Genomic DNA, 57,671 nt, shown 5'->3' with positions numbered 1-57,671 from the left:
GCCGGTGTCCGGATCTCGCGCATCAAGAACCTGGAAGATGATATTGCCCTCAGCCTAGCGGCCCTTGGTATCCGTATCATAGCTCCGATCCCCGGTAAGGGCACCATCGGTATTGAAGTGCCCAATGTGAAGAAGACCGTAGTGAGCATGAAGTCATTGCTGGCTTCAGAAAAATTCCAGTTCAACAGCCATAGCCTTCCCGTGGCCATCGGTAAGAAGATCGATAATGATAATTTCATTGTTGACCTGGCTACCATGCCGCACCTGCTGATGGCCGGTGCTACCGGTCAGGGTAAATCGGTTGGTCTCAACGCCATCCTGGTATCCCTTCTTTATAAGAAACATCCGTCACAGCTGAAGCTGGTTCTGGTGGATCCCAAAAAAGTGGAGTTGAGCCTGTACCGCACCATCGAAAGACATTTCCTGGCAAAACTTCCCGGAGAGGAAGAGGCCATCATTACCGATACCAAAAAAGTGATCAACACGCTCAATGCACTTTGTATTGAGATGGACAACCGTTATGATCTGCTCAAGGAAGCAGGTACCCGTAATATCAAAGAGTACAACGAGAAGTTCGTGAAACGCAGGCTGAACCCGCAGAAGGGCCACCAGTACCTGCCTTTCATTGTACTGGTAGTGGATGAGTTTGCGGATCTGATCATGACGGCTGGTAAGGAGGTGGAGATGCCGATCGCACGTCTGGCGCAGCTGGCGCGTGCCGTGGGTATCCACCTGATCATCGCTACACAACGTCCTTCCGTAAATATCATCACCGGTACCATCAAGGCCAACTTCCCGGCCCGTATCGCATTCAAGGTTTCCAGTAAGATCGACTCCCGCACCATCCTCGATACAGGTGGCGCTGAACAGCTGATTGGAAAGGGAGACATGCTCATTTCCTACAACGGTGAGCTCACCCGCCTTCAATGCGCTTTTGTGGATACCCCGGAAGTGGACAGCGTTTGCGAAAGCATCGGTAACCAGAATGGCTATCCCCAGGCATTCCTCTTACCTGAATATGTAGACGAAAAAGACATGGAGGGGAAGGATTTTGACCTGGGCGACAGGGATTCCCTCTTTGAAGACGCCGCCAGGCTGATCGTGGCCAGCCAGATTGGCTCCACCTCCCTGCTTCAACGCAGGATGAAACTGGGGTACAACCGCGCCGGCCGCCTGATGGATCAGCTGGAGGGCGCAGGAATTGTAGGACCTAGCCAGGGGAGCAAGGCACGGGACGTACTGATCAAGACCGAAATGGACCTCGAGCAGCATCTCGCCAACTTTCTGTAGAGCGTAGCCCGTTCATTAGCAAAATGTTAATGTGACATGACGGTGCAAACCCCGGTGTATAATTATCGTCAAACTTGTGCCGCGCAAATAATATCTTTGCGGCCTTTACGAAAAGTATCTCAGATGAAGAAAATATTTATATTTATTGCAATCGTTACTGCCTCATTTTCAGGATTTGCACAAGGGAATGACCCTGCTGCCAAAAAGATCCTTGACGCAGTAAGCGCTAAATTCAAGACTTTTAAAGGTGTTCAGGCCAACTTCACCCTGAAGAATGAAGATGCCAATGGCAAAGCACTCGGCGTAAAAAAAGGAACTGTTTCCATGAAGGGCAGTAAATACAGGGCAACGATGGCCGGTCAGGAGATCATCTGCGACGGTGCTACTGTGTGGACCTACGACAAAGCCGCTAACGAAGTGACCATCAATAAGGTAAACAACGACGCCAGCTCTATCACTCCCCAGAAACTGTTCACTAACTTCTACGATAAGGACTTCCTTTACAAACTCAACGGAGAAAAGAAAGAAGGGAAAAAAGTATTGCAGGAAATTGAACTGACCCCGGTTGACAAGACCAAACAGTTCCACAAAGTGTACCTGCAGGTAGATAAAGCTACCCAAACTTTATACAGCACCAGGGTAATAGACAAGCAGCAGAATAAATTCATCTACACGGTGAATACCATGAATGGAAAGGCTGTATTGCCCGACGCAACTTTTACATTCGACAAAAGCAAATATCCCGGCGTAGAGGAAGTTGATCTTCGCTAAATGCTGAGCCGGTTACTAGCTGCCCCAGCGGTAGGTCTTTATATCAAGGCCGGCCAGGTCAAGCACCCGGTCAGTAACGGTAGCCGCCACTTCTTCGATAGTGGCTGGTTTACTGTAGAAAGATGGTGTAGCAGGGCAGATAATGCCTCCGGCCAGTGTAACGGTCTCCATATTACGGATATGAATCAGATTATAAGGCGTATCTCTCACTAAACAGATGAGTTTACGCCTTTCTTTTAATACTACATCGGCAGCGCGCGTGATGAGATCTGATGAAATGCCATTGGCAATACGTCCCAGTGTACCCATGGAGCAGGGAGCAATGATCATGGTATCGAACTTACCGGATCCTGACGCGAAAGGAGCCAGGAAGTCATTCACAGACCAGGTAGTAATATGATGGGCCGGGTTATGAAGTAATTTTTCATAATCCCTGTTATCCAGTTCTGTTTCCCAAACCTGTTTAGCATTTTCCGACATCACCACAGCCAGTTCCTGCCATTGATCAGGAATGGTCAGCAGTTTTTCTATCAGCTGTTTGGGGTAGATGGAGCCACTGGCGCCAGTTACCGCCAGCACAATTTTATGCATGGTATTTGAGTTATGTTAGTAACTTAAACAAAAGTAAGTATGCAAACCCTGAAACTCGTGATTTTGTTCAGTTGGCTTACCGTTTTTTCCTGCGCACAGCGCCCGAAAGAAGGGGATGCAGCTAAGCTCAACTGGATGACACTGGATGAAGTGACGGCGAAATTGCAGACGGAGAAAAGGCCTGTGCTGATTGATCTGTACACCGACTGGTGTGGCTGGTGCCGTGTGATGGATAAACGTACTTACGCCAATCAACAGGTGGTTGATTATGCAGGCACAAAATTCTATCCTGTAAAAATAAACGCAGAGAGCAAAAAGAGTTTTACCTGGAAAGGAAAAGAATACAGGTTCAACGAAAGTGCGCGCACCAATGATTTTGCCATCTGGCTCACCGGTGGACAACTCTCATATCCCACCACAGTTTTCATTCCGGTTGATGGCGATCCCCAGGCAATTCCCGGTTTTCTGGCACCCAACGAAATTGAATTGCTGATGAAATATTTCGGCGAAGGACATTTCGGAAAAACTCCCTTCGAAAAATGGCAGCGTGAATTCAAATCAACCTGGAAATAGTTATGCTGCTGCCAGTCGCTCGCGTCCCCGCGAGTGACTTCTATTGGTTCGCCTCTCGCGAACACCGTGTCGCCGGAGACGATGGAATAAACATCACTCGGAGGACGCGAGCGACTGGGCACTGGGAAATAAAATGCATGAAATATTCCTAAAATTTTCTTAAAGACATACTTCCTGCGAACAATTGCGATCTTCTGAAACCCGCATACTCAAACGATTTTGCAGCCCATCTTATTCCCATTCTGACACCGTTTGCCCGCAAACGTTACTCCTCATGCCTGCTTTGGTCTTTCTTCCAAAAAAAAGTAAGCTATGCAACCATTGTTCCACCACTATCATCTTATATTTGAATTTTCATAGGATAAGGTTTAATGGTTAATGGTATTTGATTAGTGGTGCCTCCCTTGTGGGAGGCATTTTTTTGCCCCATGCTATTTATCTTCTCTACGGTGCTGCACAGAAGCCATCGATGCGACTAAAGACAAAACAATAAGCCGAATAAAGCATGCACAAAAAAAGCCGCCCTGTAACAGGCGGCTCTCATATCTCTTACAAAATAAATTATCTTGTTTCAGCCATATCAGGAATAGCTGTAGCCTTATACTCTCCGGCATCAAGCTTCTTCTTCGTTGCCTCAAATGCTTCCAGCGTTGCATTGATATCTGCATCGGTATGAACAGCAGTTGGGATCAAACGGTAAATGATATGCCCTTTTGGAATTACAGGGTATACTACAATAGAGCAGAAGATACCATGATTTTCACGGAGGTCCATTACCATGGCAGTTGCTTCTTCAACACCCCCCTTCATATACACAGGCGTTACCACAGAATCGGTCTTGCCGATATCAAATCCTCTTTCTTTCAGACCTTTCTGCAGTTTCAGTGCATTGCTCCAGAGTTTGTCTTTCAGCGCAGGCTGTGTACGCAGCATGTCAAGACGTTTCAGGTTGCCCAGTACCAGCGGCATGGGTAAGCTCTTGGCGAAGATCTGGCTGCGGATATTATAACGGATATAATCGATGATGGCTTTGGGGCCTGCTACAAAGGCGCCGATGCTTGCCATTGATTTGGCAAATGTTGAGAAGTACAGATCGATCTGATCCTGTACACCCTGCTCTTCGCCAGCGCCTGCGCCGGTTTTGCCCAGCGTTCCGAATCCATGCGCGTCATCCAGCAGGATCCTGAAGCCGTATTTATCTTTCAGGGAAACAATGTCTTTCAGCTTGCCCTGGTCACCGGCCATCCCGAATACACCTTCAGTGATCACGAGAATACCACCGGCTTTTTGTTTTTCGATGATGGCGTTGGCGCGCTGCAGCTGTTTCTCCAGGTCTTCTATATCGTTGTGTTTGTAAACGTAGCTATGGCCAACATGGAGGCGGAGACCATCAATAATGCAGGCATGACTTTCTGCGTCATATACAATCACGTCGTGGCGGCTGCAGAGTACATCGATGAGGCTCACCATGCCCTGGTAACCGAAGTTGAAAAGAATGGAATCTTCCTTTCCTTCAAAGGCAGCCAGTTCTCTCTCCAGTTGCTCATGATAGTTGCTGTTTCCACTCATCATACGTGCTCCCATAGGAAGGGCCAGACCGAATTGCGCAGCAGCGTCACCATCCACTTTCCTGATCTCAGGGTGATTGGCCAGTCCGAGATAGTTATTCAGACTCCAAACGATCATTTCCTTACCGCGGAACTTCATCTTGTTTCCGATCTCGCCTTCCAGTTTAGGAAAAGCAAAATATCCATGCGCTCTTTCGCGGTGCTGGCCGATAGGTCCACCAGAGTTTTTCAGCAATCTGTCAAAAATGTCTGCCATATTATTGAATTATTAAAAAATAGAATGTTTTTCAAGCCGGTTCTGTGCCGCAAAAATAACAAATTTTGAATTGCCAGTTCACGATAAACGTTTAACAGTTTAAGCATTACATTTGCCGTAAATCACTCCGCATGCGAAAACTATTCCCTCTTTTGGCCCTGTTACTGATTGTGAGTCAATTATTTGCACAATCAAAGAAAGGCAAGGCCAACGTACCCGACCGCCCAAAACTCGTTGTAGGCATCGTAGTAGATCAGATGAGATGGGACTATCTCTACCGCTATTACGACCGCTACGCAGAAGATGGCGGTTTCAAACGCCTGCTGCATAAGGGCTTTACCTGCGAAAACACATTTATTCCTTACACACCTACCTATACCGCATGCGGACATACCTGTGTGTATACAGGAAGTGTGCCATCTATTCACGGTATTACCGGTAACAACTGGTATGATAACGAATTGAAGCGTACTGTTTATTGTACTGAAGACAAAACAGTTAAGTCTGTAGGTACCAGTTCTGACGCTGGTGTTCAGAGTCCGAAGAACATGCTCGTTACTACAGTAGCCGACGAGCTTCGCCTGGCTACCAATTTCAGGAGCAAAGTGGTAGGCGTAGCTATCAAGGACCGTGGCGCTATCCTGCCTGCCGGGCATTCCGCCAATGCAGCTTACTGGTATGACCCCAAGACCGGCGATTTTGTTTCTTCCACCTTTTATATGAACGATCTCCCACAGTGGGTGAAAGATTTCAATGCACAGAAACTGACCGATAAATACTATGCACAGGGCTGGAACCTGATGTACCCTGCCAATTCATATGTGCAGAGCACATCTGATGAAAAGCCTTACGAAGGCAAGCCTTTCGGCGCTGATCAGAAAGGTTTTCCTTATGATCTGAACCGTTTTGCAGGTAAGAACTATGGCACTATCAGCACAACTCCATTTGGAAATACGCTCACTGCCGATATGGCCAAAGCCGCTGTTACCAATGAGCAGCTCGGTGCAGATGATATCACGGATTTCCTGGCAGTAAGCTTCTCGTCTCCTGATTATATCGGCCATGCTTTCGGTCCGAATTCAATGGAAGCGGAGGATGGTTTCCTGCGACTCGATAAAGAGCTTGGCTCTCTTTTCGATTTCCTGGATGCCAAAGTAGGGAAGGGGCAATACCTGCTCTTCCTGAGTGCTGACCATGGTGTATCGCATGTACCTGGTTTCAATATCGAGAACAGACTGCCCGGTGGACTGGTGGATGACGCTGTATGGCTCAAAGGCCTGGAACCTATGCTGCAGGCGGCTTTCGGTGCATCCAAACTGATCACTGGTTCCTGGAACCACCAGGTGACCCTGAATCATGGTCTGATCGATTCGCTGAAACTGGATGAGAAAGCAATCAAGAACCTTATCGTAAATTACCTCTCCAGACAGCCCGGAATTTCCCGCGCTTTTGCCATGGATGATCTCAATACTGTTCCTCTCAATGAAAAAGTAAGGAAGATGATCAACAACGGATACTATCCACGCCGTTGCGGAGATATCCAGGTGATCCTGCAGCCAGGTTATTTCGATGGCGGTCCCACTGGCACCACACACGGCCTCTGGAACCCGTATGATTCACATATTCCCCTCGTATTCTATGGATGGGGTGTGAAACCCGGCAAGACCAACCGCGAAACCTATATGACAGATATCGCTGTTACTGTTGCTGCCATGCTGCGCATCCAGATGCCCAGCGGAGCAGTGGGTAATGTGATCTCAGAAGTAGCTGAATAAACTTATCAGGTATAATAGATAACGGCAGGCTTTATGGCCTGCCGTTTTTTTATGTTCAACGGAAACTAACATATGTATGTTACCCCCTACATTTGCACCTACAAAATTTTCATTTATGAACAAACCTGTTACCACGTTAACACAATGGGCCTTCCTTATTTTGATGGTCCTTTGTACAGTTGGCGTGACCGCTCAAGTGAAACTCACCGACAGGATCCCCCTCGATCCGAAAGTGAAGACCGGCGTTTTGCCGAATGGCCTGAAATATTATATCAGGCAGAACAAGAAACCTGAACAAAAAGTGGAACTGCGACTGGTACTGAACGCAGGCTCCATCCAGGAAGATGACGACCAGCAAGGGCTGGCGCATATGGGAGAGCATATGGCTTTCAACGGAACGAAGCATTTCAAGAAGAATGAAATCGTTTCTTTCCTGCAGAACATCGGTGTAGGATTCGGGTCTGACCTCAATGCTTATACGAGCTTTGATGAGACCGTGTACATCCTGCCCATCCCTACAGACAAACCTGGTAACCTCGAAAGCGGTTTCCAGATCCTCGAAGACTGGGCCCACAACGTGTCGTACCTGGATGAAGACATCAACAACGAACGTAACATCATCATCGAAGAAGGCCGCCAGGGCAAGAACGCTGATGAAAGGATGTTCAAGAAGATCTATCCGGAACTCTTTGCCGGTTCCAAGTATGCCAACAGGCTGCCGATCGGTAAAGAAGACCTGATCCGGAACTTCCCTACAGACGCGATCCGCCGCTTCTACAAAGAGTGGTACCGTCCGAACCTGATGGCCGTTGTGGTTGTGGGTGATGTTGATCCTGTAAAAGCAGAAGCCCTTGTAAAGAAACATTTCACCAGGCTGGTGAATCCTGCCAAATACCGCAAACGCGATTATGCAGCAGTACCTGCCTATACCGCCAACAAGGCTGCTGTAATCACAGACAAGGAAGCAACCACTTACACTGTTTCTGTGAATTACTCTGCATTCAAGACTTCACCCATGGTAACAGTGGCTGATTATCGCAAAGAGCAGATCAAGAACCTGTTCTCCAGCATGATCAGTCAGCGACTGGGTGAATTGACACAAAAAGAGAATCCTCCCTTCCTGATGGCGCAGGCCGGCTTCGGCTCCTATGCCAGGGGATATGATGCATTTGGTGCTTACGCCGCCGCTGGTACCGGCGATGTGAAAAGATCACTGACTGCATTGACAGAAGAACTGGAACGCATCAAACGTTTTGGCTTTACGGCCGCTGAACTGGAAAGAACAAAAAAGAATATCCTCACTTCTGTTGAAGCGGCTTATAATAACCGCGATAAGGCCGAATCAGGAGGCTTTGTAGATGAGTATGTGAAGCTGTTCCTGCAAAATGCTCCGAGTCCCGGCATTGTTAAGGAATTTGAATACATCAAATCACTGCTGCCTGGTATCACTATTGAAGAAGTGAACAAATTCTCAGAAGAACTGGAGAAATTACAGGATAAATATTTCGTGTATGTTACAGGGCCGGAAAGTGCTTCTGCCAACCTGCCTACCCAGGACGAACTGCTGGCCATAGTAGCTGCTGCTGCAAAGGCAGATGTAAAGCCCTACCAGGAAAAAGAACTGGGTAACAGCCTGATCAAAGAACTGCCTGCGGCAGGTAAAGTGACAAACAGAACTACCAATGCAACCCTGGGTACTACCGAACTCACACTCAGCAATGGTATCACTGTAACACTGAAATCAACTGATTTCAAGAACGACCAGGTACTGGTTGCCGGTACTGCATTTGGTGGTAAGAATAACTATGGCCTGGCTGATAAATTCGATGCGGAATATTTTGCATCTGTTGTGCCTACCATGGGTATTGGTGAATTTTCGCCTACTGATCTCCGTAAGGTACTGGCTGGTAAAACAGCCGGACTGAAAATATCTGTATCAGGATTCACGCATGGACTTGGTGGCAGCTCAACAGTAAAAGACCTGGAAACCCTTTTCCAGCTGATCTATCTGCAGATGACTGCGCCCAGGAAAGACATGGAGCTTTTCAACTCCTTCATTCAGCGCAACAAATCACAGTTCGCTAACCTGGCGGCCAATCCGGAAGCCGCTTTTGCCGATTCCATGTACAATACCATCTATCAGAGAAATCCACTGGCGCCTATCCGCGTACCAAAAGTGGAATACTTTGATAAGATCAATCTCGACCGCTGCATTGCCATCTACAAAGAACTGTTTGGTAATGCTGCAGGCATGCACTTCGTATTTACCGGTAGCTTCAAGGAAAGCGACCTGACTCCTTTCATCGAGCAGTACCTGGCTTCGCTGCCAGTGAATGGCAAAGGCTTGGAGATCGTAGACAATAAAGTGCGTGTGATTTCCGGAGAACATACTTTCAACATGAACAAGGGTACTGAGCAGAAGAGCCTGATCCTGGCCTTCTATACTGGCGAAACGCCTTACAGTCCTGATATGAACATGAAGGTGAATGCGCTCAGTGAAGTGCTGAACCTGCGTATCATTGAAGAGCTGCGCGAAAAGATCCAGGGTATCTATGGTGGCGGCAGCTCCGGCTCCCTGGAAAAATACCCTTACAATGCGTACAGCTTCATGGTGCAATTACCTTGTGGCCCTGATAAAGCGGACACACTGGTGAAAGCGCTGAAAAAAGAGATCGCTGACCTGGTTGCAAAACCAATCGACAACAGTTATCTCGATAAAGTGAAGAAGCAATGGATCGAAGGATACAAAGCCAGCTACAAAGAGAATGGCACCTGGCTGAGCCAGCTGATGGATGCTAAACTCAATGGTGGAAATATGGAAAGATTCCTCAACTACGAGAAGCTGGTGAATGCACTTACTGTTGCTGATGTACAGGAAGCTGCCAAACTCGTCTTCGGCGGAAAGAATGAATTCTTTGCCATACTGATGCCAGAGAATTAATTGATCGGTCATATTGAACGAGGGTGTTCCGGTGTGAAGTGGAACACCCTCTTTTTTTAAAGAAAATGCCGCAACTCTCTGCGGCATTTTCGCTTTCACCAGTATGATGACCTGCCTGCTGCAGGTTAGCGAAATTGATTGCGGCATTCCGCTGAAACCCGCTCTGGGTCTAAGTTGCTAAGGATCATTATATGTATGTAAGTTGCAACGCTGTTACAATAATAAACAGTATGTCTTTACCGCAGACTGATTGTATAAGCGCTAACTTACATGGATACTTGTTATACTATTCTTCTTCCCGCGTTTTCTTGTTTTTTACGTAGACATCTCACCACTGATATGTAGTAACCCCTGCATATGCAACATGTAGTAACCCTGCATTAAGTGGAATACCATTTTTCTAACTAACAAAAAACATGCACATGAGAAAGCTAATCAAGATCGCAGGAATTCCTGTGTTATTATGCTTTGTTTTACTCTCCTGTAAGAAGAATTCCAAAGAAACTGTTGTTGAACCTGTGGGCCAGGATATTCTGGCGCAGATAGCTGCGTTGGGTTTCAGCACAGACAATGTTCAACTCCACAGCGAAGGATACCTTGTAGAAGGTGATATCGTTGTAACCAAAGAGCATCTGGACAGTAGGCCTGAAAAGCTCACCATGCGTATTGCCGAAGTGGAGCAGTATCGCACCTACAATCTGGTAACAGGCCTTCCGCGCAATATCACTATCCGCGTAGCTTCCTCGCTGCCTGCAAGATATGTGACTGCTGTTGATGCGGCCATTTCGCGTTACAATGCACTGGGCCTCCGCATTACATTCAGCCGTGTTACATCCGGGGGAAATATTGTGATCAATCCGGCACCCTCCGGATCCGGTTACCTGGCATCGGCAGGCTTTCCCACCAGCAGCGGCAATCCATACAATTCCGTATTGGTGAACAGATCATACCTGGATACCTGGAATATCAATACTGTAACGTCTATCATTGCACATGAAGTAGGGCATTGCGTTGGTTTCCGTCATACTGATTACATGAACAGGGCCTACAGTTGTGGAGGATCTCCGGTGAATGAGGGAGCCAGTACAGTTGGCGCCGTTCATATTCCCGGCACACCAACAGGTCCGGACGCCAACTCCTGGATGCTGGCCTGTATCGGTAACGGCGTGAACCGTCCTTTCAATGCCAATGATATCATTGCACTGAATTACGTGTATTAAAATAATATAGGGTTACTACAAAAAAACGGCGCATCTCCTGCGCCGTTTTTTTCTGTTTTTCCGTGTTGCAGCTTATGCCACAACGATATCTTTATCTAAATACACATCCTGTGTGGTGTGCAGCAGTTCAACGCCTTCTTTGAACGGACGCTGGAATGCTTTTCTTCCCAGGATCAGGCCCATACCACCTGCGCGTTTGTTGATCACGGCAGTATAAACAGCATCAGCCAGGTCGCTTGCGCCCTTGCTTTCGCCGCCACTGTTGATCAGACCAACACGGCCACTGTAGCAATTCAGCACCTGGTAGCGGTTGAGGTCGATGGGGTGATCGGATGTGAGTTTGTCGTATACCAACGGAGAGGTTTTGCCATGCTTTGTAGCCAGGTAACCGCCGTTATTGGTAGGTAATTTTTGTTTGATGATATCAGCCTGCAGCGTAACGCCCAGGTGATTTGCCTGACCGGTAAGATCGGCGGAAGTGTGATAATCCACGCCATCCACTTTGAAGCCGTTGTTGCGGGTATAGCACCAGAGGATGGTAGCCATTCCCAGTTCGTGTGCCAGTTCAAATGCTTCCGCCACTTCTTTCAATTGACGTGCACTTTCATTACTGCCCCAGTAGATGGTAGCGCCTACTGCAACTGCTCCCATATTCCATGCGCTCTTAACAGTTCCGAACATCGTTTGATCGAATTTGTTAGGAAGGCTCAGGAACTCATTGTGATTGATCTTAACCACAAAAGGTATGCGGTGCGCATATTTGCGGCTCATCAGTCCAAGTACACCGTAAGTGGATGCTACACCATTACAGCCGCCTTCGATAGCCAGCTTGATGATGTTCTCGGGATCAAAATAAATAGGATTGGGAGCAAAGGCAGAACCGCCGCTGTGCTCGATGCCCTGGTCAACAGGGAAGATGCTGCAGTAACCTGTATCAGCCAAACGGCCATGTCCCAGTAATTGCTGCATGCTGCGCAGTACCTGGTTGGGGCGGTTGCTGTTGATCCATGTCTTTTCTACATGATCGGCTGAGGGGAGCTGGATCATCGATTTATCGATGGTTTCGCACTTGTGTTCCAACAAATAAGCGGCTTTATCGCCGAGGAGGTCAACAATCTTTTTAGAAGGCATGATAATTTCTAAGTTTGGTGATGCAATCGCCCGGCAAAGATAGGGGCATGAGGGTATGAATCCCAGCCCCATTTTGGGGTGAAGCCTTCTGCAGATTGACTTTCCTTCAGCGACGCAGCCGCTTATTCAGAATAAATCTAACTATTATGCATTTCTGTTAATACAGTTCAAATCAGTAAACGCAATCTCTAAACGTTTTATAAATGTTTCTTCTCCCTTGCGAAGCCATACGCGGGGGTCATAATGCTTCTTATTTGGCTTCTCTGCGCCTTCGGGGTTGCCCAGCTGGCCCTGGAGATAGGCTTCGTTCTTCTTGTAATACTGAAGTACGCCTTCCCAGAATGCCCATTGCAGATCAGTATCGATATTCATCTTGATGGCGCCGTAACTGATGGCCTCGCGGATCTGGTTCTGGGGAGAACCGCTGCCGCCGTGGAATACGAAGTATACTGGTTTTGGACCGGTTTTGAATTCCTGCTGGATGTATTCCTGGCTGTTGCGCAGGATTTCGGGACGGAGCTCCACATTACCGGGACTGTACACACCGTGTACGTTTCCGAATGCTGCCGCCACACTGAACAGGCTGCCCACTTTACCAAGCTCTTTATAAGCGTAGGCTACGTGCTGGGGCTGTGTGTACAGCTTATCGTTCTCGATGCCACTGTTGTCTACACCGTCTTCTTCACCGCCGGTAACACCCAGCTCTATCTCGATGCCCATGCCCAGTGGAGCCATGCGCTTGAAGAACTCAACAGAGGTTTCGATATTCTCTTCGATGGGTTCTTCCGAAAGGTCGAGCATATGTGAACTGAAAAGGGGCTGGCCCTTCTCTTTATAGTATTGCTCACCTGCATCGATCAGACCGCTGATCCAGGGCAGCCATTTCTTGGCAGCATGGTCTGTATGCAGTACAACGGGCACACCATAATATTTAGCCACGTTGTGAATATGCAGGGCTCCGGAAACGGCGCCGGAAATATTGGCCTGGAGCTGATCGTTGGGCATTCCCTTACCTGCAATGAATTGAGCACCTCCGTTTGAAAACTGGATGATGACCGGTGAATTTACTTTGGCCGCTGTTTCCAGGGTGGCATTGATGGTATCAGTACCAATGGTGTTCACAGCAGGGAGGGCAAACTGGTTTTCTTTAGCATCCTTGTACAGGGCTTCCAGTTCCTCTCCAAAAAGTACCCCGGCTTTGTATTTCTTCATGATTTGATAATTTTTCTATGGTAATAATTAAGAAAGAAATGTGCTTTTTGAAATTAATTTAAGGAATCAGGTCTTTTTTTGAACGCCGCGCTAAGATACGTTCCGGATAGCGTTTTTTAAACACAAATCTTTCGTTTTGCCGCAAAGCGAAAGAAGAAAAATGGAGAAATAAGAAAGCGAAAGTGGAAAACGGAGTGAAGACAGGTTCGGAGGCGAACAAATAGAAATCACTCGCGGGGACGCGAGCGATTGGGCACTGCGGACTAATCCTCGAACTTGCCCAGGTTTTTCTGGATGAGGGCGAGGTTCTTCTGGAGCGTCTGCTTCAGCTGCCGCTTTACCAGCTTGCCCATGGAATTACATTTGTCGAAAGCAGGAGCTTTGAAATATTCACCCAGTTCAGTTCTCAGTTGAATGAGCTTTTCTTCGGAAGATATTTTGTCCCGGGCCATGATATTCAGCAGCTCCATCAGCCGGAAGCGCGTGCTGGCCACACGGAAGGCCATCATGGTGCGCTCCTCGGTCTGGTATTGCTCGATGGTATCCTGGTTGAGGTGTTTGGTGCAGATGGAAACCAGTTCCATATTTTCTTTGAAGAATTGAGGCAGGTAAAGATTCTTCCTGCCCTCATAAGATTGCTGGTCGAAGTCGATTGCCCTGATCCGGTACTGGAAATCCTCGATATCCGGGGTAATGTCAACCACAAAATTGTAGGAACGCATATCACCCAGCAGCCGCACAAAGCAGCGCTCATTGAACTTCACAAATTCCTTAGCCAGCCTGATCCTGTTGGTACTGGGCTCATGCAGGTGCTTGCTGATGAACACATCGCCGGGGATACCGGGAATATGTTCTTCCACCAATGTATTGTGATGAGTAAGATATGTGATGCGGTTGGGAGAAAGCAGGTGCTCCAGCTCCAGCCCGTAGATCCTGGATGCATCGGCGATCTTGATATAGTAATGATCGTAGTTGTCGTTGAACTTGTTCACGATCCTGATCCGGAAAGGATTTGAATTACCGAAACTGCAATAGTCCACCCGGGCTACATCCAGGTGTTTGGTGAAGGTGAGATCTCCCTCCGTTTTGAGGAAGGCATACATCTTCACCAGGCCTTCACGGATGAATTCAAACTCCCGCATATCGTAGAGCACACTTTCCCAGTGGGTGTCTTTTCCGTATTTGTCGAGCAGCGGGACCGAGTACGTGAAATGCAGCAGGTCTTTGTACGACACAGGCAGCTTCACTTCGCGGCCATGATGTTTGAGGTAAGCGCGCAGCTCATCGGTTACAGGAAACATGGGCTTCTTGCGCGATGGTTTGTTGGGCTCAAGCGCCAGGTTGGTATCGTTGGTCACAGACATGCGGAACTAAATTACAGAAATATCGGATGTGAACAGTGAGCGGAAATATTCCGGTGCTCCCTGGAGGCGGCTGCCATACCAGCTGAAGTATTCGCCATCCACCAGGATGATCTTGGTGTGGGGAAGCTGCAACTGCAATTCTTCCACATGCTGCTGCCTGAAAGGGTAGGGCTCTGATGAAAGCAGTAACAAACGGCAGTCTGCATCCCTCAATTCTTCGATACTTATTTCAGGATATCTTTTCGCATGCCCGAACACGTTAGTGACGCCGCAGCGGGTAAGCATATCATGAATGAAGGTATCCTGACCGATGGTCATCCAGGGATTACGCCAGATGAGATAAGCGGCGGGAATAATCCCATGACGGGGAAGGAGACAGGCCAATTCCCGGAAACCGCCTTGTATGCGGTCTGCCAGCAGATTTCCTTTTTCATCCTGGCCGGTGATGGCGCCTACCCGGCGGATCATATCCAGAGAACCTTCCAGTTCATGGATATCGCTTATCCATACAGGATAGTCCGCAGCCAGCGCTTCCACCTGTTCTTTCACATTCTCTTCCTTGTTGGCAATGATGAGATCAGGCTGCAGCTGACGGATAAGGTCAGATTTGATATTCTTGGTGCCGCCGATGCGTGTTTTGGTGCGGAACCAGCTTTGCGGATGTATGCAGAATTTGGTAATACCCACCACTTCCTGTTCCAGGCCGAGGTCATACAATAATTCAGTCTGGGAAGGCACCAGTGAAATGATCCTTTGCGGAAGGGAATTGATGATGATCTCCCTGCCAGTCTGGTCGGTGAATAATGGCATTTGTAAATTTCCTGCAAAATACTGAAGCAGGATAAATAATAAGCAGTAAGCTGATGGAGGATGGATTATAAGGCCTGTTGAGCGGTCGCCCCAGCCTGTGGAGAGGGAAAGCAACAGGGGTAAATTTGGTGTTGGCAGTACCGCTGCTGTCCTCCTGCAAAATGATTGTTTTGCAGGAGGGTATTGGAGTTAAAGCAGACGGTTCTTAACACACAGGATTTGAACTTTTGGTTTCTTTCGGACGTTGGATTTTACTTCGGACGGTTAATCAAGGATCTTGTGACTTGGTTTTCTACGGACAAATTGGACGATGGTTTGTTCACGGACAATTGGACATTGGGTTTTTCTACGGACAATTGGACGGTTGGTTTGTTCACGGACGATTGGACATTGGTTTTTCTACGGACAAATTGGACCTTGGTTGATCATTGGATTTAGGATCTTGGTCTTTCGGATATCGGATCGGATCTTGGATTTAAAAAGAAAAAAGAAGTTGACTGATACTGGATTTTTTGGATTTTCTGGATATTGGATCAGTACACAGGTTGTTCTCGGATATTGGACTGATTGATTTAGTTATCAATCAACTTCTGAAACAAAAGTACTGCCGGACGGCTTCCTTCGCAAGAGCAGAACTTCTCGATTATAAATGTTCGGGATTTACTCCTCATATCGTAGTGTTTCAGGAGGTTAGCTCGTAAAGTTTTGATTCTGCTATCGTAATTCTACCAGAAATATGCGGTTTTGATTGATTTTCATTGATGTAAATCAAACAAATGATTGTTTTCACTGATGCGTTACAGTTATTAACACAAGGTTACGTAGCGGAAAAACGCGTTTTTCCCTGTCTGCTGTTTAGGGTGTTTAATCGCCTTTTTGCTGCTATTGATCGAATAAACTTCCACTCATTATGAGTTATTTACACCTTGCATCAACCTTTACGGCAAGCAGATGCCCTTTTTAGTCCGTAACCCTGATCCCGTACGAAATTCCCTTTAGGCAAAACGATTTACAAGCCGGTTTTACAGGAGAGACTACCTACCTGGTGGTCTCTTTGCTTTATACCTTTCCCTTCACACAAAAAGAAACGCAGGAAGCCAATCGGCTTCCTGCGTTCATTTACAAATGTTTATCAGCATTATTGCTTCACGAACCTCATAGAGGCCAGTGGTTTCTTACTTTCATTATATATGATCACAAAGTAAATGCCCGCACCCAGGCCGCTGCAGTCGAATTCCTGGATATTGGTGCCTCGGGCCAGTTTCAGCTGCCTGCGTATCACGATTTGCCCATGGATGGTGGAAATATGCATTTCAGCCTCCCTTACCTCATGTCCCATCTCGATAAGCACGGTAAGCGGTCCACGGGTAGGGTTGGGATGAGCCCTTAATACCTTCACCTGACCATCTTTAAGGCAGGATTCCAGCATTACCGTTTTTTCCGCAGTTCCCTGGCAGCCATTGGGCGCTGTGTATTTATACCTGATGGTCTGTTTGCCTGTTTTAAAGCCAAGCAGGCTCCAGCTGTTTTCAGATACCCCCTCGCCTTCAAATACGCCTCCTTCCGGAGATGCTTTGAGCTCTACTGTATTGTCGCTCAGGCAGTACCTTTCGGACATTGTGATCACTGGGGCTGTAAATGGAATGGTGGACAGTTTGGCTGCATTGGTAGTGATGGAAAATCCCGGGATTCCGATGATGCAGCGGAAATACATTTCTGTACTGGCCTTCAGCAGGTAGCTGGCTTGTGTAGCCCCATCGATATTATTCCATGTATTGCCATCATTGCTTTGCTGCCATTGATAAGAAGGGGTGGAGATGCCGGATGAGTTCACCAGTGCAACGAAGTTCACTTCGCTTCCCTGGCAACTGGTAACATCCACAGGATGCTGCAGGATCATCAGGGATGGTTTTGCTTCGTAAGCACCGATATCGATCGTGTTTTCCTGTATGCGGTCCTTACTGTTAAGGTCCCTGGTAATAGCTGTCAGATCGGGTGTTTGCCCGGCCTGAAAATAAAGGTTATTTCCACGGTTGATCATACTGCTGCTTGACTTCAACGTGTAATCATCTCCCGGAACATCCGTGAACTGCGGGTCCATGGTGCCATCGAGTATAAAATTGGCTGCATCAGCTGCCATACCCTGCACCAGGCTGTACCTGATCACCGGTGTACTGGAAATATTGAAGATACCGGTATTATTACCCTGCACCAGGCTGTTGCGGAATTGAGGTGATGCATGATTGTTGGTGATCACACTGCCCGTCAATGAGCGGTTATTGGTAATAGTTAGATTGGTGTAATATATGTCTGCATTTTCATCATTGTAAATGGCCGCGCCCGTTGTAACGGACAGGTTTTTGAACAACAGCATATTGGTGATGGCAGCGTGTGAGTTTTTTGCGTAAATGCCCGCTCCATTGATCTCCGATCTGTTGCCTGCGATCACCATATTACGGATCTGCGGGGAAGAGGATTCGATATAGATAGCACTTCCTGATCTTGTGGCCACCTGGTTGCCATTGATACTCTCATACTCCAGGCCGGTAAGTTCACCGCCTCCGCCAACGATGGTAAAGCCATCCATGATACCGTTGCTTGCCTCACCTGATGCAACCACTACGTGCAGCGCATTTTCGAACATATTGGCTATTTCCAGGCTCTGTGCATCTCCGGTAACCATATCATCATCACTGAAGTCTCCACTGAGAATGGTTTTGTGATACGCCACAGAAAGATCGCGTTCTGCGATGCTTGTTTCAGTTCCTGCAAAGCCACCATATAATTCAACATTTTTTACCAGCAGGAAAGCATTGTTAGCGCCCCCTTCCATGCCAAATGCTTCATCCACTATACTGTACAATGGTTTGTAGGTGCCGCCTGCCACAAAGATCTTCAGGGGATTGGCAGGGGAAAAATTCGCTTCACGCACTTTTGCCCATCGCAATGCATCGGCCAGTTCAGTCAGCGGCGCATCCCAGCTATGACCATCGCCTGGTACAGCAGCATGGCGGTTCACGTACAGGATATTGCCGGCGCCAGGTGTAATCGGACTGACATCCATCACAAAATTTTCAGTGGCTGTATAAGTACAATTATTGATTTCCGTTTCCAGTGTGATGATATCGCCATTGGAAGGATAATAAATGAAGTAGTTGTTGACACCGGAATATCCGGATACACCATTCACTTTGAAATCATAATTCGTGAACCCGGGTGAAGCCACAAACATTACCTGCGTGCCATCCATGATCTGTCCGGAAGAAGTGCCCGCCAGTTCAAGGTATGGAGTTCCATGCACACCGATCATGAAACTGCCGTTCAGCGTAGCCTCTGTAGAGGTGGCACCTGTTATATCGAAAAAGAAAGAATTAGACCTGCCTGGCTGCATCTTTTTGGGGAATGCAGTACCAACGGGATAATTGTTGCCGCCTTCCTGGATGATGCCTGCATAAAAGCTCTCACCAGGTTGAAGGACCACGGGGGCATCCAGCGGGATCAACTGGTCGGTGCCAAGCATGGAAGCCTGCATTACAAAGGGCTGTGAGCTGACCAGGATATTGCTGTATTCATCGATGATCACGGCTCTGACCGACTGACCAATATTTCCCGCGTCTCTTGAAACCCTGAAGCGGACTGCGTCCAGGCGAACAGCAACCTGTGATACGGGGTATTTTACGGCCATGATGCCTGTTCCTGCTCCATACCCTACACTATCGTAACCAAACTGATCCGAAACATAACTGAGGGTTTCGCAATCCAGTTGCTGCGCATAATTTGAATAGTTATTGCTATTCACCTCATCCGCAGGTAGTGAAACGATGAAATGTTGTATGCCATTATGGGTAACGGGTGCTACAAAGGACACTTCGGCTGAGTCGCCTGCGGCGATATAACCGATATTTTCAGTGAAACTGCCCGTGTTCACTCCGCTAACGGTCATGGTCACCTGAATATTTGAATGCTCCTGGTTGCTGTTGTTGCGAACTACTGCCGTCACCTGGTTGGGGCAGTTCAAAGCCTTTCCTGCAATGGCAAAAGAGCTGATGCTTCTCACCTCCAGGTCGTTATTGACGGGATTGTCGATCCCGAAGAGGATCTGCGGACGATAGTTATGATTGCCCACCGTTGTGCCGGACAGATCCGTACCTGAGCTCATTTTGCAGGAGTTATCGGAAACTGTATTCACCCTGGCCCTGGCGGCGATGGTGGAAAAGCTCGTGGGGGCATACTCGTATGAAACATACAGGCCGCCTCCGGTATAAGTAAAGCTGCTGGTAAGGTTCACGCTTTGTTCGGCTTCGTTCAGGATGCCTACCGGAACTGAATAGCTGCCGTTATACACGGTGCTCATGCCACCCAATGAAGTGGCCCAGTTGGTTGATTTTGCATTTACTGTACTGGAAGTATTCTCTAAATAGATCTTCAGATTGCCACCGGCCGGTACGTCTGCACCTCCTTCGTATGAGAATCCAACAGACCGGATCACCGTGCCCGGTGCAAAGCTGATCTCCGAAGCCGGAAGGAAGAGCTGCACTTTTTTGAATGGTGTAATGGATACGCCACCTGGCGCTTCATTTTCGGAGCTGAAACTGTACGTGGAGGGGACCGGTTTCCTGACTATGGCCTGCGCATAAACAGTGCTGCCCGTAACACATAGCAATAGCGCTGTGAGTACGGTTGTAAAAACAGTTCTGTGGTTATTCATAAGGGTCAGAGGTAAAGTTTTTTCTAAGGATTCAGATTACTTGAATTATAAATTAATTATATGCGTGCAGCCGTAAATGGTCCGGCTGCATGGTTTCATATTCGTCAATGTGCTAACGCTGCTGTATTAAAATTAGTCTGTATAACAGCCTGAAAATTCATTATTTTTCATAACAGATCAGTCCGGATGCCAGCCCGTTCAGGGGCATCCAATTTCCAAACGGTTAACCAAATGAACATGAAGAAAATCTTGCTCGCAGGGTGCCTAAGCACCTTATCCTTATCCATGATGGCCCAGGAAGCCCGTCTCCTTCGCTTCCCCGCCGTTCATGGCAATACAGTAGTGTTCTCTTATGGCGGCGACCTGTATACCGTTGCACGCAGCGGGGGAACTGCCCGTAAACTCACCAACCACCCCGGTTACGAAATGTTCCCGAGGTTCAGTCATGATGGTAAAACCATCGCATTCACCGGCCAGTACGATGGCAATACAGAAGTGTTCACCATCCCCTCCAACGGAGGGAATCCCAAAAGGATCAGTTTTTCGGCTACACTATCCCGTGATGATGTGTCGGACCGTATGGGGCCCAATAACGTAGTGATGGGTTTTACGCCGGACGATAAGCAGGTGATCTTTCGCAACCGCGGCAATTCTGCCAATCCATTCCGCGGACAGTTATACCTGGCACCTCTCAGCGGTGATCTACCCACTGAGCTGCCCTTTGCCGTTGCAGGTTGGGCCAGCTATAATGAAGATGGCAGCAAACTGGCCATGAACCGCATCTTCCGCGAATTCCGCACCTGGAAGCGCTACAAGGGCGGCATGGCCGACGATATCTGGCTGTACGATGTGAAGTCAGGTAATTCCGAGAACCTCACCAACAATCCCGCCCAGGATATCTTTCCCATGTACCACAAGAATGCCGTGTATTTCTTCAGTGACCGCGACGGCGTGATGAACCTTTTCTCCGTTGACGTCAACAGCAAGCAGATCAAAAAGCTAACCAGCTTCACGGAGTATGATTGTAAATTTCCATCTCTGGGCGATAATGCCATCGCCTTCGAGAACGGTGGTTTTATCTATCTCTACGATCTTGCATCGGGCAAAGAAGAGAAACTTAACATCAGTATCTCCGAAGACCTGTCTGGAAGCCGGCCCAAACAGATCGATGCCGGAAAGTTCATACAGTCATTCTCCATCGCCCCTGATGGCAAACGCGCACTGTTCAGCGCCCGGGGAGATGTGTTCACTGTGCCCGAAAAGAATGGTGTAACGCGGAACCTTACACGAAGCAGTGGTGCAAACGACCGCTCCGTCAGTTGGAGCCCTGATGGCAAATGGGTTTCCTACATAAGTGATCAGAGCGGGGAAGACGAATTGTATATCCAGAAGCAGGATGGCTCAGAACCCGCCAAAGCCATCACCAGGGGCGGCGGCAGTTATAAGTTCTATCCATCCTGGAGCCCAGACAGCAAATGGATCCTGCTGGGCGAACGCTCGCAGGAGCTTTACATCATCAACGTTGCCACCGGCGCTAAAACTTCCATCGTCAAATCCGACGCCGCTGAAATAGGCGACTATACCTGGGCGCCCGACAGTAAATGGATCGGTTACACCCTGCCCGGTAAATCACGAGGCTTCGATGTGATCAAACTCTGGAACCGCGAAACAAAAAAGGAGATCACGGTTACAGACGAATGGTATAACAGCGGTCAGCCTTCTTTCAGCCCTGATGGCAAACTCCTCTATTTCGTTTCGCAGCGCGACTTCAATCCTGTTTACAGTCAGACAGAATGGAACCACGCCTACGTGGATATGAGCAAGCCTTATTTCGTTCGTCTCACCAATGGTGCCAGATCCGCCTTTCAGCAGGAGAACGATGAAGTGAGCATCAAAGAAAGTGGCCCTGCTCCCAGATCTGCCGATGCACCCAAAGCTTCTGATACAGTAGTGATCAATATCGATGAAGATAACATTGCAGACCGCATCGAAAGTCTGCCCGTTACACCCGGCAATTATTTCAATATCGTTGCGCATAACGATGGGCTTTTCTATACCACCATGAACTCGCGTACTTCGCCTGCTTTCAAATTCTACAGTCTAAAAGACAAAAAAGAAAATGACCTCGGCTTCACTGGTCAGTACGAGATCAGTGATAACAGGAAGAAAGTGCTGCTGCGGAGAGGGAACGATTATTTTATCGAAGATCTCAGCACCATGAAGATCGATGCAAAAAACAAGCTCGATCTCGAAGGCCTGAAATATACCACCGACCTGCGTGCCGAATGGAAGCAGGTATTCGATGAAAGCTGGCGGCAGATGCGCGACTATTTCTATGATCCCAATATGCACGGAGTGAACTGGAAAAAGGTGCACGACCGCTACGCCTTACTGGTCCCTTACGTAAATCACCGCAATGATCTCACTTACATCATCGGCGAAATGATTGCCGAGCTGAGTATCGGCCATGCTTACGTGAACAGCGGCGACCATCCGGATGTAGAACGCATCAAAACAGGCATGTTAGGTGCCCGTTTCTCACGCGACAAATCCGGCTACTACAAAATCGACAGCATCCTCTCCGGCGAGAGCTGGGACAAGACCCTGGTATCGCCACTCCGTCAACCCGGCATCAATATCAAAAAAGGCGACTTCATCATTGCCATCAACGGCCAGGATGTGAGCAAGCTTTCCAATCTCTACGAGGCGCTCACCGGAAAAGCCGACCAGGTGACCGAGATCACAACAAACACTACAGCTTCTGCCACCAACGCCAGAAAATATTACGTAAAACCCATCTCGGACGAATCTGCGCTCTACTATCACGAGTGGGTACAGCAGAACATCGCCAAAGTGAATGCCGCATCCGGCGGCCGCGTCGGTTACCTGCATATTCCCGACATGGGACCTGCGGGCCTCAATATGTTTGCCCGCTATTTCTATCCGCAGCTCGATAAGGAAGCGCTCGTCATCGACGACCGTGGGAATGGTGGCGGCAATGTATCTCCCATGATCATCGAGCGGCTACGCCGCGAGATCAGCATGGGCACGCTGATGCGTAACGGCAGGTTCAGCGGCACGCGTCCTGCCCAGACGCATATCGGTCCGAAGGTTTGTCTTATTGATCAGTACTCAGCTTCTGACGGCGATCTCTTCCCCTTCCAGTTCCAGTATTACAAGATCGGACCGCTCATCGGGCAGCGTACCTGGGGTGGTGTAGTTGGTATCCGTGGAAGCCTTCCTTTCATCGATGGCGGCGATCTGCGAAAACCGGAGTTTGCATCATTTGCTGCTGATGGCAGCAAGTTCATTATCGAAGGTGAGGGTGTACATCCTGATATCGAGATCATCAATGATCCGCACCAGGAGTATCTCGGCAACGACCAGCAGCTCAAGCGTGGCGTGGAGGAGTTGCTGCGTCAATTGCAACAAAAAGGCAGGCAGGGCGTGCCGGCGATTCCGAAGGCATTTCCTGATAAATCAAAATAATTTTCTTTTGGGCTTCAGGTGGTATGAAGGGTAGGCTGTAAAACATACCCACACCTTATTGGGGTTCTATTGGGCATTGAGGGGAATGTCGGGGCGGAGGTGCAGGGCCGGGCGTTAGGAACGTATGTTTTAAGGCCTTTCCTTCATATCCCCTGAAGCCCACATCACCCTGGCGGTGCGGCACCAGGATGGCCTTTGTGCAATGCCGCAGATAAAAGGGGAGAGGGGTAAAAAGTGTATCATTCTACAGCCCCAACATACCCCACCACAGCCCATAAAAGAACCACCAGGTGTGGGTATGTTTTGCAGCCTCACTCACACCACCCCCAACCCGGCACAAAACAAAAAGCCTCTTGCCCAAATAAAGAACAAGAGGCTCAAAAAATATAATGAAAGCTCAGCTTCCCAATGCCTGTATCACATCATACTTGGTCACGATATGATAATTACCGGCATCATCCTTCCCCAGCACCGCTCCGTTTTCTTTGTTGATGAGATTGCGTAATTTTTCAAGTGGAGTATTGAAATCCACTATCGGGAATGGTTGTTCCATCACGCTTTCTATGCTGGCGGTTTTAATATCAGGATTGCTGAAAACCTTATTGAACAATCCGCTTTCGCTGATGGCGCCAATGATACCATTGCCATTCATTACGGGGATATGTTCGATATCGAATTTCTTCATCAGGTCTACTGCGTCAGCTACTGTACCAGTGGGCTGGATGGTAACCAGTTTCTGTTTGGCGCTGCGGCCGTTGACGATATCGCGGAATGTTTTCACATCCAGGAATCCGCGTTCCATCATCCACTGGTCGTTATAGATCTTGGCAACGTAGCGGCTGCCGTGATCGTGGAAGATGCAGACAACCACGTCGTCTTTAGTGAGCGAGTTGCCGAGTTGCAGGAGTCCCTGCAGGCAGCTGCCGGCGCTGTATCCGCAGAAGAGACCTTCTTCTTTGGCGAGGCGGCGGGCCATTACTGCGCCGTCTTTATCGGTTACCTGTTCAAAATGGTCGATCACGCTCATATCGTAGTTTTCGGGAACGAAGTCTTCCCCGAAACCTTCGGAAATATAGGGGTGTACTTCGTTCATATCTATCTCACCAGTTTTGAAATATTTGGTGAGGAGAGAACCGTATACGTCGATAGCCCAGATCCTGATATTGGGATTCTTTTCCTTGAGGTACATGGCAGTTCCGGTAACGGTGCCGCCGGTGCCTGCGGTGCATACGAGGTGGGTGATCTTACCGCCGGTCTGTTCCCAGATCTCGGGACCGGTGGTTTCGTAGTGGGCCAGGCGGTTGGCGGGGTTATCGTACTGGTTGCAGTGGAAAGAGTTGGGGATCTCAGCGGCCAGCCTGCGGGCAACGGAGTAGTAGGAGCGGGGATCATCGGGTTCCACGTTGGTTGGACAAACGATCACTTCGGCGCCTACGGCCTTGAGAATATCCATTTTTTCTTTAGACTGCTTATCGGTAGTAGTGAAAATACATTTGTATCCTTTCACACAGGCTGCCAGGGCCAGTCCCATTCCGGTATTGCCGCTGGTGCACTCAATGATGGTGCCGCCGGGCTTCAGCTTGCCTTCTTTCTCTGCCACTTCCACCATCTTCAGGGCCATGCGGTCCTTGATGGAGTTGCCGGGATTGAAATAATCCACTTTTGCCAGGATGGTGGCAGGCAGGTGCTTCGTGACCTTGTTGAGTTTGATCAATGGCGTATTGCCAATCGTTTCGAGAATATTCTGTTTGATATCCATAATAATGTAGATTCTCGGCCAAAGGTAAGGTTTTGCCCCGGGAGGCAGGGGAACGGTTGCGCACGATTCATTAATTTTAGGGAATGAAATGCAAACGGGTATATTTTATCAGCGGACTGGCGGCAGATGAGCGGGTGTTCAAACATATCAGGCTGCCCGAAGGAGTTGAAATGGTGCATCTTAACTGGATCGACCCGCAGCAGGATGAGAGCCTTCTCGAATATGCACTGCGGTTGTCCGAAAAGATAGATACAAGTGAGCCCTTTGCATTGGTGGGACTCAGTTTCGGTGGTATGCTGGCAACAGAGATCGCTAAGCGAACAAAGCCGGTGCAGACCGTTCTGATCAGCAGTATACCGCTGAGTGCGCATCTTCCTAAATATTTCAGGGCGGCTGCGGCCATCAGGCTGCATAAAGTGATACCCATCGGTTTTGTGAAAATGATGGCGAGGAGCAAACGGATCTTTACCAGGGAAACAGGGGAAGATAAGAAGCTGCTCCTTCAGATCATCCAGGATAGCGATACACGTTTCATCCGTTGGGCCATGAATGCCATCCTAACCTGGAAAAATGAAGTGCTTCCTGCGCCGCTGATGCATATCCACGGCACCCGTGACGAAGTGCTGCCGCAGCGGCTGACCACGCCCACGCACGTGATCCAGAAGGCTGGTCACCTGCTGGTAATGACGGAGCCGAAGAAGGTGAATAACTTATTGGCGGAAATGGTCGGGAACTAAATAAAACAAACTTTTTTCTTAGAAGCCAAACCTTACATTTGCTCCCCCGAATTAAGGGCCCCGGTCCCATCCCGGCCGTTCGGTAAATCAACATATACCATGGAACCTAAGTACAGTCAAAAGATCGCGGAGAAACTGAATCTTACCCTTAAGCAGATCAACAATGTGCACGACCTCAACGCGGAGGGCGCCACCATCCCGTTCATGGCCCGTTACCGGAAAGAGGCAACCAATAACCTGGATGAGGTGGCCATCGGGAATATCGTGGAGCAGATCACTTATTTCAACGAGCTCGAAAAGCGCAAGGAAACTGTGATCAAAACCATCGATGGTCTGGGTAAGCTGACGCCGGAACTGAAACAGCGCATCGACGATTGTTATGATGCCACCATACTTGAGGACCTCTATCTTCCTTATAAACCGAAGCGCAAAACCCGCGCCACTCAGGCCATCGAGAAAGGCCTGGAGCCACTTGCCAAACTGGTATTTGAGCAGGGCAATGAAGACCTCTCTGCTGAAGCTGAGAAATACCTAAATGAGCAGGTGAAGGATTCCAAAGAAGCATTGCAGGGCGCACGCGATATCATTGCGGAATGGGTCTCTGAAAATGAACAGGCACGTAATAAAGTTCGTCAGCTCTTTACTGAAACGGCTACTTTCTCTTCCAAAGTGCTTACCAGCAAAAAAGAGGAAGAAGAGGCACAGAAGTACCGCGATTATTTCGAGTTCAGTGAACCATTGTCAGACAGCCCTTCCCACCGTGTGCTGGCTATACGCCGTGCAGAGAAAGAGGGTTTCCTGGTAATGGATATCAATATTGAGCAGCAGACAGCTGTGGATGAGCTCAACAGGATCTTCGTGAAAGGCAGCAGCCCCCTGGCTGGCGAAGTGAAGAAGGCTGTGGAAGATTCTTTCGACCGTTTGCTGAAACCTTCTATCGAAAATGAATTCAGGCTCATCAGCAAAAACAAGGCTGATGAAGAAGCTATAAATGTATTCACGGAAAATCTGCGTCAGTTGCTGCTGGCTTCGCCGCTTGGCAGCAAACGCGTACTGGCGCTGGATCCTGGCTTCCGTACCGGTTGCAAACTGGTTTGTCTGGATGCGCAGGGCAACCTGGTGTACAACACGGCCATTTATCCGCATCCTCCGCAGAACGACTGGAACAAGGCAGTAGCAGAACTGAAATTCCTGGTTGATAAATATGAGATCGAAGCTATCGGCATCGGTAATGGAACAGCTGGTCGTGAGACCGAACAACTGGTGCGCAGTATCGATTTCGGCAAGCCTGTGAGCGTGTTCCAGGTGAATGAGAGTGGCGCTTCCATCTATTCCGCATCGGAAGTGGCGCGTGAAGAATTCCCTGACCAGGATGTGACTGTACGTGGTGCAGTGAGCATCGGCAGAAGGCTGCTCGATCCGCTCAGCGAACTGGTGAAGATCGATCCGAAATCAATCGGTGTTGGACAGTACCAGCATGATGTAAACCAGACCAAACTGAAAGATGCACTGGACAGGGTAGTGGAGAGTGCTGTGAACTATGTGGGCGTTGATGTTAACACTGCTTCCAAGCATTTGCTGGTGTATGTGTCCGGCCTCAGCGGAACACTGGCGAAGAATATCGTTGAATACCGTGCAAAGAACGGCGCTTTCAAAAGCCGCGAGGAACTGAAGAAGGTTTCCCTGATGGGGCCAAAAACATTCGAGCAGTGTGCGGGCTTCCTGCGCATACCCGGTGCAGAGAATATCCTGGATAATTCTTCCGTTCACCCGGAAAGCTACTTTGTGGTTGAGCAGATGTCGAAGGATCTCGGTGCTACACCTGCAGACCTGATCCAGCAGACAGAGCTCCGCAAGAAGATCGACCGGAAAAAATACATTTCTGAAAAGATCGGTGAGTTCACCATCGAGGATATCCTGAAAGAACTGGAGAAACCTGGCCGTGATCCCCGTGCTCAGATAGAAGAGTTCCGTTTTGAAGATACCATCAAGTCTATTGAAGATGTAAAGCCTGGTATGGTAGTGCCTGGTATCGTTACGAACATCACCAATTTCGGCGCATTCGTTGATATTGGTGTTAAGCAAGATGGTCTGGTGCATATTTCCCAGCTGAGCAATACTTATATCAGCGATCCTAATGAAGCGGTAAAACTGAACCAGAAAGTAACGGTGACGGTAACCGAAGTGGATGTTGCCCGCAAGCGTATCAGCCTGTCGATGAAGGACAGCAGTAAAGGCAGTGGCAGCAAGTCTTCTGGTGGTGGAGATAGAAGGCCGAATAATAGTGGAGGTGGTGGTATGCAGAAGAGCCAGCCTAAAAAAGCAGAGCCGCTGAATCCTTTTCAGGCCAAACTGGCTGAGCTGAAAAAGAAGTTCAACGACTAAGCGATATACATTTTTACAGATCGGAGGAGCAGGTTAATGATCAGTCATTTCCCTGTTCCTTTTTTGTTTTTTCCTGATGGTCATATCAACAAGGGCAAGGGCAAGCACTGTTGTAATGATGGCGATGCTGTTGAAAAGGGTGCTGTTCATGTACTTCCCGATATTCACCTCCGGCAATTGCACGATAGGGGCGGATTTGCTGAATGCGTTCCAGTCCACATTCGCAAAAGTATAAACCAGCAATGCGGCCAGGCTTACTAAAAAGAAGGCTGCTATTCCGCGGATCACGGATTTTTTTATATAGGTTTTGGCGGCGGGTGTTATCTGTTCCCCGGCAACGGCATCCATCACATTTTGTGTGAAGCGCATGGATGGCTCATCAAGCTCAATGTTCTGTTGCATCAACAGATGTACATCCATGAGTTCATGGTATTTTCTTCTCCATTCGAGGTTTTCTTCGATCAGCTTTGCAATAAAGGAGCGTTCCTGCTCGCTGCTGAGCCCATCGATATAATCCCACAGTCGCTCTTCCATGTTTTCAGGCTTGTTCATAGCTGCCTTTTGAATTTGATCAATATTGTTATCAGTCTGCGATGTTCTTTACTTCTTCCAGGAAATATTCTTCCATTTTGGTCTTCAGTCTTTGCCGTGCCCGGTGAAGTTTCACTTTCACCGTATTGGGGTCCAGACCCATGATCTGTCCTATTTCCTCCAACGATTGCTCTCCTTTATAAAACAGGGTGATGATCTTCGAGTCATCGGGACTGAGCATCCGGATGGCCTGGTTCACCATCTGCAACCTGGATTTCTGTTCTACCTGGTTGGCCCTGAAACCGGAGTCATGGGCATCTGCCAGTTCAAAAACATGTTCCTGGTCGAGCGAATGTACTACCAGTTTTTTCTTCCGGAGGAAAGAAATGCAGGTAGTACTGGTAATAGTGTACAGCCAGGTGCTGAATTTGGAGTCTCCGCGGAAGTCGGCAAGGTTCTTATAAGCCTTCACAAATACATCCTGGGCAATCTCTTCCGCGTCCTCGCGGCTGGAGGTATACCTGCCTGCAATGGTGAAAACGAAGTTCTGGTACTTCTTCACCAGGTCGGCATATAAGGCTTTTTCTCCCCGTAGGATCCTGCTAATGATTTCAGTATCAAGCTGTGCAATATTCATCGCAGGTTATTAGACTACAGAAGTGATTCTCATGTTACAGGTAAGTTACAAATAATTGAAAAGAGATGGAAGATGGAGCCGCCTGGAAATTTCCGGGCAAAAACTGTAACCTGTCCCTGCCGGCCGTAGTCATAGTTGTTGTAAGGGCGCCGCGAAAAAAAACTCTTCAACAGCTGTAACCCGGGAAGAAAACGCGGCGTCTGATCAGACAGGAAACAATCAACCATTCACTTATAAAGACTTTTTTATGGATTTAGTACCAATAGTATTGTTCATCTGTATGTTCGCCTGCATATTCGGCGTAGTGTATCTGCAAAAGAGGGAGAACCTTGCCCTGATAGAAAAAGGCATGAACCCCAAGGAATACCGCCCTGCCCCTTATAAGAACCTGAAATGGGGATTGCTGATGATCGGCGCGGGTATCGGCCTCTTCTTTGCTTTTGTGATCCAATTCTCAGGAATGTTTAACATACGTACTGAAGACAGTGAGGCCTACACCGCCATCTACTTTGCGCTGATCGGTATTTTCGGTGGACTTGGCTTAGTGCTTAGTTACAGGATAGAGAAGAAAGAGACGCTGGATAACAAGCGGATCAACTAAAAATAATAATTTATAAATGAAAAATGGTGTCCTTTCCGGGACACCATTTTCGGTTATTGCTAATTGTTATATTATTTAAACTTATGTATGAAAATATCAAAATCCCCTGCATTGGATGGAATATCCCCATTACTGCTCATACTGGCGCCTGTTGCAACGATGGTATTATCTGTGGTGCAGGTTATGCTGCTGAAATAATCCACATTATCGCCGCCGTAAGCCTTCGTCCAGAGTTTTTTGCCGGTACCATCTATCAGGCAAAGCCATCCATCGAGTCCCCTGGCATCCAGTACAGTGCCTGTAAGTATATAGCTGGTATTCTTATACAGGGTAATATTGTTGAATGATTCTGTGGCGCCTTCATCATCCACCAGCGTAAACCATTGCTTCACCCCTTCCTCGTTTACTTTCATTGCAAATGCATCCTGGCCGCTTACAGCCTCTCCGTAAAAATCGGGTCCTTCGGTTGAGCCTGTAACAATAAAACCTCCGTCTGGTGTGGCAGTGAGGCCCACGAAATAATCGGTTTCCGCTCCGCCGTATTTTTTAGACCAAATAACCCTGCCCAGCCAGTTGAGCTTACACAACCAGCCATCCTGGTTGCCAACACCACCTGCATTGAGGAGGTCTCCATCTGAAGAATTGGTGAAAGCTGCGAATACCACCCCTGTTGCTGATGCTATCAGCTTGCCTCTTCCGGATTCATATTCCTGGCCGCCGTAACATTCCGCAAAAACGGTTGTGCCATCAGCCTGGAGGCGTGCAATAAAGATATCTCCGCTGCCATGGTTGGATTGCATATCGCCATCAGTGCCGCTGGATAAACCGGAGAGATAGATGCTGCCATCAGGAGCTACTGCGATATCTCCGGCAGCTTCGCTATCATGACTTCCGAATAATTTCATCCATCCTGCATTTCCATCTTTGTCGATCTTCTGAACCCAGAGATCGGTGTTCCCGTGGTTAGTGGAAAAATCCCCCTGGTTGCTGCTGGTTTCTCCCAGCAGTACATAACCGCCATCAGGGGTGGCTGCAGCAGCAACAAATTCGTCGTTGCGGTTACCGCCATAATATTTCTTCCATTGTATGGTTCCTTCCGCGTTGTATTTGATGGCAATTGCTTTTGCGCCGGGGCCGGGATTTTCATTGAAGAAGCCGGTATTGCTGCTGGTAGATCCAACAAACAGGTAGCCGCCGTCTGAAGTGGCAATCACTTTACCGGCGTCATCGTATTTGTTCCCGCCCATCATGGTAGTAACAGGATTGGAGTAGAATGCATCGAGGCTGATCAGTACTTCAATGATCTTACCGGCTGAAATGATTTTGATGGTCGTTTGTTTTTTTGCGCCGGTATTGGCTTTAATGGTTTTGAGTGTAAGCGTGGCATCACCTGATCCGCTTCTCTTGTCTACATCCAGCCAGTCCACACCGGCAGGGATTTCTACCGTCCAGTTTCCGGTAACGGTGATGGGTAACGTAGCAGAAAAATCCTGCACACCCAGCATGGTGAGTGTTTTCTTTTCGGGTTCCCCCTGTTCAATCTTTTTGTCATCCTTTTTGCACGAGGCAGAGGTAAGAGCAGCTCCTGCGAGCAGCGTAATGAAAATTCTCTTCATTGACTTGTTAATTGTTTAAGGATGCCAAATTATAGCGGCTGAAGCGCCCGAATTGTTAAACCAGGCCGGAGTGAAGGATTTGCCTGTTGTATTGAAAATTACTGCAATTGTAAAATCGGGAGGGCATAAAAAAAGCCTGATCGTATGATCAGGCGCTGCGTATAATCAGGGAAGTTTTATTTTGCTGCTTCTTCTGCACCGGTCTTATTCCTCTTCTTGTAGGGGTAGTAGAAACGGTGTTCCTTAAAGAACATATTGGTGAGAATACCATCGAACAACTGTAGCCCTTCGGTCATATTCTTTTCAGAAAATTGTGTGGCAAATGCCAGGTAACCCTGTTGCATCACGGCATACGCTACTTTGCAATACAGTTCCTCTTTGTCTTTCTGAAAGGTGAGGGCAGTTACACTGATCACATTCTGACTGTCCTGCAGCAGCTTGTTTTCTGATTTGGCCAGCTTATAACCTTTGTTCTGCAGCTGGTCGGTGATCAGGTCTTCATAAGGTCTGCGCTTGACCATTGCCGTGAGTGTGTCTGCATGAAACAGAACAAGCAGGGAATCTTCCTTCACATAAAGCCCATAGCGTTCTGACTTAACGTCCAGCGAATCGAATTTCCCATTCTCAGGAAGATTGGTCAGGATACCCAGGCGATCGATGGAAAAAGGGAACCAGTTGATGGTATTGATATTCTTGATCTTTGAATTGTACAACCAGCTTCCACTTTTAAGGTGATCCTGGAAGGTGCCGGAATATGAACTGAAGCCTTTGGAAAAGGTGACTGCAACATTATCCGCCTCGGGGTCTTCCAGTTTTTCCGTAGACACCAGCTGCACCGCAAAAGAGTCCCGCGAATCGGTATAGATGAAATCCCGGTTCTGGGTCAGTTTCTGCAATTCCTCTTTCACTTTATCAAGTTCTTCTTTTTTGGGCATGTTGAAACAGCCAGCGAGTACAAAGGGTAATGAGAGTATCAGTAATTGCTTCATAGTAATACAAAATAAAAGAAACTATACAAGAAACGGGTAGTTCCCTGTATAGTTTCTTTGTTATCAGTTCGTTTATTTATTCAGGACTTCGGTGCCTTTCTTTACTTCCTTGTCGTACAGGTTGTTCACTTCGTAATACCCCTCCATTCTCCAGATCTGGCGGGCCATCCAGGTCTTGATCCGCTGCTGCAGATCTTCCTTATCCCTGGCCGGGAGGTTCTGAAGATTGATGCCGGCTTTGGCGGCATAATCTACCAGGCTTGCATAAGCGCCGTCTGCAGGATTGAATCCTTTGGCATATTCGGCAGGTGTTTTGAATTTGCTGAAGAAGTCTTTATGCTCAATGAAGTAAGTGAAGATAAAGCGGCTGAATGTTGGTGTTTTGAACAGGTTGTAAAACTCTTTGGAAAGGGCTGTGGTATCGATGGGTACAAATACATCGGGGGTGATGCCACCGCCGCCGTATACGATCCTTCCTTTCCTGGTTTTATAGGCTGGTCCTGTATGTGTGGTGGCAGAATCTCCATGGATCATTTCACCATTGTTGAAACGGTCTTCCAGCTCTTCGCGGTAAGCACTTCTTCCATGATCGTAAGGTTTCTGGATATTTCGGCCGAGTGGGGTATAGTAGCGGGCAACGGTCAAACGCAGGGCTGATCCGTTGTTCAGCTGATATTGTTCCTGTACAAGACCTTTGCCGAAGGTGCGGCGACCCACGATAGTGGCACGGTCCCAGTCCTGTAAAGCACCAGCCAGGACTTCACTGGCGGAAGCGGAGTTCTCATCCACCAGCACTACCAGTGTGCCTTTTTCAAAGAGGCCCGGGCGTTTGCAGTGGTATTCCGTTTTTTTGGAATGCGAGCCCTGTGTGTATACGATGAGTTTATTATCGTCGAGGAATTCATCGGCCATATCGATGGCTTCACCGAGGATACCGCCGCCATTGTCGCGCAGATCGAGCATGAGTTTTTTCAGGCCTTTCGACTGGAGGTTTTCCATGGCAGCCATGAATTCTTCGTAAGTGGTGCCGGAGAATTTGTTCACGTGGATATAACCGGTAGAGTCATCGATCATATAAGCCGCATCTACGGAATAGAGCGGGATCATACCGCGGGTAACGGTGAGTTTCAGTTGTTTGCCGTTGCGCAGGAGCAGCACATCCACTTTTGATTTGGAAGGGCCGCGGAGCAGCTTGCGGATCCTGTCGCCATTGATACCGCTTCCGGTAACGCTTGAGTCGCCCACTTTCAGGAACTGATCCCCTGTTTTGATGCCAGCCTGGTCACTGGGGCCGCCGGGCAGTACATTGCTGGCGTATACGGTATCGTTGAGGATAAAATATTCCACGCCGATGCCTTCAAAATTACCCTGGAGGTCTTCATTCACTTCGGCGAGCCGGTTGGCAGGGATATAGATAGAGTGGGGGTCCAGGTGGCCCAGCATGGCCTGAACGGCATCATCGCTGAGGGAGTCCTGGTTCACTGAATCAACATAACGCAGATTGATAAGGTCCATCACTTCCTGGAGGGTGGAGGGCCGGGCGGTGTCAAAGAGGCCGCGGGAAAATGGGATATTCTTCCTGAGTCCGGATCCGATCCACATCCCAATGATCAGAACGATCGAAAAGAGCAGTGGAAGCCATACCTGTAATTTCTTCATGCAAGGGTCACTTAAATATTAAATTTCTCAAATTTCGGGGCGAAGTTCATAATTAATTCTCAATTCCACGCTTTACCTTCGTTGAACGGTTGTTAAATAGTAGGAGTGTTATCTCCGGGCTAATGATTTAAATGAAGTTTTATGGCAATACTGATAGCAGATAGTGGATCAACAAAGGCGGAATGGGCGCTGGCTGGCAAAGGCAAAAAGACCAAAACGGTATTTACACAGGGTATCAGCCCTTATTTCCTGAATACCGATCAGATTGAAGAGGTGATCAGGAAAGAATTATTGCCTGGCCTGAAAAAGGCCGACCTGGAATCCATTACGGCCATCTACTATTATGGCACCGGATGCAGCAACCCTGCCAATGTGAAGAGTGTAAAAACAGCCCTCGGCCGCGTTTTCAAGGGGGTGAAGCCGATTGAGGTAACACATGACCTGATGGGCATTGCCCGTGCCTCCTGCGGGGATGAGAAAGGCATAGCCTGTATCCTGGGAACCGGCAGCAATACCTGCTACTACAACGGAAAAAGCATCGTGAAAATAAGCCCGGGACTGGGTTATGCCCTGGGTGACGAAGGCAGCGGCGCCTACCTGGGCAAGAAAGTGATCCAGTACTACCTGTACGGCACATTCGATGAAGAGCTCCGTTACCGCTTCGATCAGAAATATAATACTTCCGCCTCCGAAATACTCGATAATGTATACAAGAAGCCTTTCCCCAACAGGTACCTGGCTTCTTTCGCACTCTTTTTGTCTGAGAACCGGGAACACTACATGATCGAGAATATCATCGAAGACGGTCTGAACGATTTCTTTTTTACCCATCTCTGCAAACTGAATGAAAGCTGGAAAATGCCGATCCACTTTGTAGGCAGTGTGGGTTTTGCTTTCAAGGAGGTTTTGGCCGACCTTTGTCATGCTTACGAATTCGAGCTCGGCAAGGTGTTGAAAACCCCGATGGGAGGTCTGATCAAATATCATATCGGATAATTTTTACCCCGCCGGCCCCGTTCTTAATAAAGAAATCTTGAATCATGTCAGCGGCTTTCAATAAGGTCACGGAGCAAGCCAGCTCCTACAGGCACCTGGAGAAGATGAGCATCCGTGAGTTGCTCACCAATATCAATGCTGAAGATCAGCAGGTGCCCCTGGTGGTGGCAAAGGCCATCCCCCAGATAGAACAGCTTGTTACTATTATCAGCGATAAAATGCTGGCCGGAGGCCGGCTTTTTTATATCGGGGCAGGCACCAGCGGCCGCCTGGGTGTGCTGGATGCCAGTGAGATACCGCCTACTTACGGTCTTCCCCAAGGATTGGTGATCGGCATCATTGCCGGCGGCCAGGAGGCCATCCAGAAGCCCATCGAGCATGCGGAAGACAGCTGGGAGCAGGGTTGGCTGGATCTTGAAAAGCATCAGATAAACGACAATGACGTAGTGGTGGGCATCGCTGCCAGCGGCACTACACCCTATGTGATCGGCGCTATAAAGGAAGCCCGTCAGCGTGGAATCGTTACCGGTTGCATCACCAATAACCAGGGTACCCCGCTTGCCGCCGCTGCGGAATTCCCCATTGAAGTAGTGGTAGGTCCGGAATTTGTAACAGGCAGCACGCGTATGAAAAGCGGCACTGCACAAAAGCTGGTGTTGAATATGATCTCCACTTCCGTGATGATACAGATAGGACGGGTAGAAGATAATAAGATGGTTAACATGCAGCTTACCAACGCAAAACTGGTTGACCGCGGCACTAAAATGCTGATGGAAAAATCAGGCATCACTGATTACGAGAAGGCAAAACAATTGCTGTTGAAATACGGCAGCGTGAAAGCCGCAGTGGATTCCCTCTGATTATTTTCACAAAAAAATATTTGGAAAGGGCCACCCGTTGAACGTAAATTGTAAATAGTTATGCATGATATAGAACCATTTTACAATTGGCGTCACATCTATACAAGTGAGCAGGATGAACGGTCTCCGTTCTACGGGCGCGTATACAGCGAGTTTGAATTCACTCAAACCATTTACAATTATTATATCCATCCCCAATGGGATGATTTCGGCAGCCGCACCATGTACCTCAAAGTACTGATCGCGGATTATGAAGAACATTATGCCGTGATTGAGCTGATAGGAGAATGGAACGATGCGATCGAGAACGATATCATGGAGCTCAAACGCGAAGTGGCCGACCCCTTTATTTACGAAGGAATCAATAAGTTCATCCTCATTGCAGAGAACGTACTCAATTTCCACAGCTCGGATAAAGAATACTATGAAGAATGGTTCGATGAAGTGACCGATGAGAACGGCTGGGTAGTGATCCTTAACATGCCCGAACAAACGCAGTATGATTTCAAACGCGCCAAACTACACCGCTACTTTGAACTGATGGAACTGAACAACTGGCGAACTTACAAGCCATTCCACCTCTTCAAAAAAATTGATGAACAGATGCAGAAGCGCCTTGAATAAGGAATTTGTTGCAGCAATAATATGGTGTGCCCAGTAGCTCGCCTCTGGCGAACACCGTGTCGCCGGAGGCGACAGAATATAAGTCACTCGCGGGGACGAGAGCGACCGGGCACACTCCGACAAATATTCGCACTCTCCAACTAACATTCGCATTCTCCAACTAACATTCGTTTTCCATTAATTTTACAGATTCTCAAAAAATTATTTTGCGTTTCAGCTTTTGTGACTACTTTTGATTCAATGAACATCAACAAGGCATACGGTTTCTTTTATTTTAGCTTTTACTATTTTAGTACGAGGCCGGGAATGCTTTTGTTGAAAACAAACTAAGAGATAAAAAAATCAACATAAGAAGTCCCGGCCTACAGCCGGGACTTTTGTTTTTACTAATCGTTACAGATCAGTTCAATATGTCAACAAAAGTCTCGATACAAGGATACGAAGGAAGTTTTCACCAGGTAGCTGCACAGCAGTACTTCAGCAAAGATGTGGAAGTGATACCCTGCGCCACTTTCCGCGAGGTAGTGAAGATCGCAGGCAACAAAAAAGAGTCCGATGGCGGTGTGATGGCCATCGAAAACTCCATCGCCGGCAGCATCCTTCCCAACTACAGCCTCCTGCAGAAAAGCAATCTCCGCATCACAGGAGAGATCTACCTCCCCATCAAACAACAGTTACTGGTCAATCCCGGTGTGCAGCTCGAAGATATCCGCGAAGTGCACAGCCATCATATGGCCATTCAGCAATGCCTGGAATACCTGGATAAATACGACTGGAAGCTGGTAGAGACCGAAGACACAGCACTCAGCGCCAAAAAGCTGCACCAGCACAAAAGCAAGCATATTGCGGCCATCGCCAGCAAACTGGCGGCCGATCTCTTTGAACTGGATGTGATTGCGCCCAATATCCACACCATGAAAAGCAATTACACCCGTTTCCTCATCATCCAACGGGAAGATATAGCCGAAGTAGTGGCAGATGCCAATAAGGCATCCGTCAATTTCAATACAGATCACTCCAGAGGCAGCCTCGCCCGCGTGCTCACCCTCATAGCAAACGGCGGCATCAACCTCAGCAAACTGCAGAGTTTCCCCATCCCGGGAAGCGACTGGCAGTACAGCTTCCACGCCGATATGGAATTCGATTCCATGCAGCAGTTCGAAGAAGTGATCAGCCAGATCAAACCCATTACCACTGAGCTCAAAGTATACGGTGTTTACAAAAAAGGCAAAGCGATTGTATGATAACTACATCCAGAAGATTAGAAGGAATCGGTGAATATTATTTCTCCCAGAAACTGAGAGAGATCGATGGCCTCAACCAGCAGGGCAAACAGATCATCAACCTCGGTATCGGATCTCCCGATCTTCCACCACATCCTGATGTGATCAAAACCCTGCAGGAAGAAAGTGCAAAACCTAACGTGCATGCCTACCAGTCGTACAAGGGATCACCCGTACTGCGAAAAGCGGTGGCTGACTGGTATGCAAAATGGTACAATGTGCCGCTTAATCCTGATACGGAGATCCTGCCGCTGATCGGCAGCAAGGAGGGCATCATGCATATCTGTATGACCTACCTGAATGCAGGCGATATGGCGCTCATCCCCAATCCCGGTTATCCTACCTACAGCAGCGCCGTGAAACTGGCAGGCGGAACCACCGTTCCCTACGAGCTTACGGAAGCCAATAACTGGTTCCCCGACCTGGAAGAACTGGGGCGGCAGGTAACTGCGCTTAATCAACAGGGTGAGGGAGTGGTAAAACTGATGTGGGTGAACTATCCGCAGATGCCTACCGGTAAGCTGCCTGAAGAAGCCCTCTTCCAAAAACTGGTGGCTTTCGGCAAACAACATAATATTCTTATCTGTCACGATAACCCATACAGCTTCATCCTCAACGATGCTCCCATGAGCCTGCTCAGTGTGGAAGGCGCAAAGGATGTGGTGGTGGAGCTCAACAGTCTCAGCAAGAGCCAGAACATGGCCGGCTGGCGGGTGGGCACGCTCTGCGGCGCCAAAGATCGCATAGACGAAGTGCTGCGCTTCAAGAGCAATATGGACAGTGGTATGTTCCTGCCCCTGCAACTGGCGGCCGCAACAGCGCTGGGCCTTCCGGGAGAATGGTATAAACAGGTGAACGATGTATACCGTGCCCGGAGAACCAAAGTATTTGAACTGCTCACCCTGCTCAATTGTGTGTATGATGAGAGCCAGGCAGGCATGTTCGTATGGGCAAAGATCCCTGCAGGATACAAAGATGGATTTGCCCTCAGTGATGAAGTATTGTACAATGCCAATGTATTCATCACGCCCGGAGGCATCTTCGGCAATGCCGGCAACCCTTACGTGCGCGTTAGCCTCTGCAGCAGCGAAGAGAAACTGAAGGAAAGCATTCAACGCGTACAGCATTTTTTATCAACCGCAAAAGTTACCGTATAGCATGTTCAATGCAGTTACCATAGTAGGGGTGGGCCTTATCGGCGGTTCTTTCAGCCTGGCGCTGAAGAACCTGGGCCTTACCAAAAAAGTGATCGGCGTAAGCCGCACAAAATCCAGCTCCGACAAAGCCCTTGAGCTGGGATTGATAGACGAAGCCATGAGCCTCGAAGATGCCGTCCGCAACAGTGACCTCATTTATGTGGCCATCCCCGTTGATACCACCATCCCGGTGATGAAACAGATCATGGATCTGGTTACGGACAAACAGATTGTGGTGGATGCAGGATCCACCAAGTCAGTACTCTGCGAGTCCCTGGCCGGCCACCCCATGCGTCACCGTTTTGTTGCCACACATCCGATGTGGGGTACCGAGTACAGCGGACCTGAAGCGGCCGTGCAGGACGCCTTCACCGGCAGGACCTGCGTGATCTGCGAAAAAGAGAAAAGTGATCCCGTTATAGTGGACATTATCGAGAACGTATACCGTCAGCTGGGCATGCGCCTGAGCTATATGGATGCCAACAGCCATGATATGCACGCGGCCTACGTAAGCCATATCTCCCATATCACCTCCTTTGCCCTGGCCAATACGGTGCTGGAGAAGGAGCGGGAAGAGGATGCCATCTTTGAACTGGCCGGTGGTGGTTTTGAAAGCACCGTGAGGCTGGCCAAGAGCAACCCGGCCATGTGGGTGCCCATCTTTATGCAGAATAAGGAGCATGTACTGGATGTGCTGAACGAGCATATCAGCCAGCTGAGAAAGTTCAAAGCCTGCCTGGAAAAGGAGAACTTTGAGTACCTGCAGGAACTCATTGAGCAGGCAAACAAAATCAGGAGGATCATTAAATGAACTGGAATTTCGATACGATATTCTTTGGCCTGTTCGGCATAGTATGCCTGTATCTGGCAATCAAAAGGTCCAAATGGTTATTCTGGGGCGCTTCCCGGTCGGAAAGACTGGAATTGTCACTGGGGAAAAATTACAAGCTGTGGGTGAATCTCACGGCAGGGCTCTTATGCCTGGGCATTGCTACCTGGTTTTTGCTACGCTAGCATTGCTTTTCAGCTCTTTGGAAGGATAATTTAGGCCATCGCCGCCGTATGCAGTACCTTTGCGCAAATTTTTTACTTTATGACGACTTTCGACGCGTTGGGTTTGGATGCTAGGTTGGTACAGGCTACCGATGCACTTGGCTACAAAAACCCGACACCTATTCAGGAACAAGCGATTCCTGTTTTGCTCAGCGGCACCAAAGATCTGGTGGGCCTGGCGCAAACCGGTACGGGGAAAACGGCCGCATTCGGATTGCCTTTACTGCACCTCGTAGACGAGAAACAGAGACACCCCCAGGCGCTGGTAGTTTGCCCTACAAGAGAATTGTGCCTCCAGATCGTGACTGAAATGGAAGGTTTCAAGAAATTCCTGCCCCAGATGTTCGTGGCCGCAGTGTACGGCGGAGCATCCATCGGGCAACAGATCAGGGAACTGAAAAGAGGCGTTCAGATAGTGGTGGCAACACCCGGACGCCTGATCGACCTGATAGAACGCAAAGCAATCAATCTCGAAGAGATCAAATATGTGGTGCTGGATGAGGCTGATGAAATGCTGAACATGGGTTTCAAGGATGATATCGAATTCATCCTGCAGAACACCCCTAACAGGGAAGCTACCTGGCTGTTCAGCGCTACCATGCCGCCAGAGATCAAACGTGTAAGCAAACGCTACATGAAAGATCCTTTTGAGATCACAGTAGGCAAAGTGAACACCGCCAACAAGAACATCGATCACCAGTACTATGTTACCTCGGCTCAATACAGGTACCAGGCACTGAAAAGACTGATCGATTTCAACCCGGGTATTTATGGGATCATCTTTACCCGTACCAAGGCAGACGCACAGGACATCGCCGAAAAACTGACACGCGAAGGATATGATATTGATGCGCTGCATGGAGATCTTACCCAGCAACAGCGCGACAAGGTTATGGGCGAGTTCCGTGATAAAACCTTACAGCTCTTGATTGCAACGGATGTGGCAGCAAGGGGTATCGACGTAAAAGATATCACGCATGTGATCAACTACGAATTACCGGATGATGTGGAAGTGTACACTCACCGCAGCGGCCGTACAGGACGCGCCGGTAATACCGGAATCTGTATGTCGATCGTGCATGTACGGGAAACCGGCAAAATGAGGACCATCCAGTCCATCGTTCAGGCGCCTTTCCACAAACTGGAGATCCCCAGCGGAAAAGATGTTTGCCGCAAGCAGTTCTACTATTTCATGGATAAACTCCTGCAGGCGGATATCAGCCATGGTGATTATGAGACTTACGTACCCATGCTGGAAGAGAAGTTCGCAGACATGAGCAAGGAAGAAATCCTGAAACGTGTGGCAGCCATGGAGTTCGACCGCTTCCTCAAGTATTATGAGAATGCGGAAGACCTCAATGTTCGCCCGGATGCACGCAGGGAAAGAACAATGGGTGGAGGAATGGACCGTGGCGGACGCTTTGAGCGTAGTGGCGACAGAAATGGCAACCGCCGCGATACAAGAGGCCGCGAGTTCGGCGGAGGTGGCGATTATGCACGCCTCTTTGTGAACCTCGGCACCAAGGACGGATTTTACAAAGCCAGCTTCTTGCAATTCATCCTGGATATGAGCGACCTGAAAAAGGAAGTGCTCGGAAGGATCGATATGAAAGAAATGAACAGCTGGATAGAGATCGATAAGCGCGCAGCGCAACAGATGATCCGCTCTATAGATGGTAAGAACTACAAGGGTAGAAGGATCAGAATGAACGACGCAGACAGCAGACGATAATTCAAATAATGAATTGAAAATTTGAATACGTCTGTTGCCCGGAAAATCAACAAAATCAAAACAGACATATTCAAATTTTCAATTTCATAGTATGACAAGCAGTGAAACAACCATGAAGGAAACAGTGCAGGCTAAGTGGAACAAACGCCCCCTGATCATCTCAGGCCCCTGTAGCGCAGAAACTGAAGAGCAGGTACTCGAAACCGCTCAGCGCCTCGCCAACACCGGAAAAGTAGACATCCTCCGCGCCGGAATCTGGAAACCCCGTACACGCCCCGGTTCCTTCGAAGGCATCGGCACCAAGGGACTCCCCTGGATGCAGCAAGCCAAAAAACTGACCGGTCTCCCCATCACAGTAGAAGTAGCTACCGCCAAACAGGTGGAAGATGCCCTGCACTTTGATGTAGACGTGCTCTGGATCGGCGCCCGCACCACTGTGAACCCCTTCAGCGTTCAGGAAGTGGCCGATGCACTCAAAGGAGTGAACGTTCCTGTACTGATCAAGAACCCGATCAACCCCGACCTCGAATTATGGACCGGCGCCGTTGAGCGCGTGGCTAAAGCAGGCATCGACCAGATCGGCCTCATCCACCGCGGCTTCAGCGCATATGGTAATACAGAATACCGCAATGCCCCCATGTGGCACCTCGCCATCGAAATGAAACGCCGCAACCCAACGCTGCCTTTCATCAATGATCCTTCACATATCTGCGGCAGAAGGGATATCCTCCTGGATGTAATGCAGAAAGCAGTCAACCTGGATTACGATGGCTTCATCATCGAATCTCATATCGACCCCGATAAGGCATGGAGCGACGCCAAACAACAGGTTACCCCCGAGCGCCTCGCTGAAATGCTCAATGAAATCGTTTGGAGGAAAGAAGATACCCCCTCTGAAGAATTCCACCTGGCCCTCGAGAAACTCCGCCAGCAGATCAACCACCTGGATGATGAACTGATGCAGATCCTCGGCCAGCGTATGAAAGTGGCTGAACTGATCGGTGAATACAAAAAGAACAACGAGATCACCATCCTGCAGACCAACCGCTGGAATGAGATCCTGGAACGTGCTTTCGGTAAAGGTGAAAAACTCGGCCTCAGCAAAGAATTCATCACCAAGTATTTCGACGCTGTGCACATGGAAAGTATCAATCACCAGAACAAGATCATGAACGATTAATCAGTGTCAGCCAATTACCATAAGATCTGGCTCTTTGTTCATGTGATCGTAACCGTTCACGAAAGAAAACCATTGCTGAAGAAACCTATCCGTACCGTTCTCTTTGCACACCTGCAGCGGGACGCATCGGAAAAAGGAACGAAAGTGATGGCGGTGAATGGCGTGGAAGATCACCTGCATCTGATGATACAGCTACACCCTGCCCAAAACCTCTTGCAGGTAATGAATGCACTCAAATCCGAAGCGGCAAACTGGATCAACAATTCCAACCTGCTGACCGAACCATTTGAATGGCAGGATGGTTTCGCCGCTTACTCGGTGAGCCCCTCAGGAGTGAAGCAGGTAGCGGATTTCATCGGCAAACAGGAGGAATACCATAAATCGAAATCGCTCGAAAGCGAACTGGAAGTATTCGATAAAGTACAACTGTAACATGCAAAAAAAATCCTGTCAGTTCTCATCAAAGAAAGTTGATTACTACTTCGATGCTGACTTCTCCCTGCTGGAAAAACTGGCAGGAAAGGAGCATAGCGTATTGATCACTGATGAAAATATTTACCAGGCCCAGGCAAAGAAATTCAAGGGCTGGAATACCATCGTGCTGAAGCCCGGTGAAGCCTTCAAGATCCAGCCTACCGTTGACAGCGTGATCGAACAGCTGATCGAAGCAGGCGCCGACCGCAAGACCACCCTGGTGGGCATCGGCGGCGGCGTGATCACCGATATCACCGGTTATGTAGCGGCCATCTATATGCGAGGTATCCGCTGCGGCTTTGTGCCTTCCACGGTACTCGCCATGGTAGACGCCAGCATCGGTGGTAAGAATGGTGTTGATGTAGGTATTTATAAAAATCTTGTAGGCACCATCCGTCAGCCTGATTTCCTGCTCTATGATTACAGTCTGCTCAAAACGCTTCCGGAAACGGAATGGGTCAACGGCTTCGCCGAGATTATCAAGCACAGTTGTATCAAAGACCTCCGCCTGTTCAAAGAGCTGGAAACGCGGAAGCTGAGCTTCTATAAAAAAGATAAAGCAGCACTCTCCAGACTCATTCTCCGCAATGCCATGCTCAAATCCAAAGTGGTGGAGGCGGATGAGTTTGAACAGGGTGAACGCCGCCTGCTCAACTTCGGCCATACCCTCGGTCATGCTATCGAGAATATGTACGAACTGAGCCATGGACAGGCCATCTCCATCGGCATGACCGCCGCCTGCCATCTATCCGCCACTCTCGCGGGTTTCAAAGAAACAGCAAGGGTTGTGAAAGTGCTGGAACAATACGGCCTGCCCACTTATGCAGACTATGATGCAAAGGCGGCATTTGAAGTATTGCAGAAGGATAAGAAGAAAGAAAGGTCGTCCATGAACTATGTGTTGCTGAGTAAAATAGGAAAGGGGATCGTTCAACAGATCCCGATGACCCAATTGCAAACATTAATACAGGAATTACCGGCATGATCGCTACAGTACAACCATCCAGTATAAACGCTACTATCACGGCTCCTGCCAGCAAGAGCTCGATGCAACGGGCATGCGCAGCCGCTTTATTGAGAAAAGGCATCACCATCATTCACAATCCCGGTCATTCCAATGATGATCAGGCCGCTCTTGGCGTGATCCGTGCATTGGGTGCTACCGCTGAAATGCAGGCTGATGGCATATTGCGCGTGACCAGTAATGGCGTGCAACCCGTGAAGGAAGAAGTGAATTGCGGCGAGAGCGGTCTCGGTATCCGCATGTTCACGCCCATCATTTCCCTCAGCGAGCGAAGCATCACTGTCAATGGAAGCGGTTCACTGGTTACAAGACCGATGGATTTCTTCGATACTGTTTTACCGCAGTTGCAGGTGGATATAAAGTCCAATAACGGCAAACTGCCATTGGTGATCAAAGGACCGTTGCAGCCCGCTGCCATCACGGTTGACGGATCACTCAGTTCGCAGTTCCTTACAGGACTACTGATGAGCTACGCCGCTGCCGGCGCCTCCGATGTTGCTTTGCATGTTACCGGTCTTAAATCCAAACCTTATATCGACCTTACGTTGAAAGTGATGGAGGATTTCGGATGGAAAGTGGAAAACAGGAATTATGAATCTTTCTATTTTCCTGCCAACGCCGTTGCTCCAAAGAGCGGAGAGCTGGAATATACCGTAGAAGGGGATTGGAGCGGGGCCGCTTTCTTACTGGTGGCCGGCGCCATTGCCGGTGATATTGTGGTGAAAGGGCTGGATGTTTTCTCCACCCAGGCTGACCGTGCTGTATTGCAGGCGCTGATGAGCTGTGGTTCAAGGATCAGCGTACAAACTGATAAGATCGGGATCGGCCCTGCTCCGTTGAAGGCGTTTCACTTCAATGCCACTGAATGCCCTGATCTTTTCCCTCCGCTGGTTGCCCTGGCTGCTTATTGCGATGGAAAAACCGTGATCGAAGGCGCGCAACGCCTAACCCACAAGGAAAGCAACCGCGCCCTCACATTGCAGGAAGAGTTCGGCAAACTGGGCGTGCAGATCGATCTGCAGGATGATCTCATGATCATTCATGGCGGAAAGGGACTGACCGGCGGCACCACCTATTCACACCACGATCATCGCATTGCGATGGCCTGCGCTGTAGCCGGACTGAAAGCGGCTGCGGCCGTTACCATCGAATCCGCGGATGCCATCAACAAATCCTACCCGGATTTTTACCAGCACCTGCAGCATCTGGGCGCTACCGTATCTTTACATTAATGAACTGATTATACTATGAACGCATTTGGAAGATTATTCAGGGTCACCATCTTTGGCGAATCGCACGGAGAGAGTGTGGGAGTGAATATCGACGGTTGTCCGGCAGGCCTTTCACTCACTGCGGATGATTTTGTTACCGATATCGAACGCAGGAAAGGCGGTACCCAGAAGGGCACCACGCCGCGCAAAGAAGATGATTTTCCCATTTTTAAAACCGGTATCTTCAATAACAGGAGCACCGGCGCTCCCATGACCATCCTTTTCGATAACAAGAATACGAGAAGCGGTGATTATGAAAAGCAGCGTGCTGTGCCACGTCCCGGGCATGCCGACTTTGTAGCGCATCAGAAATTCGGAGGCTTTGAAGATTTCAGGGGCGGCGGCCATTTCAGTGGCAGGCTCACCGTGTGCCTGGTGGCAGCGGGCGTGATCGCCAAAAAACTTGCTGCAACGGCTAACGTCAATATAGAAGCGAAGATCCTGGAAATAGGAGGGGAGGCCGATCTGGAAAAAGGATTACAGAAAGCCATCGATGCCAAGGATTCGATCGGTGGTATCGTGGAATGCCGTGTGAGCGGTTTGCCTGCGGGACTGGGAGAGCCTTTTTTCGATTCTGCGGAATCATTGCTCAGTCATGCTGCATTTGCCATTCCGGCGGTACGTGGAATTGAGTTCGGGACCGGCTTTGCGGCAGCGAGAATGTTTGGCACGGAGCACAATGATGCCATCCTGGATATGGAAGGGAAAACAGCTACCAATCATGCAGGTGGAATAGTAGGCGGTATCACAAACGGCAATGAGCTGGTGTTCCGCATCGCTATCAAACCCACGTCCAGCACGCCGAAAGAGCAACAGACCCTGAACTGGGAAACAGGCCAAACCGAAACTTTCTCCGTGAAAGGCAGGCACGATCTCTGCATTGCTTTGCGTGTGCCGGTGGTACTGGAAGCTGTAACGGCCATCGTGCTGGCCGATCTTTTGCTATTGGAACAACAAATAAAACGAGTATTATAAACCATGCCTATAATTTTTCATCTTACTACAGCACCTGAATGGGCTGCTGCAAAGGCGGCAGGCAGTTACGAATCCGGTTCTTTGAAAGAAGAAGGATTCATTCATTGCTGCCAGGAAGACCAGATTGCGGATGTGCGTCAACGTTATTTTGAAGGAAAGAAGGATCTGTTAAAACTGACCATCGATACCAGCAAGCTCAAAAGCCAGCTTATTTACGAATGGAGCCCCAGTAATGCGGCCACTTATCCGCATGTATACGGCCCCATCAATACCGATGCAGTGGTACAGGTTGATCCCCTGTGATCATTTCAATTGCCGGAAAGGGATATCCAGCACTTCATATTCCCTGTTATTGGGCCAGCTGTAATGCCACCATTCTGTTTCAAAGGCCCTGAATCCGTACTTCTCCATTATTTCCCTGAATTGTTTCCGGTTACTCAGCACCTGCTGTGGTAACCGGGTAAAATTGTGATGGGCCGAATCCGTGAAATTGTCGAATCCTGTACCCATCTCCACTTCTTTATGATCTGTTAATGTTATGATTGTGCAATCGATAGCCAGCCCCCGGTTATGGCCGGAACCCTTCGTTGGCTCAGCTACATAGCGGGGATCCTTCACCAGTTCCCAGAAAGCAACCGTTACGGAATAGGGACGATAAGCGTCAAAAACTTTCAATCCGTAGCCTTTGGCATTCAATTCGTATTGTATTTTCTGCAGCGCTTCGGCAACGGGTAGCCTGAGAAAGGCAGAATTTGTACTTTTGGGATACATTCGCCGGTGCATGAAGTTGTTGGCAGTGGCATACCTGAGGTCATACACGATACCCGGGACCCACTTTCTGAGTTCAACCATCCTATGCAAGGAATCTTTTGCAACACCCGATTCATACTGCCATTTATGCGATACAACCGGTACACCATACCGGCTGGTGTCTGTCTGCCGGGCGGCAGCCGTATGATGAAACGCAAGAAATAACAGGAGGGCTTTGGGAATATTGCCGTGAAATAGTATTTTGTCAATCATTGCAACTGGGTGACGCTGAATAACATCATACAGAAAGGTACAACAAAATAATTCCGGATTAACAAGGATAATTACATGAATAAGCATTTGAATGCAGGAGTAACTGGTTGCATGTTCGTTTTTTTGCTCACACTGGCTGCCTGTGGCGACAGTGAGAAGCCAAAGGATAAAGATATTGTGGACCAGCCAGAAAAGTTTGAAGTCCGCGTAAGCGAGAATATCAAAACGGCACTGGCATTCATGCTAGAAAATAAAGGAAGACTGAACGATACAGTGGTGCTTGCAGACGACACCCTGGTGAACGAAGCTTATATCCGCAGCAACAACCAGCCCATCTGGTGCTCGCAGGAAAAATGGAATGCAGTGGGTGAAGGATTGTTCCGCTTCATTGCCAGCTCCAAAGAATACGGTTTATTCCCCAATGATTATCATTATAAAACACTCAGCAGCATCCGCGAACAGATTGCCCGCGATTCCACCGCACAGAAAAATGCAGCACTCTGGAGCCGTGCGGAACTGATGATGACAGACGCCTTCCTGCTGATGGCCCGTCACCTGAAACAGGGACACTTTACAAGAGACAGTTTATATCTCCGTACAGATTCCATTCTTGGACCCGGCTTTTATCCGGATATGCTCTACAAGGCTCTGCAGACAAAAAATGTAGCCGGCACCCTGCAGAGCCTGGAACCTGCTTATAAAGGATATTCAGATCTGAAAGAGGGACTGAAATCCTTCCTGGATTCCATCGGTACATTCAAAAGATATACGCATCTCACTTATACATACCCGTTAAAAGACAGTACAGTTTTTTACCAGGCATTGCAGAGAAGATTGTATGAAGATGATATCCTGCCATCTGCTACAGACTATGTGGATACTGCCACCTGGAGACAGGTGCTGAAAGAGTACCAGACTAAAAAAGGATTGAAGCCCACGGGACGTATCAATGAGAATACGGTAGCGAGCCTGAACTATACCAACTGGGACAGGTTCAAGCGGGTTGCCATTACGCTTGACCGTTATAAAATGGCTACAGACAGCTTCCCCGAAACATATATCTGGGTAAACCTGCCCGGTTATTACCTGCGTGTGTACGACATGGATACTATAGCCATGGAATCCCGCGTTATTGTGGGGCAACCAAAGACCAGGACGCCGCTTCTGACTTCTTCAGTAAGTAATTTCATTACCTATCCGCAATGGACGGTGCCTTACAGCATCATCTACAAGGAAATGCTGCCGAAGATCAAGAAGGACGTGAACTATCTGCACAAGCAGAACCTGATGGTGGTAGACCGTAACGACAGTATCATAGACCCGTATTCCGTCAACTGGGCGGCGCTGGGCAAGGGAAATTTCCCTTACCTGCTCAAACAACGCCAGGGCGACGATAACTCACTGGGAGTGCTTAAGTTCAATTTTCCGAACAAGTACGATGTATACCTGCACGATACCAATGCCCGCTGGTTGTTCAGCAACAGTAACCGGGCCATGAGCCATGGATGTGTGAGGGTGAAGGATTTCATGAAACTGGCCGACTTCCTGGTAAGGAACGATACGCTGAAGTTTCATCCGGATACGCTCCGGAACTGGATCAAAAGGGAAGAAAAGCATGTGGTTTCCGGTTTCAAAAGAGTACCTATCTATATCCGTTATTTTTCGTGTGAAGGAAAAGATGGAAAATTGAAAATTTATGAAGATATTTATGGAGAGGACAAGATCCTGAAAGAAAGGTACTTCGCTGACAAGGCTATCCAATAAAATCCCCTATCTATGAAACAATGGGCCCTGATCGTTCTCATCTTCATTGTTACACCTGCCGTAGTTTGCGCCCAGGCGGCAGTTGCAGACAGTGTGCACATGTCCAAAAGCCGTAAAGTGGCTAAGACTCAATACGGTGTAGCCAGTTTCTATCATAACAAATTCGAAGGCCGGAAAACCGCCAATGGCGATATCTTCAGCCAGAAGAAATTAACAGCAGCCTGCAATACGCTTCCTCTCAACTGCTGGGTACGTGTTACCAATATCCGTAACAACAGGAGCGTGGTCCTCAGGGTCACGGACCGCATGCACCACATGAACAAAAGACTGATCGACTTAAGTCATATTGCGGCTAAAACACTCGGGTATACCGGTCATGGGCTAACGCGCGTGAAGGTGGAATACCTCGGTAAAACAAAGCCGGTTGAGTTGAATCTGATGGAGCCACCTGCTCAGCCTGCCCAACCGTAACTCGTTCTGTTATACCCGTGAGCATCATTTCCGGAATGTTATTTATTAACCCAGGTTGATAAATTATTTTTCTATTTAATAAGTACCCTGTTATTTTTGCTCATACGAATACAAAACCTTCTTGTTTATGAAGAAAATCCTACTACACCTTTTCTTGCTCCTCACCCTTCATGAGATTGCTTTTGCACAGGATGATGACTATGTTCAGAACCCTACTTTAGGTGTTCATTTCTTCTTCAATGATTTCAAAACGGCTCAGAATATACGCAACACTTCACTGAGCACTACGCTGAGAGATAAGAAGTTCGGAAAGATCAAGGATATGAACCCCGGGCTTGCCATCAACTATATTGACGGGCTCAATAAAACCTTTGATTTCACCACTACACTGGCGGGTTCTTTCCTGGATTATATCCGCAAGGATGGCTCCACTTACGGCAAGGATAACTTCCTGCTGGAAGGCGATGTGTCTGTCCGCGCCAAGATGTTTTCCAACAAATACGCCGTGTCTCCCTACCTGCAGGCAGGTGTGGGAGCATCCATGTACAAGGGAACTTTCGGAGCCTTCATTCCCGCGGGGGTAGGCATTCAGGTGAACATCCTGAACGAAGCCTTCCTGATCATCAACTCACAATACCGTATACCCGTAACCGAATCCGCCAACTACCACTTCTACCATAGCATCGGCCTGGCCGGTGTGATCGGTAAAAAGAAAAAGGCGGCACCTCCGGTAGCGGTAGTTCCCCTGCCTCCGCCACCTCCGAAAGACACGGATAATGATGGTATCGTAGACAGCCTCGACGCCTGCCCCACAGTGCCCGGACTGGCGCAGTTCAAAGGCTGCCCGGACAGGGACGGAGATGGCATCCAGGACAGCGAGGATAAATGTCCGGATGTACCCGGACTGGCCCGCTACCAGGGTTGTCCGATCCCTGACACGGACGGAGACGGAATCAATGATGAGATCGATAAATGTCCGAATGAGAAAGGTGTAGCCCGTTACGACGGCTGCCCCGTTCCCGACCGCGATAAAGACGGGGTGAACGATGAAGAAGATAAATGCCCTGATCTGCCCGGTACTGTGGCCAACCAGGGTTGTCCGGAGATCAAAGAAGAAGTGAAGAAGCGCATCGATGTGGCTGCCAGGAATATCTTCTTCGCAACCGGAAGCTTCCAACTGCTGGCCAAATCACATAAATCACTGGATGATGTGGTGAAGTTGCTCAACGAAGATCCCAATCTGAAGCTGGATGTGGAAGGGCATACTGACAATACCGGAAAAGCTGACAAGAACCTCACGTTAAGCGATAAGCGCGCTAAATCCGTGTACGATTACTTTGTGAAAAAAGGCATCAGTGCCGAGCGTCTGAAATCTGCCGGTTACGGCCAGGAGCAGCCAGTGGCTGATAACAAAACAGCTGCAGGCCGCGCCAAAAACAGGCGTGTTGAACTGAAGCTTCATTATCATTAATACCTGTAATAACAATAGCAAACCCCGGCTCGGAATGGCCGGGGTTTTTTGTTTGGTTTCTTACGCAGCGGCCAGTAGCTCGCCTCTGGCGAGTTACTTATATTCCGTCACCTCCCGGCGACAACGTGCTCGCCAGAGGCGGACAAATAAAAGTCACTTGCGGGGACGCGAGCGACTGGCCACTGCGGAACTATTTCTTTACAGCCAGCTGCCGCTTGTACAACTGTACTGCATTCTCATATCCCAGGTACAATGCATCACAAACCAGTGCATGGCCGATGCTCACTTCATCCAGTGCAGGGATCTGCTGCGCGAACCAGGCGAGGTTATCCAGATCAAGATCATGCCCTGCATTGATGCCCAGTTTCAATTCTTTTGCGCGCTTCGCGGCAGCTGCGTAGGGGGCGATGGCTTTTTCCTTACCCTGGTGAAATGCCCTTGCATATCCTTCCGTATAAAGCTCGATACGATCGGTGCCTGTTTCTGCGGCGCCATTCACCATCTCTATCACGGGATCAACAAAAATGGAAACCCTGATACCTGCTTTCTGGAAAACCGGGATCACTTCCCGGAGGTAATCGCGGTACTTCACCGTATCCCATCCATGGTCTGATGTAAGTTGACCTTCTGCATCCGGAACGAGTGTAACCTGGTGAGGTTGTGTTTCCAGCACCAGGTCGATGAATTTCTGCTCCCGGCAATTGCCTTCAATATTGAATTCTGTTGTAATGATCTTTTTGATATCCCGCGCATCCTGGTAGCGGATATGCCGCTCATCCGGGCGGGGGTGGATGGTTACGCCGTCTGCTCCAAACAATTGTGCATCCACTGCGGCTTTCACCACATCCGGATTATTGCCACCGCGGCTGTTGCGCAGGGTAGCGAACTTGTTGATGTTGACACTGAGTTTAGCCATACCCAAAATTATAAAAAAAAAGCTGCCTTCATGAAGGCAGCCAGGGACATGGGTAGGGATCAAGCAAAATAGGGTATTCTACGGCTTAGGGTAGGGATTAAGTGCTTGCCATGAAAAACTAAAAACCAAAAACAACTGAATGAAAAACAATGAACATGTAACCTTTGAACATTAACCATTAACCTTTGTACAAATAACAAATGAAAATTAACCATTGACCTTAACCTTGTTCTGTACTTTGAAACCAATAGCCAATAACCAATAATCAGAAACCTTTAACCATTAACATTAACCAAATTGAACTCGACCGAAAAATGAAAATCGACTGAAACAAAAAATAAATTCGACGGTTTGGGTTGGGGGCATGAACGGGGTAGGGCTCATGCAAACGTGTATCTAAAAATTTACGGTTCAGGGTTTAGGGTTCGGGTTTAGAGCGTTGCTTATACCTGTAATGATTGGGCCACATCGATTGAGTGGAGCAGTTCTCCGTGCTGGTTGATGACATCCAGCCTGCATTGCCCACTCGTGGTGCACGATATTTCATCGATGTTTGTGATGTTAGCTCCCTTGAGCAGATACCAGGAGAATAATTTGATAATCCGGTCCTCCGCATTGATCAGCCGCACTATCGCATGTAAATTCTGGTTACAGCTGATCTCCAGTGTGAAAGAGCTTTTGAAAGGAGAAGGGTTTACCAGTACTTCTGTGATCATATTTACTGTTTTGCTGTTCTGTACCTGGTAATGCTAACAAAATGCCAGAAATGTAAGTTGCTCATAATCAAATGATAAGCTACCCGTGCCAGAGTTTATTCTTCCCATACCTGGAAAACGCTGGGAAAATGCACCCGTTCCGGGATTTGCCTTTCCGGCTGGAAAACATACCCACACCCTATGGAGGTTTTGATTGAACTGTGGTAGGGTATGTTAGAGCCATGTTGCAAAGCCGGGCTGTGGGATGATCGTATGTTTTCAAGGCCGGGGAAGGCATATCCCTTCACTAATAGGGGTGGCGGTGCAACAGTTCTTGTACTATGTGCTTGCATAAAGTATTATCAGGTTTGCTGACAGGGTGAGGGTTTACTGAAGAAAGCAACCCGGTTCACTGTAATCAAAACAAATCAAATCAGATCAAATCAGATCTGGTTCAATTTCGTTTCAATCAATTCCATTCGTTCAAGTCAGTTCAATATTATTCATGGCAACTCTTCAGATTTATCAGGGTGATGGATGCGGACATATTGCTCCATCAAAGAACCATCAGGTGTGGGTATGTTTCCCAACTATATTTTAATAAACCCGAGAAGGCAAAACAAAAAGGCTGTCCCAGTGATGAGACAGCCTCATGTGACATCCTTACCAGGGATGGCTTCTAACCAATAACCTTTTACCATTAATCATTAAACTTGCCAATTTGCTACTACCAGAGACCTCAACCTTACCTTATCCTCTATTCAATAACTTGTATTTAGTTTGTTTTTGTTTTGTATTTGTTTTTATAAGTTCGGTTGATGTATATCAAATTGCTAATCTGGTGCCAATATTGAGATGTATTGACAATCAGTTTGTTACAAAGTTGCCATGCGCCCGGAATATCCCAAAAATGGAATGCCGTGGGAAATGGGAATAAAATGAAGCACAATAGCGGTTAAGGATGACAGTTGGAAAATAATATGCCAGCCTGTGGCTTAGAAACGTGCGATGAGTTTAAGGTTGATCAGGCGGGGCGTCAGGCGGTTGGGCATGGCGTACACCGTGTTGCTGAAATCCTTGATGAGGAGATAACTGATGGTATTGTCGCGGTCAATAAGGTTGAACACTTCCAGCGTGGCCCAGATATTCTCGAAGTTGCGGAAAGGGTTATGGCTGCGCCGGTTGCTCTTCTCGCTGTCGAGCAGCAGGGCACTAAATCCGAGGTCTATACGGATATAAGGATCGATCTCCAGCGCGTTTCGGTATTTCACGCTGTTGGGAATATTGTAGGGCAGGTTACTGCCGTATAGAAAGTTGAGGTATACTTTGAAGTTCTTGTTGGTGCTCAGGTAATCCTGGAGGAACATGCCAAAGGTAAGGAGGCGGTCTGAAGGGCGGCGGAGCCAGCCTGCTTCGCGCCGGGTACTGTCGATGGGTTTGTTGTTGGCATCCAGGGTATAATCGAAATAAGTGTCTTTATCGAGGTCCTCGCGGGTGCGCATGAAACCAAGGCTCACCCAAGATTCCGCGTCTTTCACCAGCTCTCCGAAGAGGCGGAGCTCAAGTCCGGCAGCGTATGCTTTTGCGCGGTTCTCACCAAAATAGCGGATGCGTACATTATCGATATCGTAAGGCACTACATCCCACATATTCTTGTAATAGGCTTCGGCAGTGAACCTGAATGGACGGTTGCCATTCTTGAAATTATAATCGAGACCGGCAGTTACCTGCCAGCTTTTCTGTGCTTTGAGATCACGGTTGATGGTACCGTCGTAGCGGCGTAGCTCGCGGTAGAAGGGAGGCTGGTGATAGAGACCGGCGGCACCGCGGAAGATAATATCCCTTTCCCAGTTGGAGGGCTTCCAGCTGAAGCCCACGCGGGGGGAAAGCAGGAACTCCTTGTTGAGATCATTGTAATTGTAACGGAGACCAGCCTGGATGCTGAAATCGGCCGAGTCGCTGAAAATGATATTGTCCTGGATATAGCCGCTGAGGCGGAGGATATCGATATCCGCTTTTGTTTTGGTGACCCTGCTCAGCTGGAACATATCGGGATTGTAGGGCAGGTTGTAACCGGCTGAATCCTGGTATTCCCATTCGTTCAGTTTATCGGTTATGGTTTGCCGTTCTACTGACTGTCCCCATTGTATGAAATGCCTGCCCTGATCGTAGCTTCCCTTATGAGAGAAATTGTACAGGCCGATATTGAGTTTGTTGCGGGCGAAAGTCTGGTAAACGCCGGAGCCGAGCGGATTGGTGATCATGCCGAAATCGGGTTTTCCTTTATCGAAGGAGCGATCTCCGAAGAGGTAGGCGCCGGTGATATCGAGGGATTCTTTTTCGTCGTTCTCGAAACGGCTGGCCATCCATTTAAGGCGCAGTTTTTTGCTGATCTGCTGAATGAAGGAAATGCCGATCATATTGGTGCGGTAGCGGTCTTCTTCCCGACCCTCGAAGAAAATATCGAGGCCCAGGTTGGCGCTGAAATACGGCGAGAACACGCTGCTGGTGAGCTGGCTGAATTCCGGTATCAGCGTGAATTTGGTCTGGGAGATATTGCCCAGCAGTTCTATGGAATTTCTTGCGTTTATCTGATAAGTAAACTGTGCCTGCAGGTCGGAAGAAGAAGGAACGTAGTTGCCCTTGGTATCCTGGCTGGAGAGCAGGTTGCGGTTGCTCCTGTTGCGGACCCCGATGAGGTAAGTGAACTTCCCGTTCTTTGATGCGCCTTCAAAATGCAGTCCCTGTTCCAGCAGACCGATATAAGCGGTGCCTCCGAATGTTTTGGGCTTCTTGTACTGGATATCCAGTACAGAGCTCATCTTATCTCCGTACCTGGCCTGAAAGCCGCCATTGTAGAAGCTTACGTTACGTGCCAGTTCAGGATTGATGAAGCTGAGGCCTTCCTGTTGTCCACTGCGGACGAGGTACGGACGGAAGATCTCGAAATCATTTACATAAACCAGGTTCTCGTCGTAGTTACCACCACGGACGGAATATTGGGAGGTGAGTTCATTATTCGACCCAACAAATACTTTGATAAGACTTTCGATGCCACCACCGGGGGAGGGGATATTGATGGCGTGTTTGGGATTGATCACCACCAGCCCGGCTTCGCGGCGTTGCCGCTGATCGGTGACCACTACGGAGTCCAGCATGCCTGAGCCACGCTCCATGCTTACCACTACGTATTCGGATTCTTTTTCGCTGAGGAAAAAATTACGTTGAACGGATTTGTAGCCGGTGAAAGTGAACACCAGTGCGAATGCCTGATCGGAGGGCACCTGCATGGTGAATGTGCCGGAGTCGGAAGTGAGAACACCATTTCGTTTACCCAGTACCGTTACTGACACCCGGGAGAGTGGATTTTCATTTTCGTCCACCACTTTGCCTGAAAGCACAGCTGGCTTTTTCTGGGCAAGGGCGGCCTGGGGGAGGATCAGTATCAGGTAAACCAACGTAAGCAGGGAAGCTCTCACCGGCAGTATTTTTTGTGCTGTCGAAATTAGTAGATTTTCCCGGATCACCCAACCTGTTTCAGTTTGGCGATGGTAGCCACCGGATCCGGGGATTTGAATACAGTATTGCCAGCCACCAGCGCTGTGGCGCCGGCCTGGATGATGGAAGCAGCATTTTCCAGTGTTACACCGCCATCCACTTCAATGATGGTGGAAAGTTCCTTTTCATCCACCATGCGGCGCAGTTGCCTGAGCTTTTCGAGGGTATGCGGGATGAATGCCTGTCCACCGAAACCGGGGTTCACGCTCATGATCAGCACCACATCGATATCCTGGATCACATCCTGCAGCAGGCTTACGGGTGTATGCGGGTTGAGGGCAACCCCTGTTTTCATGCCCAGGCTGCGGATCTGTTGCAGGTTACGGTGCAGGTGCACGCATGCTTCCAGGTGAACCGTAAGTATATCGGCTCCGGCATTTTTAAATGCCTCCGCATACATTCCAGGTTCCAGGATCATGAGGTGCACATCGCAGACCTTTTGGGTGGCTTTGCGGATCTGCTCGATCACGGGAAGGCCATAGCTGATATTGG

45 protein-coding genes (1 of these 45 running past the window's edge) are annotated in these 57,671 nt (G+C 48.6%); 27 read left to right on the top strand and 18 right to left on the bottom strand.

Features of this window, described 5'->3' with window-relative positions; translation table 11 throughout:
• Positions 1-1,290 carry the final stretch of a DNA translocase FtsK 4TM domain-containing protein gene (locus tag ACTHMC_RS15455; RefSeq protein ID WP_440414330.1) on the top strand. It extends 1,314 nt beyond the left edge of the window, so the window shows 1,290 of its 2,604 coding nt (coding positions 1,315-2,604); its start codon lies beyond the left edge, outside the window; its stop codon occupies positions 1,288-1,290.
• 123 nt (positions 1,291-1,413) lie between these two features.
• The gene (locus ACTHMC_RS15450) at positions 1,414-2,061 is read left to right on the top strand and encodes a LolA family protein (protein ID WP_440414328.1); all 648 of its coding nucleotides are present in this window, start codon (positions 1,414-1,416) and stop codon (positions 2,059-2,061) included.
• A gap of 15 nt (positions 2,062-2,076) precedes the next feature.
• Here the strand turns inward: ACTHMC_RS15450 and ACTHMC_RS15445 are convergent, their stop codons facing one another.
• Positions 2,077-2,652, bottom strand: coding sequence for a UbiX family flavin prenyltransferase (locus ACTHMC_RS15445; protein WP_440414326.1), 576 nt, complete (start codon positions 2,650-2,652; stop codon positions 2,077-2,079).
• Positions 2,653-2,691: 39 nt separating this feature from the next.
• Between ACTHMC_RS15445 and ACTHMC_RS15440 the strand changes: the two genes are divergently transcribed.
• Positions 2,692-3,225, top strand: a complete 534-nt coding sequence (locus tag ACTHMC_RS15440) for a thioredoxin family protein (protein WP_440414324.1) — start codon at positions 2,692-2,694, stop codon at positions 3,223-3,225.
• Between the two features lie 561 nt (positions 3,226-3,786).
• Here ACTHMC_RS15440 and ACTHMC_RS15435 read toward each other — a convergent pair.
• Positions 3,787-5,049 carry an aminotransferase class I/II-fold pyridoxal phosphate-dependent enzyme gene (locus tag ACTHMC_RS15435; protein WP_440414322.1) on the bottom strand — a complete coding sequence of 421 codons (1,263 nt, stop codon included), beginning with the start codon at positions 5,047-5,049 and terminating at the stop codon, positions 3,787-3,789.
• Between the two features lie 131 nt (positions 5,050-5,180).
• Here ACTHMC_RS15435 and pafA point away from each other — a divergent pair, with 131 nt between their 5' ends.
• From pafA to ACTHMC_RS15420, 3 genes are all read left to right on the top strand, one after another.
• The gene (gene pafA / locus ACTHMC_RS15430) at positions 5,181-6,824 is read left to right on the top strand and encodes an alkaline phosphatase PafA (protein WP_440414320.1); all 1,644 of its coding nucleotides are present in this window, start codon (positions 5,181-5,183) and stop codon (positions 6,822-6,824) included.
• A 115-nt stretch (positions 6,825-6,939) separates the two neighbouring features.
• Positions 6,940-9,765 carry a M16 family metallopeptidase gene (locus ACTHMC_RS15425; protein ID WP_440414318.1) on the top strand — a complete coding sequence of 942 codons (2,826 nt, stop codon included), beginning with the start codon at positions 6,940-6,942 and terminating at the stop codon, positions 9,763-9,765.
• A 422-nt stretch (positions 9,766-10,187) separates the two neighbouring features.
• Positions 10,188-10,985 carry a M57 family metalloprotease gene (locus tag ACTHMC_RS15420; protein ID WP_440414316.1) on the top strand — a complete coding sequence of 266 codons (798 nt, stop codon included), beginning with the start codon at positions 10,188-10,190 and terminating at the stop codon, positions 10,983-10,985.
• 72 nt (positions 10,986-11,057) lie between these two features.
• On the opposite strand, the gene ACTHMC_RS15415 is transcribed toward ACTHMC_RS15420, so the two are convergent.
• The 5 genes from ACTHMC_RS15415 to ACTHMC_RS15395 all read right to left on the bottom strand — a co-directional run bounded on the left by ACTHMC_RS15415 (position 11,058) and on the right by ACTHMC_RS15395 (position 20,210).
• Positions 11,058-12,116 (bottom strand): class I fructose-bisphosphate aldolase, encoded by a 1,059-nt coding sequence (locus ACTHMC_RS15415; protein ID WP_440414314.1) that lies wholly within the window; start codon positions 12,114-12,116, stop codon positions 11,058-11,060.
• A gap of 144 nt (positions 12,117-12,260) precedes the next feature.
• Positions 12,261-13,328: a class II fructose-bisphosphate aldolase gene (fbaA, locus tag ACTHMC_RS15410; protein WP_440414312.1), complete on the bottom strand. Its 1,068-nt coding sequence runs from the start codon at positions 13,326-13,328 to the stop codon at positions 12,261-12,263.
• Between the two features lie 263 nt (positions 13,329-13,591).
• Complete coding sequence (locus tag ACTHMC_RS15405) at positions 13,592-14,692, bottom strand: hypothetical protein (RefSeq protein ID WP_440414310.1); 1,101 nt, start codon at positions 14,690-14,692, stop codon at positions 13,592-13,594.
• 6 nt (positions 14,693-14,698) lie between these two features.
• Complete coding sequence (locus ACTHMC_RS15400; protein ID WP_440414308.1) at positions 14,699-15,502, bottom strand: helical backbone metal receptor; 804 nt, start codon at positions 15,500-15,502, stop codon at positions 14,699-14,701.
• A gap of 1,138 nt (positions 15,503-16,640) precedes the next feature.
• Positions 16,641-20,210 carry a T9SS type A sorting domain-containing protein gene (locus ACTHMC_RS15395; protein ID WP_440414307.1) on the bottom strand — a complete coding sequence of 1,190 codons (3,570 nt, stop codon included), beginning with the start codon at positions 20,208-20,210 and terminating at the stop codon, positions 16,641-16,643.
• A gap of 237 nt (positions 20,211-20,447) precedes the next feature.
• Here ACTHMC_RS15395 and ACTHMC_RS15390 point away from each other — a divergent pair, with 237 nt between their 5' ends.
• Positions 20,448-23,699, top strand: coding sequence for a S41 family peptidase (locus ACTHMC_RS15390; RefSeq protein ID WP_440414305.1), 3,252 nt, complete (start codon positions 20,448-20,450; stop codon positions 23,697-23,699).
• Positions 23,700-24,096: 397 nt separating this feature from the next.
• Here the strand turns inward: ACTHMC_RS15390 and ACTHMC_RS15385 are convergent, their stop codons facing one another.
• On the bottom strand, positions 24,097-25,458 hold the full coding sequence (locus ACTHMC_RS15385) for a pyridoxal-phosphate dependent enzyme (RefSeq protein ID WP_440414304.1): 1,362 nt from the start codon (positions 25,456-25,458) through the stop codon (positions 24,097-24,099).
• 83 nt (positions 25,459-25,541) lie between these two features.
• On the opposite strand from ACTHMC_RS15385, the gene ACTHMC_RS15380 reads away from it, so the two are divergent.
• The gene (locus tag ACTHMC_RS15380; protein ID WP_440414303.1) at positions 25,542-26,195 is read left to right on the top strand and encodes an alpha/beta fold hydrolase; all 654 of its coding nucleotides are present in this window, start codon (positions 25,542-25,544) and stop codon (positions 26,193-26,195) included.
• Positions 26,196-26,294: 99 nt separating this feature from the next.
• Positions 26,295-28,580: a Tex family protein gene (locus ACTHMC_RS15375; RefSeq protein ID WP_440414301.1), complete on the top strand. Its 2,286-nt coding sequence runs from the start codon at positions 26,295-26,297 to the stop codon at positions 28,578-28,580.
• 33 nt (positions 28,581-28,613) lie between these two features.
• On the opposite strand, the gene ACTHMC_RS15370 is transcribed toward ACTHMC_RS15375, so the two are convergent.
• On the bottom strand, positions 28,614-29,132 hold the full coding sequence (locus tag ACTHMC_RS15370) for a hypothetical protein (RefSeq protein WP_440414300.1): 519 nt from the start codon (positions 29,130-29,132) through the stop codon (positions 28,614-28,616).
• A gap of 31 nt (positions 29,133-29,163) precedes the next feature.
• Entirely contained in the window at positions 29,164-29,748 is a 585-nt protein-coding gene (locus ACTHMC_RS15365) for an RNA polymerase sigma factor (RefSeq protein WP_440414299.1), read from the bottom strand.
• 247 nt (positions 29,749-29,995) lie between these two features.
• Here ACTHMC_RS15365 and ACTHMC_RS15360 point away from each other — a divergent pair, with 247 nt between their 5' ends.
• Positions 29,996-30,349: a DUF6249 domain-containing protein gene (locus ACTHMC_RS15360; RefSeq protein WP_440414297.1), complete on the top strand. Its 354-nt coding sequence runs from the start codon at positions 29,996-29,998 to the stop codon at positions 30,347-30,349.
• A 71-nt stretch (positions 30,350-30,420) separates the two neighbouring features.
• Here ACTHMC_RS15360 and ACTHMC_RS15355 read toward each other — a convergent pair whose 3' ends face one another.
• From ACTHMC_RS15355 to ACTHMC_RS15345, 3 genes are all read right to left on the bottom strand, one after another.
• Positions 30,421-31,965, bottom strand: coding sequence for a BACON domain-containing protein (locus ACTHMC_RS15355; RefSeq protein ID WP_440414296.1), 1,545 nt, complete (start codon positions 31,963-31,965; stop codon positions 30,421-30,423).
• A 176-nt stretch (positions 31,966-32,141) separates the two neighbouring features.
• Positions 32,142-32,954 carry a hypothetical protein gene (locus tag ACTHMC_RS15350; protein ID WP_440414295.1) on the bottom strand — a complete coding sequence of 271 codons (813 nt, stop codon included), beginning with the start codon at positions 32,952-32,954 and terminating at the stop codon, positions 32,142-32,144.
• 72 nt (positions 32,955-33,026) lie between these two features.
• A complete protein-coding gene (locus tag ACTHMC_RS15345) occupies positions 33,027-34,613 on the bottom strand; it encodes a S41 family peptidase (protein ID WP_440414293.1) in 1,587 nt (528 codons plus the stop codon).
• A 141-nt stretch (positions 34,614-34,754) separates the two neighbouring features.
• Between ACTHMC_RS15345 and ACTHMC_RS15340 the strand changes: the two genes are divergently transcribed.
• From ACTHMC_RS15340 to ACTHMC_RS15275, 14 genes are all read left to right on the top strand, one after another.
• Complete coding sequence (locus tag ACTHMC_RS15340; protein WP_440414292.1) at positions 34,755-35,609, top strand: N-acetylglucosamine kinase; 855 nt, start codon at positions 34,755-34,757, stop codon at positions 35,607-35,609.
• Positions 35,610-35,653: 44 nt separating this feature from the next.
• The gene (gene murQ, locus ACTHMC_RS15335) at positions 35,654-36,469 is read left to right on the top strand and encodes an N-acetylmuramic acid 6-phosphate etherase (RefSeq protein ID WP_440414291.1); all 816 of its coding nucleotides are present in this window, start codon (positions 35,654-35,656) and stop codon (positions 36,467-36,469) included.
• 60 nt (positions 36,470-36,529) lie between these two features.
• Positions 36,530-37,093: a hypothetical protein gene (locus ACTHMC_RS15330; RefSeq protein WP_440414290.1), complete on the top strand. Its 564-nt coding sequence runs from the start codon at positions 36,530-36,532 to the stop codon at positions 37,091-37,093.
• A gap of 410 nt (positions 37,094-37,503) precedes the next feature.
• Complete coding sequence (locus ACTHMC_RS15325) at positions 37,504-38,337, top strand: prephenate dehydratase (protein WP_440414288.1); 834 nt, start codon at positions 37,504-37,506, stop codon at positions 38,335-38,337.
• The gene (locus ACTHMC_RS15320; protein ID WP_440414287.1) at positions 38,334-39,533 is read left to right on the top strand and encodes a pyridoxal phosphate-dependent aminotransferase; all 1,200 of its coding nucleotides are present in this window, start codon (positions 38,334-38,336) and stop codon (positions 39,531-39,533) included. Before ACTHMC_RS15325 ends, ACTHMC_RS15320 begins: the two co-directional genes overlap by 4 nt.
• A 1-nt stretch (position 39,534) precedes the next feature.
• A complete protein-coding gene (locus ACTHMC_RS15315) occupies positions 39,535-40,383 on the top strand; it encodes a prephenate dehydrogenase (protein ID WP_440414286.1) in 849 nt (282 codons plus the stop codon).
• Positions 40,380-40,586 (top strand): hypothetical protein, encoded by a 207-nt coding sequence (locus tag ACTHMC_RS15310; RefSeq protein ID WP_440414285.1) that lies wholly within the window; start codon positions 40,380-40,382, stop codon positions 40,584-40,586. The genes ACTHMC_RS15315 and ACTHMC_RS15310 overlap by 4 nt, the downstream gene beginning before the upstream one ends.
• Before the next feature lie 79 nt (positions 40,587-40,665).
• A complete protein-coding gene (locus tag ACTHMC_RS15305; RefSeq protein ID WP_440414284.1) occupies positions 40,666-42,357 on the top strand; it encodes a DEAD/DEAH box helicase in 1,692 nt (563 codons plus the stop codon).
• A 91-nt stretch (positions 42,358-42,448) separates the two neighbouring features.
• On the top strand, positions 42,449-43,537 hold the full coding sequence (locus tag ACTHMC_RS15300) for a chorismate mutase (RefSeq protein ID WP_440414283.1): 1,089 nt from the start codon (positions 42,449-42,451) through the stop codon (positions 43,535-43,537).
• Positions 43,538-43,540: 3 nt separating this feature from the next.
• Positions 43,541-43,969 carry an IS200/IS605 family transposase gene (gene tnpA, locus ACTHMC_RS15295; protein WP_440414282.1) on the top strand — a complete coding sequence of 143 codons (429 nt, stop codon included), beginning with the start codon at positions 43,541-43,543 and terminating at the stop codon, positions 43,967-43,969.
• Between the two features lies 1 nt (position 43,970).
• Positions 43,971-44,996 (top strand): 3-dehydroquinate synthase, encoded by a 1,026-nt coding sequence (gene aroB / locus ACTHMC_RS15290; protein ID WP_440414281.1) that lies wholly within the window; start codon positions 43,971-43,973, stop codon positions 44,994-44,996.
• Positions 44,993-46,267 (top strand): 3-phosphoshikimate 1-carboxyvinyltransferase, encoded by a 1,275-nt coding sequence (aroA, locus tag ACTHMC_RS15285; protein WP_440414280.1) that lies wholly within the window; start codon positions 44,993-44,995, stop codon positions 46,265-46,267. The genes aroB and aroA overlap by 4 nt, the downstream gene beginning before the upstream one ends.
• A 15-nt stretch (positions 46,268-46,282) precedes the next feature.
• Positions 46,283-47,281, top strand: a complete 999-nt coding sequence (locus tag ACTHMC_RS15280; RefSeq protein WP_440414279.1) for a chorismate synthase — start codon at positions 46,283-46,285, stop codon at positions 47,279-47,281.
• A gap of 3 nt (positions 47,282-47,284) precedes the next feature.
• Positions 47,285-47,584: a DUF952 domain-containing protein gene (locus ACTHMC_RS15275; RefSeq protein ID WP_440414278.1), complete on the top strand. Its 300-nt coding sequence runs from the start codon at positions 47,285-47,287 to the stop codon at positions 47,582-47,584.
• On the opposite strand, the gene ACTHMC_RS15270 is transcribed toward ACTHMC_RS15275, so the two are convergent.
• Complete coding sequence (locus ACTHMC_RS15270) at positions 47,585-48,304, bottom strand: M15 family metallopeptidase (RefSeq protein WP_440414277.1); 720 nt, start codon at positions 48,302-48,304, stop codon at positions 47,585-47,587.
• A gap of 75 nt (positions 48,305-48,379) precedes the next feature.
• On the opposite strand from ACTHMC_RS15270, the gene ACTHMC_RS15265 reads away from it, so the two are divergent.
• The 3 genes from ACTHMC_RS15265 (at position 48,380) to ACTHMC_RS15255 (ending at position 52,010) form a co-directional block, all read left to right on the top strand.
• Positions 48,380-50,068 (top strand): L,D-transpeptidase family protein, encoded by a 1,689-nt coding sequence (locus ACTHMC_RS15265; protein ID WP_440414276.1) that lies wholly within the window; start codon positions 48,380-48,382, stop codon positions 50,066-50,068.
• 12 nt (positions 50,069-50,080) lie between these two features.
• Positions 50,081-50,539 (top strand): septal ring lytic transglycosylase RlpA family protein, encoded by a 459-nt coding sequence (locus ACTHMC_RS15260; RefSeq protein WP_440414275.1) that lies wholly within the window; start codon positions 50,081-50,083, stop codon positions 50,537-50,539.
• 127 nt (positions 50,540-50,666) lie between these two features.
• The gene (locus tag ACTHMC_RS15255) at positions 50,667-52,010 is read left to right on the top strand and encodes an OmpA family protein (protein ID WP_440414274.1); all 1,344 of its coding nucleotides are present in this window, start codon (positions 50,667-50,669) and stop codon (positions 52,008-52,010) included.
• Positions 52,011-52,200: 190 nt separating this feature from the next.
• Here the strand turns inward: ACTHMC_RS15255 and ACTHMC_RS15250 are convergent, their stop codons facing one another.
• From ACTHMC_RS15250 to rpe, 4 genes are all read right to left on the bottom strand, one after another.
• Positions 52,201-52,926, bottom strand: coding sequence for a pyridoxine 5'-phosphate synthase (locus tag ACTHMC_RS15250; RefSeq protein WP_440414273.1), 726 nt, complete (start codon positions 52,924-52,926; stop codon positions 52,201-52,203).
• Positions 52,927-53,369: 443 nt separating this feature from the next.
• Positions 53,370-53,642 (bottom strand): hypothetical protein, encoded by a 273-nt coding sequence (locus tag ACTHMC_RS15245; RefSeq protein WP_440414272.1) that lies wholly within the window; start codon positions 53,640-53,642, stop codon positions 53,370-53,372.
• A 974-nt stretch (positions 53,643-54,616) separates the two neighbouring features.
• Positions 54,617-57,100 carry a TonB-dependent receptor gene (locus ACTHMC_RS15240; RefSeq protein WP_440414271.1) on the bottom strand — a complete coding sequence of 828 codons (2,484 nt, stop codon included), beginning with the start codon at positions 57,098-57,100 and terminating at the stop codon, positions 54,617-54,619.
• A 44-nt stretch (positions 57,101-57,144) separates the two neighbouring features.
• Positions 57,145-57,671 (bottom strand): ribulose-phosphate 3-epimerase (rpe, locus tag ACTHMC_RS15235; RefSeq protein ID WP_440414269.1); only part of this gene is annotated, 527 nt, incomplete at its 5' end.

Origin of the sequence: Pseudobacter sp. (assembly GCF_051955275.1) — a bacterium.
Lineage (GTDB): Bacteria > Bacteroidota > Bacteroidia > Chitinophagales > Chitinophagaceae > Pseudobacter.
This window is presented reverse-complemented; position numbering and strand designations above follow the sequence as displayed.

Excerpts from the sequence above, each read along its gene's own strand:
- ACTHMC_RS15450 (WP_440414328.1), top strand. The coding sequence starts at position 1,414 with ATGAAGAAAATATTTATATTTATTGCAATCGTTACTGCCTCATTTTCA.
- ACTHMC_RS15445 (WP_440414326.1), bottom strand. The coding sequence starts at position 2,652 with ATGCATAAAATTGTGCTGGCGGTAACTGGCGCCAGTGGCTCCATCTAC.
- ACTHMC_RS15440 (WP_440414324.1), top strand. The coding sequence starts at position 2,692 with ATGCAAACCCTGAAACTCGTGATTTTGTTCAGTTGGCTTACCGTTTTT.
- ACTHMC_RS15435 (WP_440414322.1), bottom strand. The coding sequence starts at position 5,049 with ATGGCAGACATTTTTGACAGATTGCTGAAAAACTCTGGTGGACCTATC.
- pafA (WP_440414320.1), top strand. The coding sequence starts at position 5,181 with ATGCGAAAACTATTCCCTCTTTTGGCCCTGTTACTGATTGTGAGTCAA.
- ACTHMC_RS15425 (WP_440414318.1), top strand. The coding sequence starts at position 6,940 with ATGAACAAACCTGTTACCACGTTAACACAATGGGCCTTCCTTATTTTG.
- ACTHMC_RS15420 (WP_440414316.1), top strand. The coding sequence starts at position 10,188 with ATGAGAAAGCTAATCAAGATCGCAGGAATTCCTGTGTTATTATGCTTT.
- ACTHMC_RS15415 (WP_440414314.1), bottom strand. The coding sequence starts at position 12,116 with ATGCCTTCTAAAAAGATTGTTGACCTCCTCGGCGATAAAGCCGCTTAT.
- fbaA (WP_440414312.1), bottom strand. The coding sequence starts at position 13,328 with ATGAAGAAATACAAAGCCGGGGTACTTTTTGGAGAGGAACTGGAAGCC.
- ACTHMC_RS15405 (WP_440414310.1), bottom strand. The coding sequence starts at position 14,692 with ATGTCTGTGACCAACGATACCAACCTGGCGCTTGAGCCCAACAAACCA.
- ACTHMC_RS15400 (WP_440414308.1), bottom strand. The coding sequence starts at position 15,502 with ATGCCATTATTCACCGACCAGACTGGCAGGGAGATCATCATCAATTCC.
- ACTHMC_RS15395 (WP_440414307.1), bottom strand. The coding sequence starts at position 20,210 with ATGAATAACCACAGAACTGTTTTTACAACCGTACTCACAGCGCTATTG.
- ACTHMC_RS15390 (WP_440414305.1), top strand. The coding sequence starts at position 20,448 with ATGAAGAAAATCTTGCTCGCAGGGTGCCTAAGCACCTTATCCTTATCC.
- ACTHMC_RS15385 (WP_440414304.1), bottom strand. The coding sequence starts at position 25,458 with ATGGATATCAAACAGAATATTCTCGAAACGATTGGCAATACGCCATTG.
- ACTHMC_RS15380 (WP_440414303.1), top strand. The coding sequence starts at position 25,542 with ATGAAATGCAAACGGGTATATTTTATCAGCGGACTGGCGGCAGATGAG.
- ACTHMC_RS15375 (WP_440414301.1), top strand. The coding sequence starts at position 26,295 with ATGGAACCTAAGTACAGTCAAAAGATCGCGGAGAAACTGAATCTTACC.
- ACTHMC_RS15370 (WP_440414300.1), bottom strand. The coding sequence starts at position 29,132 with ATGAACAAGCCTGAAAACATGGAAGAGCGACTGTGGGATTATATCGAT.
- ACTHMC_RS15365 (WP_440414299.1), bottom strand. The coding sequence starts at position 29,748 with ATGAATATTGCACAGCTTGATACTGAAATCATTAGCAGGATCCTACGG.
- ACTHMC_RS15360 (WP_440414297.1), top strand. The coding sequence starts at position 29,996 with ATGGATTTAGTACCAATAGTATTGTTCATCTGTATGTTCGCCTGCATA.
- ACTHMC_RS15355 (WP_440414296.1), bottom strand. The coding sequence starts at position 31,965 with ATGAAGAGAATTTTCATTACGCTGCTCGCAGGAGCTGCTCTTACCTCT.
- ACTHMC_RS15350 (WP_440414295.1), bottom strand. The coding sequence starts at position 32,954 with ATGAAGCAATTACTGATACTCTCATTACCCTTTGTACTCGCTGGCTGT.
- ACTHMC_RS15345 (WP_440414293.1), bottom strand. The coding sequence starts at position 34,613 with ATGAAGAAATTACAGGTATGGCTTCCACTGCTCTTTTCGATCGTTCTG.
- ACTHMC_RS15340 (WP_440414292.1), top strand. The coding sequence starts at position 34,755 with ATGGCAATACTGATAGCAGATAGTGGATCAACAAAGGCGGAATGGGCG.
- murQ (WP_440414291.1), top strand. The coding sequence starts at position 35,654 with ATGTCAGCGGCTTTCAATAAGGTCACGGAGCAAGCCAGCTCCTACAGG.
- ACTHMC_RS15330 (WP_440414290.1), top strand. The coding sequence starts at position 36,530 with ATGCATGATATAGAACCATTTTACAATTGGCGTCACATCTATACAAGT.
- ACTHMC_RS15325 (WP_440414288.1), top strand. The coding sequence starts at position 37,504 with ATGTCAACAAAAGTCTCGATACAAGGATACGAAGGAAGTTTTCACCAG.
- ACTHMC_RS15320 (WP_440414287.1), top strand. The coding sequence starts at position 38,334 with ATGATAACTACATCCAGAAGATTAGAAGGAATCGGTGAATATTATTTC.
- ACTHMC_RS15315 (WP_440414286.1), top strand. The coding sequence starts at position 39,535 with ATGTTCAATGCAGTTACCATAGTAGGGGTGGGCCTTATCGGCGGTTCT.
- ACTHMC_RS15310 (WP_440414285.1), top strand. The coding sequence starts at position 40,380 with ATGAACTGGAATTTCGATACGATATTCTTTGGCCTGTTCGGCATAGTA.
- ACTHMC_RS15305 (WP_440414284.1), top strand. The coding sequence starts at position 40,666 with ATGACGACTTTCGACGCGTTGGGTTTGGATGCTAGGTTGGTACAGGCT.
- ACTHMC_RS15300 (WP_440414283.1), top strand. The coding sequence starts at position 42,449 with ATGACAAGCAGTGAAACAACCATGAAGGAAACAGTGCAGGCTAAGTGG.
- aroB (WP_440414281.1), top strand. The coding sequence starts at position 43,971 with ATGCAAAAAAAATCCTGTCAGTTCTCATCAAAGAAAGTTGATTACTAC.
- aroA (WP_440414280.1), top strand. The coding sequence starts at position 44,993 with ATGATCGCTACAGTACAACCATCCAGTATAAACGCTACTATCACGGCT.
- ACTHMC_RS15280 (WP_440414279.1), top strand. The coding sequence starts at position 46,283 with ATGAACGCATTTGGAAGATTATTCAGGGTCACCATCTTTGGCGAATCG.
- ACTHMC_RS15275 (WP_440414278.1), top strand. The coding sequence starts at position 47,285 with ATGCCTATAATTTTTCATCTTACTACAGCACCTGAATGGGCTGCTGCA.
- ACTHMC_RS15270 (WP_440414277.1), bottom strand. The coding sequence starts at position 48,304 with ATGATTGACAAAATACTATTTCACGGCAATATTCCCAAAGCCCTCCTG.
- ACTHMC_RS15265 (WP_440414276.1), top strand. The coding sequence starts at position 48,380 with ATGAATAAGCATTTGAATGCAGGAGTAACTGGTTGCATGTTCGTTTTT.
- ACTHMC_RS15260 (WP_440414275.1), top strand. The coding sequence starts at position 50,081 with ATGAAACAATGGGCCCTGATCGTTCTCATCTTCATTGTTACACCTGCC.
- ACTHMC_RS15255 (WP_440414274.1), top strand. The coding sequence starts at position 50,667 with ATGAAGAAAATCCTACTACACCTTTTCTTGCTCCTCACCCTTCATGAG.
- ACTHMC_RS15250 (WP_440414273.1), bottom strand. The coding sequence starts at position 52,926 with ATGGCTAAACTCAGTGTCAACATCAACAAGTTCGCTACCCTGCGCAAC.
- ACTHMC_RS15245 (WP_440414272.1), bottom strand. The coding sequence starts at position 53,642 with ATGATCACAGAAGTACTGGTAAACCCTTCTCCTTTCAAAAGCTCTTTC.